The sequence below is a fragment of the Phytohabitans maris genome (assembly GCF_031085175.1).
GTDB lineage: Bacteria > Actinomycetota > Actinomycetes > Mycobacteriales > Micromonosporaceae > Phytohabitans > Phytohabitans maris.
The window spans coordinates 1-55644 of sequence record NZ_JAVHUY010000056.1 but is presented as its reverse complement, the minus strand read 5'-3'; the positions used below and the strand labels follow the sequence as shown (position 1 = coordinate 55644).

Sequence of the window (55644 nt, the reverse complement as noted above, 5' to 3'; positions counted from 1 at the left end):
CATCCACGACGCCTGGCGCGAACGTGCCAGCGCCTTCATGGGCATCACCGTGCCCGGCTTTCCCAACTTCTTCATCCTCTACGGCCCCAACACCAACGGTGGCGTCTCCATCATCGCCCAGCTGGAACGGCAGGCCGAGGTCGTCGCCGGCGCCGTGCGCCGCCTGGCCCGAAGCCGCCGGCGCAGCATCGACACCTCACCCGCCGCCGCCCGCCGCTTCGTCGCCTGGGTCGACCGCAAGCTCGCCACCAGCGCCTCGGCCATGGAGTCCGGCTGCCACAACTACTACCACGACCCCGCCGGCCACAACGTGACCCAATGGCCCGGCGGCCACCTCGCCTACGCCCTGGCCACCCGCCTCCTCGCCCGCTGGGGACTGCGGACCCGCGCCTGAGCCGCCCCGGGTCCGCGTGTGGCGCCCGGCCCGCGGCCCACTCGCGCCGTGGACCCGCCAAATCGCGGGCTACCGCGATGCCCGCCGTGGTCTGGACCCAATGGCACGCACCGTGACTTGATCATGAAGGTAGGCCGCCCATGTGGCAGCCTTGAGCAGGTGGGTGGGGGTGGCGTTGGGCCGGACCGCGCTCGCGAAACGCGCGTTTCGTGGTCCCGCGGTCTCGCCCTGCACGGTTGGCATATCCGCCCCGCAGGCGTCGCCTTGCTCTCGATGGTTGTGGATCTAGAACGCTTAGGGCGGATATAGAGCCCTAAACGTTCTAGATCGGCTTCGGATCTGCTCCTGGGACGGTCCCATGAGTGGTGTCTGGCTGTACCTCCAGCTACGGCCAGGTACCACGATCCGCACGGGCGACCCGACCCCGATACCGATCAAGGGACGCACCCGATCTCGACTCCCGAGCTCACTGCTCAACAGCGGACCGTCCCCGCAGGCCGCGGTACCAATCCGCCCGCCCGGGGGGCAGCTTGGCTGGTCGCGTGGGCGGGGTGGTCTGGGAGGCGGCTGTGTGGTTGGGCGCTTGAGGGGCTGGCGTCGGCGGGGCAGCTTGAGAGGCGGGCGTGTGAGTGGGTGGTTTGAGCGGCGGGTGCGCGTGGGTGGGGCGGTAGGGCGAGGGGGCGTGGGCTAATGGCTTGTCGCGCGGGGCTCGCAGCGGCGGCCGGGGGGCTCGGCGAGCGCCAGCTCGCCGCCGGCCGGCGCGGTGCCCGCGGGAGCGTGCGGTCCGCAGCTGAGGCGGACCGGGGCACGTCTGTCTTTGGGGTCTTGGTCGGGTCTTGCGGATCGGGCCGGCGGCCGCCGGCCCGCGGCGGGCGGCCCGCGGCGGGCGGTGCGCGGTGGGCGGTGGGCGGTGGGCGGTGGGCGGGCTAGCGCAGGATGCTGGGGTGGCCGGCGGCGAGCGAGATCTCGGCGACGTGAAGGTCACCGTCCACTGGGGACGAGGGGAAGCGGTCCCAGACGGCGGCCTCGTGGAAGGGGAGGACTCGGCGGGTGTCGCCGCCGACGCTGGTCAGGAGGGCGTCGGCGAAGTCGAGCCAGGCGGTGGCGCTGCCGGTGGTCATCGCGATCGGGGCGAGGACGCCGTCGTGGCGGATGCCTTCGAGGTTTTCGTAGCTGTACACGTTGTCGCCGGCGAATACCCACGTCCCGTCCGCGTCGTTGGTGACCGCGACCAGCTGCGAGCCGGCGGTGTGGGTGTCGTGGGCGGGGCGCAGCTCGACGCCGGGGGCCACCTCGGCGGTGCCGTCGACCAGCGTCGCCGGGCGCGCGGCCAGCCGCTCCGGCAGGTCGGCCTGGCAGGACCGGGTCAGGAACTCGAACCGGGCGGGGCGGGCGGCGGCGGCCTGGTAGCACTCGATCTCGCGCCGCTGGATCCAGACGTGCGCGGCGGGAAACGCGTCGACGCAGCCGGCGTGGTCGAAGTGGTTGTGGGTCAACAGGATCGTGTCGACATCCTCGGCGGCGACCCCCACCCGGGCGAGCACGTCGACCGGGGCGCGCCAGCGCGTGCGCCCGTACTTGGCGGTGAGCCGCTCGTACGTGGCCGGGTCGGCGAAGCCGGTGTCCACCAGCACGCAGCGTTCCGCCGAGCGCAGCAGCCCGAAGCAGTACGGCATCCGCCGGTGCCCCTCGTTCGGCTGGGCGGCGAAGAGGTTGCTGGCCGGAAACCGGTCGACGAAGCCGTACTCGAGGATCCAGATGGACCAGTTCACGGCTCGACCGCCGCCGGCCGGACGTCGAAGACGGCGAGCTGCAACGCGACCATCGTGTAGTAGCCGACGATCGTGACCAGCTCGAACAGCCCCGCCTCGCCGAGGATGCCGGCCGCGTCGCGAAACTCGCCGTCGTCCAGCGTGCCGCGGTCGAGGATCCGCCGCGTGGTACGGAACGCGCAAGCCTCCACATCGGACATCCCGGCCGGCTCCTTCCCCTCGGCCAGCGCCGCCAGGTCGGCCTCGGTCAGCCCGGCGGCCGCTCCGGCGCGCTCGTGCGCGTACAGCTCGAAGGCGCTGCGGTGGTGGTGGCCGACGAGCAGGATCGCGATCTCGCAGGCGCGGGCGGGCAGCCGCGAGCCGAACCGGACCGCCCCGCCGATCTTCTGCAGGGCGTGGCCGAAGGTGGGGCTGAGGATCCAGACCGCGGGCGGCCCCTGCAGCCTGCCCTCCGCGTCGACGAGCCGGAACGGGCTGTCCGGCGCGGCCCGCGGCCCGGTGGCGTACCAGTCGTACAGCGCCCGCTGCTCGTCGGTCATCTCCGCGGGGTCGACGCCGTCCACTCTCATGCCGGTACTCCTAGAAACGCGCGCGGGTTGGTGGCCACCATCGTGGCGATCTGCTCGGCGGTCCAGCCGAGGTAGGCGAGCTGCTCGACGAACATGCGCAGGCACTCCGGCTCGGGCGGCACCCAGCGGGAGAAGACGTCGGTGGTGAGGATCGCCCGCTCCGGCCCGACCGCGGCCAGTGCCTCGTGGACGTCCCGGATCGTCAGGTGCCCGTCCGGGTGCACCAGTGGCGCGTTGGCGAACTCCACGTACGCCCCCATGTCGACGAACTCGCGCAGCTCCACCGGGTCCCTCGTGTAGTGCAGCGGATGGGTGACGAGGAGCCGCTGCCCGATCTGGGCGCAGTACGCGGCGACCGCGCGGCTCTCCGCGAGCGAGGCGTGGCCGGTGGCGAGCGCGAGGCCGAGCGCGTGGCAGGCGTCGACCACCGCGCGGGCCCGGCCGCAGAGGGCTCCGGAGGGCTCGCGGAGCGCGATCGCCCTGCGGGCGTGGTAGTCGGCGAAGGCGGGCGAGACGCGCCGCAGCAGCATCGCGATGTAGCCGTCGCGCTCGGCGTCGGCGGCGGCGCCCCAGGTCGGCAGGAACACCACCCGCGCGCCGTGCGCGGCGGCGAGCTCGACCACGCTCGGCTCCAGGCCGCCGACCGGCGGGTTGAGGGTGATGCTGCCGTACACCGCGAACCCGGTCTCCGCCATCGCCCGCTGGAGGTGGCTGGCACGGTCCATCGTGGACCACAGGTGCGACTTGAGGACCCAGCCGGAGAGGCCGTACGCGTGCGCCAGCCGTGCCACGTCGAGGTCGGCGCCGCGGTTGGCCAGCGCGGCGGACAGGTCGGGCTGGCCGTGGACGTGTACGTCGATCGCGCCGCGCAGCAGCCGGTCGAACCCCTCCGGCAGCGCCGCCGGGAGCAGGTCGCGCGTCGGTTCGGTCATCGGCACCTCGTCCGCCCCGGCCGGGCTCTCGTTGACACAAGTTGTATGACGATTCTACAATCCTCGCAGCCTTCGAGGTCAACAGGGGGGACGGTATGGCAAACCCTCCTGCCGTCACGGCCGTGGTCTGCGCGGCGGCCCCGGCTCCACGGGCGCACCGGCTGGTCGACCTGGCCCGGGCCCGCGGATGGGCGGTCGAGGTGGTCGCCACGCCGGCGGCGGTGGCCTTCCTGGACCTGCCGGCGTTCGAGGCGCTCGCCGGCGGCCCGGTGCGCGTCGTGCACCGGCCGGCGCCGGTCCGCCCGGCGCCGCCGGACGCGGTCGTGGTCGCGCCGGCCACCTACAACACCGTCTGCAAGCTGGCGCTCGGCGTCAGCGACAACTACGCCCTGGGTAGCGTCGCCGAGGCCATCGGGCGCGGCCTCCCCGTCGCGGTGCTGCCGTTCGTGCACTCGGCCTTCGCGGCCCGCGCGCCGTTCCGCGCGGCGGTGGAGTCGCTGCGCGCCGAGGGCGTCCGGGTCGTCTTCGGTCCGGGGCGGTGGCAGCCGCACCCGCCCGGGACCGGCGATGGGCGGGTCGACTCGTTTCCGTGGGCCGCCGCGCTGGACGCGGCCGGAGTGGTGGCACGAGGGTCCAGCTAGGCGAAGGAGATGAGGACATGGAGCTGACCGCCGTCGTGACCGGCGCGGCCCGGGGCATCGGGCGCAGCGTGGTGGAGCGGCTGCGGGCCGCCGGGTACCGGGTCGTCGCGGTCGACGTCTCACCCGCGGTGGCCGACCTGGCCGAGAGCGGCTGGGTGGTGCCGATGGCCGCCGACGTCACCGCCGACCCGACGCCGGCCGCCGCGATCGGCCGGGCGACGGGCGAGTTCGGCCGGCTCGACCTGCTGGTCAACAACGCCGCCCGGTTTCTGCGCCGGCCCATCCTGGACACTAGCGACGGCGACTTCGACGCGCTCTTCGCGGTCAACGTGCGGCCGGTGTTCCGGTTCACCCGCGCGGCCCTGCCGGCGCTGACCGAGACCCGTGGCTGCGTCGTCAACACCGCCTCGATCTCCGGGCTGATCGGCGTGCCCAACCAGAGCGTGTACGCGATGACGAAGGGCGCCATCGTCCAGCTGACCCGCCAGCTCGCGATCGAGTACGCCGCCCGTGGCGTACGGGTCAACGCGGTCGCGCCGGGCGCGGTCGACACCGGGTTCATGGACGAGGCGCGGGCGGCCGACCCGGATCCCGCCGCGAGCCTGGCGGTCACGCTGGGCAACCACCCGATCGGGCGCATGTCCACGCCCGACGAGGTGGCCCGCGCGATCGTCTTCCTCGCCGCGCCCGAGTCGGCCGGCATCACCGGTACGATCCTGAGCGTCGACGGCGGCTACGTCGCCCGCTGAGCGGTGCGGCGTCACTTCAGGAGCAGCCCCGCCGCGTTCGTCCCGACCAGCCGCCGGATGTCCTCCTCGGCCACGCCGGCGTCGAGCAGCCCGCGGGCGGCCCGGCGGTAGAGGGTCACCGGCAGCGGGTTGTTCTTCTGCCCCGAGTCCGAGGAGATGACCGTCCGCTCGACGCCGACCGCTTTGATGAACGAGAGCAGCTCGCCCAGGTCCCGCCGGCGTTCCGGGTGGCCGAAGTACATGACCGCGCAGTGTTCGATGTGGACGCCCTGCCGCGCCCAGGCCGCCGCCTGCTCCACCGAGGCGCCGACCACGAAGCACGGGTGGTTGACCAGGATGCGCCGGACACCCGCCGCCAGCGCGGCGTCGATCAGCGCCTGCGACTCGGTGACGCCCAGGTGGCCGCAGGTCAGCACGGCGTCCTCGGCCGCGATGACGGAGAGGATGTCGCGCACCTCGGGGAGCACCGCGCCCCGCTCGTCGAGGATCGAGATGATCTCGTTGGTGCGCAGGTCCACCTCGGCCGTGGGGAAGCCGGTGTCGTGCTGCTCGTGGTGGTGCACATGGGCGGCGGAGGAGAGCGTGGGAAACCACACCATCCGGCCGCCCATCCGCAGGGCGAGCTCCACCGCGTACGGGTTCAGGCCGCCGACGGTGCGGTTGAGCGCGATCCCGCCGTACACCTCGGTCGGCAGCTCCGCCAGGCCGGCCGTCCGCAGGGCCAGGATGTCGGTGACCATGCTGTGGTGGTGGGACTTGGCCACGATCGCCCGGAAGCCCGCCCCGGCGGCGTCGCGGGCCGCGTCGAGGATGCTCATCCGGCGGGGGAACGGGCTCGGGCCGGGGTGCTGGTGCAGGTCTACCGCGCCGACGAGGAGCCGGTCCGCCTCCTCGTCGGGCACCTTCCGGTCGGTGTCCGCCTCGGGGTCGAAGGGGTAGCTGTCCACGGTCATGCTGACTTCCTCACGCTCGGTTTCCTCCGGTCGTACGGTGTGCGTTCACTCGGATACCAGGACCTGGTCCTCGGGGCGCCAGTGGGCGACCACCGCGGCGCCCGGGTCGACGGCCGCCGGGGCGCCGACCGGCAGCACCGCACAGCCGACCGCCCCGTCGCCGTAGGCCAGCTCGATCCGGTAGTAGGTGCCGTAGAACGAGACGTCGGTGACCACCGCGGGCGCGGCGTTGCGGCCGGGCGGCACGGACTCCTCGTCGAGGGCGACGCCCACCCGCTCCGGCCGTACGACCAGCGCCCGCTCCTCGGCGCCGTACCGCTGCTCGGTGACCGTCCACTTGCGATCGTGCCACTCGTAGACGTCCGTCCCCCGGTAGCGGCCGGCGAAGACGTTGGACTCGCCCAGGAACCGCGCGACGAACTGGTTCGCCGGCCGGTGGTAGAGGTCGGCGGGAGTGCCGACCGAGACGATCCGGCCGCGGTCGAAGATGGCGATCCGGTCGGAGAGCGTCATCGCCTCGTCCTGGTCGTGCGTGACGAACACGAACGTGAGCCCCAGCTCCTTGTGCAGCCGCTTGATCTCCCGCTGGAGCGACTGCCGGAGCTTGCGGTCCAGGGCGCTGAGCGGCTCGTCGAGCAGCAGCACGCTGGGGGAGAAGACCACGGCGCGGGCCAGCGCCACCCGCTGCTGCTGGCCGCCGGAGAGCTCGTGCGGGCGGCGGTTTTCCATGCCGCCCAGGTCGACCAGGTCCAGCGCCTCGCCCACCAGCCGCGTTGTCTCCACTGTGGACACCTTCCGCTCGCGGAGCGGGAAGGCCACGTTCTGCGCCACGGTCAGGTGCGGGAAGAGCGCGTAGTTCTGGAAGACCATGCCGAAGTTGCGCTTGTGCGGCGGCATCCGGGAGATGTCCCGGCCGCCCAGCCGGATGCGCCCCGAGGTCGGCTCGGTGAACCCGACGATCATGTTGAGCGTCGTGGTCTTGCCCGAGCCGCTGGGGCCCAGCAGGGTGATGAACTCGCCCGGCTCGATGTCGAGGCTGATGTCGTCGACCGCGGGCGGCTCGCCGTTCCCGTACCGCTTGCTGAGGTCCACCAGCTCGACCCGGCCGCCGCTGGCGCTGATCGACGTCGCCTCCGGCGCCGCTGGCCGGGCTATCGAGGTTTTCACCGGGTACCTCCCTTGCCGCGTCGCGCGCCGGCGACCTGGGCGAGCAGGATGGGGACACTGACCAGCACGACCATCAGGCTCGACGCGGCGGAGATCGTCGGGTCGATCTGTACGGTGACGCTGTTGAACATCTGGACCGGGAGCGTGATCGCCCCCGGCGCCTGCAGGAACAGGGCGATGACGACCTCGTCCAGCGACGTCACGAAGGCCAGGACGGCGCCGGAGAGGATGCCCGGCATGACGAGGGGCAGGGTCACCCGGCGGAACACCGAGACCGGGCTCGCGCCGAGGCTCGCCGCCACGCTGCTCAGCCGCCGGTCCATCCCCTGCAGCCGGGCGGTGACCGCGATGACCACGAACGGTACGGCCAGCGCGGTGTGGGCCAGGATGATGCCGATGAGCGTGCCGTTGAGGCCCAGCCGCAGGAACGCGGAGAAGACCACCAGGGCGACGAGGATGTGCGGGACGATCATCGGCGAGAGCAGGAACCCGTTGAGGGCGCCGCGTGCGCGCGGGCGCAGCCGCGTCAGGCCGAACGCCGCGGTGGTGCCGAGCACCGTCGCGAACAGCGCGGTGAAGATCCCCACCTGGAGCGAGTTGAGGATCGCGGCGATCCACTCCGGCGAGGTGAACAGCTCCCGGTACCAGCGCAACGACCAGCCGTCCGGCGGAAACCGGAAGGTCTGCGCGGACGAGAAGCTCATCGGGATGACCACGAGCGTCGGCGCGGCGAGCAGGATCGCGACGACCGTGGTGTGCGCCTTGAGCCACGGCCGGACGTTCGAGGACCGCTCCCCGCTGGCGCGGGTGCGCGCCGGCTGGCCGCCGGCGGCGACGGCCGCGACGTTCCGCCCCGCGACGCGGCGGCTGAGGCCGAGCACGACGAGCGTGACCGCGAGCAGGAACATGCCCATCGCGCCGGCGCCGCCGAAGTCGAGCAGCTCCTTGGTACGCACGTTGATCACCTGGGCGATCATCGCGGTCCGGGTGGAGCCGAGCAGGGCCGGCGTGACGTAGAAGCCGAGCGCCAGCACGAAGACCAGGGACATGCCGGCGACCACGCCCGGGGTGGACAGCGGCAGGTAGATCCGGCGGAACGCGCGGGTCCGCGGCGCGCCGAGGCTCTGCCCGGCCGCCAGCAGCCGCCCGTCGATCTGCTCCATCGCGCTGTACATCGGCAGCACCAGGAACGGCAGGAGCACCTGGGTCATCGAGATGGCGACCGCGAGCGTGGTGCCCAGCAGCGTGACGTCGCCCAGCCCGAACGGGCGCAGCATGTCCTGGATCACCCCGCCGTCCTGCATGAGGACCATCCAGGCGAAGTTGCGCGCCAGCATGCTCGTCCAGAACGGGATGAGCACGACGGTCACCAGTACGGCCCGCATCGTCGGGCCGACCAGGGTCATGGCGTACGCGTACGGGTAGGCCAGCAGCACCCCCACCACGGAGACCACGAGCGCGACGAGCAGCGTCCTGCTCAGCACCCGGATCGTGTACCCGTCGGTGAACAGCGAGCTGTAGTTGCCCAGGCCGGTGGAGGGCTCGGTGAAGCTGTCGACGACGATGCTCGCCAGGGGCACCACGAAGAGGACCACCAGGGCGACCAGCGAGGGGAGCAGGAGCAGCCACCCGCTGGCGTACGCCCTGCCGACCCAGGCCGGCGCGGGGCGCCCCGTGGTGGGCGCCCCGGCCGTGGCTGTCGGCGCGGACATGCTCGTCAGCCAACCTTCCAGCTCGTCCAGCGCTTGACCAGCGCGTCGGTGTTGTCGATCCACCACTGCTTGTCCTGCTCGACGGTGGTACCGCGGTCCGGCAGGAAGGCGTTGAACTTCTTCTGCTGGTCGGTGTACCCGATCGAGTCGAGGTCGACCTCGGGCCGGGCCGGCGCCGTGCCGGTCAGCCTGGCGTACGCGGCGGCCTGCTCGGGCTCGGTGACGAACGCGAGCATCTCCTGGGCGAGCTGCTTGTGCGGCGCGCCCTTCGGGATGACCAGCACGCCGATGTCGGTCGTGTTGAAGTCCCAGACCGGCACCAGGTTGGCGCCGCTCTGCGCCGAGACGATGGTCCGCGCGGTCACGGTGAGGACCATGCTGGCCTGCTTGTCCACCAGCATCTGCTGGATCGCGCCGTAGCTGGAGGCGAAGACCAGCGAGCCCTTGATGGTGTCGATCTTCTTGAACGCCCGGTCGAGGTCGAGGGGGTAGACCTTGTCGGGCGCCACCCCGTCGGCGACCAGCGCGGCCTCGAAGAGCCCGGCCTTCGGGTAGTCGTAGACGACCCGCTTGCCCGGGAACCGCTTCACGTCGAAGAAGTCCTGGATCCTGGTGGGCTTCGCCCCGGGGTACATGTCGGCGTTGTAGCTGAAGATGTTGGCGTACCGGTAGGTCGGCACGAAGCAGTCGCCGGTCGTCCCCGGCGGAAACTTGCTCCGGTCCAGGGCCGGGTCGTCCAGCTTCTCGAAGAGCTCGCCGCAGTACGCGCCGGCGTAGATCCAGCTCATGTTCGCCAGGTCCCAGATGGTCTTTCCGGACGACACCATCGTGCGCACCTGCGCCTGCTCGGCCGGGCTGATGTTGGTGAACGTGGTGCCGGTCTTCGTGGTGAAGGGCTCCTGCAGCGCCTTCTTCTCGTCTTCCTGGAACTGGCCGCCGGTGCTGGCCCAGGTCAGCGTCTTGTCGGTGGAGCCGCCGGAGTCGCCGCCCACGCCGCAGGCCGAGATCAGCAGGGCACCGACCGTCATCACTGTGAAGAAGCGGTATCTCTTCATCTCTATCGCCTTTTCTCGGATCGCTCACTCACGCGCATGGTGAATCCGGGACGGTGGCCGCCGCCGGTGCCGTCCCGCCTGCCCGCTCCGGCTTGGCACCGGAGCGCTCCGGCCCGCGTCAGTCCACTCCGCCGTCGAGCGGACTGACCATGCGCCGGCTGATCGTCTCGGCGCCCGCCAGCAGGGCGCGCGCCACCGGGCTGTCGATCTCCTCCGGTACGAACTGTGCGATGTCGACGACGGCGAGCGTCGCGACCACCTGTCCGGCCGGGTTGCGCACCGCGGTCGCCACGGCGCTGACCCCCTCGCGGGGGCTCTTGCGGAAGGCGATCCCGGTCCGGCGTACCTCCGCGAGCTCCGCCTCGGTCGCGTTCACCGGTGGTGCGCCCTCGCGGAACCGGTAGAACGACTGGTCCCGGAAGGCCCAGAAGACCACCGACTGGGCGGCGTTCGGCCCGAGCTGGCTGCCGACCGTGATCGACACGTGTGCCGTACGGCTGCTGTCCTCGCGCACCTGCGCCACCACGGCACAGGTGCCGTTCCACACGCTGAGCACGACCGTGTGCCGGATGCTCACACTGATCTGCTCCATCACCGGCCGGGCCAGCGCGAGCACCCCGAGCCGGGACAGGGCCATCGTGCCCAGCTCGGCGAGGAGGACCCCGAACTCGTACCGGTTGCGGTCGCGGCGCTGCAACAGGCCGTGGTTTTCCATCGAGGCGAGGTACCGGTGAGCGGTCGACTTGCCGACGCCCAGCTCCTCGGCGGCCGAGACCAGGTCGATCGTCTCGTTGGCCGCGAGCAGCCGGAGCAGCTGGACGACCCGGGCCACCACCTGGAGGTCCCCGCTGGCGATCTCCATGCGCGCCCCTCCTTCGCCTGTCCGGTGCCGTCCCTCATTCCGGGGCGGCCATCCGACTATCCGGTACAGGGGAATCTAGGTGCTGCATCCCGAGGCATGTCAAGGGTCCGGAGATATTTCCGCCTTACTTCTCGAAAGTTAAATCTCGGGGATGCGCCAGGGTGCCCCTGAGTGCCATGATTGTATGATTGCCCTACAATCCTTGGCTAGGGTTCGACGGGCTGGAGATGCGCGAAGTGGCCGGCGAGGTGGTGCCGGCCACCGGGTTCGGAGCCAGGGTGTGGTGGTACGGGTGACGCGGGTCGACGCGGTCAGGACGGCGGGCGCGGCGGCAGCTCGTCGTCGCCCGGGTGGGAGGCCGGCGCCGGCGGCGGGAACGCCGCCGGTCCGGGGGCCGAGGGCCACTCGGCCGGCGGCGGGTCGGCCGCTGCCGGGGTGGAGGCGGGCGGCGCGGACGGTTCGGGGGCGGGCGCCTCTGGCGCGGGCGGCAGTGTCGCGGCGGCCGGCCGCGGGCGCCACACCCGCTGCCCGGCCGGCAGCAGGCCGCGGAAGTCGAACTGGCAGGTGGTACACACCCGCAGCGCCGTCTCACCGCGCCGGTCGCCGCAGCGCCGGCAGTACGTCACGACCGTCTCGTCGGCGTCCATGCCCTGGCAGCGCGGGCAGGCGAACCGCGGCCCCTGGCGCCGCATCTGCACCAGCCGCCCGGCCAGCACGTACGGCGTGACCACCGCGCTGAGCCCGGACATGAGGTCGCGGGTGCGCCGGGTCCGCTCCTAGTCGCTCCAGCCCGAGTCAGTGCTCACTGCTTGTCTCTCCACATCTGCCGACGGCCGCGGGCCCCCGTGGGCGCCATCGTCGCAACCCGCCCCGACCGGCCACATCCCCCGAGCGGCCGCCCGACCCCTGGCTGGCCGGCGCGGCACACGCCCCGGAGGGAGCACCTGACCTGGACCAACGCGCGACCTGGACCAACGCGCGCCAGCACCTGGACCGCCGGCCGGCCGGAGGCCCGGATGGGCGCGGTCGGGCCGCGCCCCGCCGCGGGCCGGCGGCCGCGGAGTGCCGTCGTCGAGCGGCCGCTCCAGGCGGCCGGCGTCAGGTCAGTTGGACCAGGTGTATCCGGCCAGGAGCGACGCGGCCTGGCCGAGGCCGAGGACGGCGGCCACGGCGGCGGCGCCCAGGGCGGCGGCGACGGTCAGGACCATGATTCGCAGACGCATGACGATCTCCCATACGGACGCGCACGGCGCTATGTGGACGGACTGCTTCCACTCTATCGACGCGTGTGCCACTGTCGATCGCCGTAACGGCCCAAACCTCCCACACCGCTCCGGATCGACCCGGTCGTCCTCGCCCACCCGCGCTACGGCGGAGCCGGCTCGTCGCTGGGGTGGCGGCGCCGGCCGGGGCTGGCGGAGAGCAGGTACAGCCGGTCTCCCATGGCGTGCGCGAGGACGGTGAGCTCGTCGCGGTCACCGGCGCGGTAGAGCCCCATCGCGCAGCGCAGCGCGGCCAGGAGCATGGGCCCGTGCTCGCCCCACAGCGGTGAGTACCGCTCGATCCGTGCCGCCACCGCGCCGAGCTGCGAGCGGACCGCGCCGCTGTCGACCGCGCCGCCGCGCAGGGCCGGCAGCAGCCCGTCGGTCACCACGCGGTACGCCTCCCACGCAGTGGACTGCGCCGGTGCCGTCACCGTCGCGGCCCGCGTCGGGGCTGGCGCCCCACCGGTGGCTCCGGCTCGGCCTGGTACAACGGAACCATCGCGCTCTCCCCAGCCGCCGGTGGACGGTGCAATTGAAGACCTTTTCAATTGCGTCATTCTATCCGTCCCCGCCTGGCCGTGGCCGCGCAACCCCGATCGGGTGAACCCACCGCCGTCATCCACCCCGGTGGGGTGTGCGTACTAGGGGCAACCAGTGATGAATACGGGGTGTGCTCAGATGGTTGACGAGCGGACCACGGTGACGGGCGGGCTGGTAGCGGTTTCCCGCACGGCGATGGAGCAGCTGTCGCAGCTGACCGGATCCCCGGCGATGTCGGTGTCGGAGCTCGCCCGTTCGGATGGTGGTTGGCGAATGCGCGTGGAGATTGTCGAGCTGGAACGGGTGCCGCAGTCCACGAGCCTCCTGGCGACGTACGAAGTGGACACCGACGCCGGCGGCGACGTCGTGTCGTTCCGGCGGGTGCGCCGGTACGCGCGATCCGAGGCGGGTGAGCTGTGATGGCGCCGGCGGGGTCGGGCGAGTCGCTCGCCGACATCCTGGAACGGGTGCTGGACAAGGGAATCGTCGTCGCCGGTGACATCATGGTGAGCGTCCTGGACGTGGAGCTGCTGAGCCTGAAGGTACGGCTGCTCGTCGTCTCGGTCGACACCGCCCGGGAGATGGGCATCGACTGGTGGACCCGGGACGCGTTCCTGACCAGCGGCGCCCTGGCACGGGAGAACAGCGAGCTCCGCTCCACTGTGGAACGCCTGGAGCGGTCGCTGGCGCTGCCCGCGTCGAGCCGGGCGGAGGCGTGATGGGCGGCTGGTACGTCTACGCCGTGCTGGACGAGCCGGACGCCTCCACTGTGGACACAGTGGTCGGCATCGACGGCGTACCGGTGCGGGTGGTGCCGTCGGCCGGCCTGGCCGCGGTGACCTCGCCGGTGGAGCTGGCCGGCTTCCGCGCCGCCCGGGAACGACCCGACCTGCGCGAGGACGGTTGGCTGGCCGGCGCGCTGCGGGCGCACCACCGGGTCGTCGAGGACGTGTTCGCCAGGGCTCCGGTGCTGCCCGTGCGGTTCGGCGCGGTGTGCGCGAGCGAGGCCGACGTCGTGGTGATGCTGTCGGCGTTCCGGGAGCGGCTGCGCGCCGGGCTCGCCGCGGTCGCCGGGGCGGGCGAGTGGGAGGTACGGCTGGCGGCGGCCGATCCACCGGCTCCGGATCCGTCCACTTCGGACGGCGAACCGCTGGACGGCACGGCCTGGATGCTGCGGCGCCGGGCCCGGGCGCGCCGGCGCCAGGAGACGGGGGAGCGGCGCCGGCTGGCGGCCGGCCTCGTACGGGACACGCTGGCCCGGCACGCCCGGGACACGTACGAGGTGGACGGCGTGGCGCGGTTCGTCTGCCTGGTGCGGCGCGCGGACGAGGAGGCCTTCCACCGGGCCGCCGACGGCCTGCGTGGCCCGGTCTCCGGGGCCGGGCTGCGGCTGGACCTCGACGGACCCCGCGCGCCCTTCCACTTCGCCCAGCGCGGCCTCGCGCGCCCCGACCCGCCCGTGGAAGCCGAGCGGCCGAGCGCCGCGCAGGTGATGGACCGGGGCGGGCGGGATGGCTGACCGGCGGCTCGCCTTGGACGACGGCGCGCTGGTGGACGCGCTGGAACGCCTCGTCCGCACCGGCCTCGTGGCGGACGGCAGCGTGGTGCTCACCCTGGCCGGCGTGGACCTGGCGCGCCTGGACCTGCGCCTGATGCTCACCGCCACGGCGGGCCAACCCGCACCGGGCGGTCGCGGAGCGGCCCCCGCGGTGGCGGACCCGCGCCCGGCGCGCCCGGTGGAAGCACCGGCGCCGTGGCCGTGCGCCCCGGTGACACCGGCCCGCGGACCAGCGCTCCGGGACTGGGGCCAGGCGGCACCGGCGGGCACCCCGCGTGCCGGCCTCGCCGGGCTCGTCCTCGCCGTCGTCGACCTCGTCCGCCGGCTGCTGGAACGCCTGGCGCTGGCCCGGATGGAGGCCGGCGAGCTCTCCGCGACCGAGGTGGAACGGCTGGGCCGCGCGCTGATGTCGCTGGAGGAGCAGACCGAGGCGCTCGCCGAGATGGTCGGCGGCGCCGTGACAACGCGAGTGTGACAAAGGGAAGGAGCATGACATGACGGTCATGGCACAGGCGGCGCCGATGGCGCCGGCGGGGCGGTCGGGCAGCCTCTACGACACCCTGGAGCTGATCCTCGACAAAGGTATCGTCATCGACGCCTTCGTCCGCGTGTCGCTGATCGGGATCGAGATCCTGCGCGTGGAGGTGCGGGTCGTGATCGCCAGCGTCGACACGTTTCTGAGGTACGCGGCGGCGCTCGGCCAGCTGGAGCTGGCGCAGCGGCAGGCCCGCGAGGAGCTGGTCGCCGCGCTGCCACCGGCGCTCCCGCAGGGGCTGACCGAGCCCGAACCGCAGACCCGGGCACGGGCGCGGAGCTCCCGGTGAGCGGGGCGGTGTACGTCTTCGGGATCGTGGCGGCGGACCACCCGTTCCAGCCGCCCGACCCGCCCGGCAAGCCGGATCCGGCCCCCGCCGGGGACGACCCGGCCGGGGAACGCGAGCGCGACGCGGGCGTCCGGCTCGTGCGGGCGGGCGCCCTCGCGGCGGTGGTCGGACCGGCCCCGCCCCGGCCGCGCGCCCGCCGCCGCGACCTGCTGGCCCACCAGCGGGTGCTGGAGCGGGTCTGGCGGATGGGGCCGGTGCTGCCGATGCGGTTCGGCGTGGTGGCGCCGGACGGCGGGCGGCTCCGGGCCGAGCTGGTCCGTGGCGCCCGCCGCCACCTCGACGCCCTCGCGCAGGTCACCGGCCGCGCCGAGGTCAACGTCAAGGTGGTACCGGACGAGGAGGTCATGGTGCGGCTGGTCGCGGAGCAGGACCCGGCGGTACGCCAGCTGCGCGGCCGCGCCACCCGCTCGTACCCGGACCGGCTGCGCCTGGGTGAGGCGGTCGCCGCGGCCCTGCGCGCCCGCGCGGCGCTGGACGCGGACCGGGTGCTGCGCGCCCTGCGCCCGCTGGCCGTGCGCGAGTCGGCCGGTCCGGAGGTGGCCGGCTGCGCGCTCAACGTGAGCCTGCTGGTCGCGGACGACCGGCTGGACGCGGTGCTGGCCGAGGTGGCGCGCCTCGACGGCGACCTGGACGGCCGGTGCCGGGTGCACGCGTTCGGCCCGCTGCCGCCGTACAGCTTCACCGTCCCGGCCGGCGGGTGAACGGCTGTGGGTCTGCTCACCGGCCTGGTGACGCTGCCGCTGGCACCGGTGCGCGGCGTCGCGTGGGTGGCCGGCAAGGTGGCCGAGGCGGCCGAGCGGGAGCACGGCGACCCGGCGCTGGTCCGGGCCCGGCTCCGCGAGCTGGCGCTGCTGCTGGAGTCGGGCCGGATCAGCGAGGCGGAGTTCGACGCGGCCGAGGAGGAGCTGCTCGACCGGCTGGAGCGGTCGCAGTCCGGCGGTCGGTGACCTGCGGGGCGCCCGGCATCCTGCGGCCGAGGACGGCGCCACCCCGACCCCCTGAGCGGACGACCGGCCTCCGGGGGGAGATAGCCGGTCGCCAGCCCAACCGCGCGCCGGACGGGGCAGCCGCCACCGGCACCGGTCGCGGTCAGCGTACCGGCCCGCCGGGTCGCGGCTCTACATCGGACCGACGTCCGGCCGGTCAGCCGGTGGCGAGCGACACCGCGACGCCGGGCCCCGCGGCGGGGCAAGGCCTCCGGGCGTCGCCGTTGTCCGAAGGCGCGGCCTGGCTAGGGGTTGGATGGCGGTTCACCGGCTGGTCGTGATGGCGTCGACTCGCGGAGAGGTGAGTCCGACAACGTCTCCTACGAGATCAACTTGTGGGAGGGACGCATGCTCACCGCACGTACCAGGATCGTCGCCGGCGTGGCGGCCGCGGCCGCCGCCGGGGCACTCGCGCTCGCCGGGTCGCTGGCTCCGGCCGGCGCCGCACCGCGGGCCGCGGAGGTGCCGGTGGCGGCCGCCGCCGAGCCGCCGGTCTTCACGGCCACGCTCGACCGCACCTACGACACCTTCGACGCCAACCAGGGCGTCGCCGTGGACGACCGCTACTTCTACGTGGTCGACAACCGGCGCGTCACCAAGCACGACCGGGCCACCGGCCAGCCGCTGCTCCAGTTCGCGGCCGAGAGCGGCGGTCCGATGATCCACATGGACAGCGGCGTCGTGGTCGGCGGCAAGCTCTACGCCGCGCACTCCAACTACTCCGACTCCCCGATGGAGAGCTCGGTCGAGGTCTTCGACACCCGGACCATGCGGCACGTCCACACGTACAGCTTCGGCATCTTCCGCGGCTCGCTCACCTGGCTCGACCGGTACGACGGCGCGTGGTGGGCCGGGTTCGCCAACTACGACATCGTGCCGAGCGGGCAGACCGAGCCCTACGGCGGCACGTACAACACGCAGGTCGTCAAGCTCGACGACGACTTCCAGGTGGTCGAGTCCTGGACGATCCCGAAGCCGATCCTCGACCGCTTCAAGCCGATGAGCAACTCCGGCGGTTCGTGGGGTCCGGACGGGCGGCTCTGGCTGACCGGCCACGACCTCGGCGAGGCGTACGTCATGCGGCTGCCCCAGGCCGGCGGCGAGCTGGAGTGGGTCGCCACCGTGGCGCTGCCCGGCGTCGAGGGCCAGGGCATAGCCTGGGACCGGGCGGGCAGCCGCTCGACGCTCTGGGCGATCAAGCGGACGACCAGCCAGGCGTTCCGCTTCCGGGTGCCGTACCAGTCGATCCGCGACCCGAAGACGACCACCTGGCAGGTGTACGGCCCGGGTCACTTCGTGCGGTAGCGGCCGGCGCCGGCGGCCCCGACGGCCCGGGGCCGCGCGGTGGCCCGGGCCACTCCGCGGACACGTATGTGGAATGATGCATTTGAAGAGGTCTTCAATCGCGTCGCGTGTCTGTCCGGAGTGGTGTGATGGTTCCGCTGTACCAGGCCAAGGCCGAGTTCTTCCGGACGCTGGGACATCCGGTCCGGATCCGGGTGCTCGAGCTGCTGGGTGACGGGCCGCTGCAGGTGCGAGACCTGCTCGGCGCGGTCGAGATCGAGGCGTCGAGCCTGTCCCAGCAGCTCGCGGTGCTGCGCCGGGCCGGGATCGTGACCTCGACCCGGGAGGGCAACACCGTCCTCTACGCCCTCGCCGGCCCGGACGTGGCCGAGCTGATGGGTGCGGCGCGCAGCTTCCTGACCGGGCTGCTGGCGAGCCAGGCCGAGCTGCTCGACGCGCTCCGCGACGAGCCGGCGGAGCCGGGCGGCGCGCAGGAGCGGGCGGCATGACCGGGCGCCGCCCACCCGTGCGGCGGCGCCGGGCCCGGCCGGTGCTCGTGCTGAGGTCCAGGCGGGCGCCGGCCAGGATGACGCCGGCGCAGGCGGCGGCCTGGGAGGTGTGCCGCGCCATCGACACCGGCCTGCTGCCCACGCTGCGCCAGCCGGACGTCGACCGGATCGCGGTCCGGTCGCACCTGGGCGCGGTCGCCCTCCGGATCGTCCGGCACCGCTCGCTCTGGGGCGAGCACGGCGCGATGCTGGTGGCCGGGCTGCACTGCGCGATGGGCCTGTTCGGCCTCGGCGAGCACGCCGACCTGGCCGGCCTCGCCCGCGACCTCAGCGACCGCCTCTACCTGCTCTCGATCACCCCGGGGGAGCCGGACCACCGTCCTGAGTAGACGGCGCCGGCATCCGCCCGGGGATCGTCGCGCGCCGGGGCGCGCCGGGTCACTCGACGGTGAGCCGCACGCGCCGCCGCCGGGCGAGCAGGAGGACGACGGCACCGGTGGCGAGCAGGCCACCACCGACACCGGCGACGGCGGCGGTCTTCGCGCCGGTCACCGCCAGCGTGCCGTCCGAGCCGCCCGAGCCGCCGTCCGAACGGTCGGTGGGCGGCGGCGCGGCCCGCATGACCGGTGCCGTGGCCTCGACGGCCAGGTATCCGATGGCCAGGTCGAGCAGGCGCGCGTAGCCGAGCCGCACTTCGAGGCGGAGGCTGGCCGCCTCGGCCGTGACCTTGCGGTCGGTGACCTCCTGCCGCAGGTCGCCGAGGGACAGCCGCACGGTCAGCAGCGAGCTGCCCCGGCGGGCGGTGCTGTAGCCCGGTGCCAGCCGCCCGAAGAGGTCCAGCGAGACGCTGGTGCCGGCGGAGTCGAGGTTCGCCACCGGCTGGCCGGCCGCGGTGACCTTCAGGACCGCGGGCTGGTAGCTGACCACGGAGTCCTTGGCCGAGCCGCTGGCCACCGCGATCAGCTTCGGCTGGGTGACGACCTTGACCGAGATCTCCTGGGCGGTGCCGGCGAACAGCGACAGGTCGGTCAGCGCGGCACCCGCGCCGGCGGCCACCCCGGTCCGGTCACGACCCAGGGGTACGACGTCCGTCGTGGTCTGGGCGGCGATGCTCGGGCCGAGCCGGACCAGGCTGGTCTTCCTCGCGGCCCCGGTGCCCCGGGTGACCGCCTGCATCGCCGGGACCGTCCCGCCGCCGCCGAGCACCTTGACGTCGGCGAGCGTGGTCGACGAGCGGGTCAGCGGCCCGGTCCGGCCGCACCGGTACGCGTCCTCCCAGTGGGCCTCGGCCGTCGACTTGCCGAGGTCGACGTCGAGCAGCCCGGCCGCCTTCAACGAGCCGAGCGACACCTCGTGCGGGCCGAGGGCCTTGGCCGCGGCCCCTTCGGTCGACCGGGGCGCCTGCTGGCTGGCCACCGCGGTCGGCACCGGCAGGCCGGGCAGCTGCTGGCCGAGCAGCTTGGCGTCGGCGTAGGTGGCCTGCGCGGACGTCTTGTACGGCTTCGCGGTGCTGTCGGCCTCGCCTCGCGCGGCGCCGAGGCGGGCGTCGAGCAGGGCCGGCAGGTCCAGCCCGAGCGGGTCGACGTCCAGGACGCTGAGCTTGAGCAGGTCCGCCACGGAGCGGGCGGTGAACCGGGCGTCGGCGCAGTCGGACCGGGCGGCCGCGGACGCCGCCGGGGCGGGCCCGGCCAGCGTGGTGGGTGCGGCCACGGCCAGCAGCGCGGCGGTCGCGGCCCCGATGCGGCGGCCCGTGCGGGAGATGCGGCGGCGGGTGGCCGTCGTCATGAATCAAACCTCCGGTTGGTTGCCCATGGTGGGGAAGCGATGACCCCTAGACGCGCAACGGCTGAAACCCGGACTTCGGTACGGCAGCGGGGAAGCTTCCCACTTTGTGGGTAACCGGGGCGGCCAATTCTCGACACCGGATGGTGCGGTAACATCAGCAGCGGTCAAGAGCGCCAGCGCCAAGCCCCGGCTCGCTGGCCGGCAACCCTCGTGTTCACGGTGGGGTGCCCCGGGTGACGACCAGGCCCGCGGCCGAGCCGCGCCGCGGGTAAGCGTGAGCCCGCGGAGGTCTCCTCATGACGCTCGACATCGTCGGCGCCGATCTGCCCGTCCGGCTGCGTTCCGGTGCGACCGTGCGCTTCGCCCACCTCGACTACGCCGCGTCCGCCCCCTGTGCCCGGGTCGCGGCCGAGGCCGTGGAGCGGCTGCTGCCCTGGTACGGCAGCGTCCACCGCGGCGCCGGGGTGCGCTCCGGCAGGTCCACTCTGGAGTACGAGCGGGCCCGGCAGGCGGTCGGCGACTTCGCCGGCGCGCGGGCCGGCGACGCGGTCGTGTTCACCCGCAACACGACCGACGCGCTCAACCTGCTGGCCCGCGCCCTGCCGCCCGGCACCACGACGGTGGTCTTCGACGGGGAGCACCACGCCAACCTGCTGCCCTGGCCGGACCCGGTACGCCTGCCGGCGCCACCCGACCCGGACGCCGCCGCCGACCTGCTCGACCGGGCGCTGGCCGGGATCGCCGGGCCGGCGGTGCTCGCGGTGACCGGCGCCAGCAACGTCACCGGCGAGCTCTGGCCGGTACGCCGCCTCGCCGACGTCGCCCGCGGGTACGGCGCCCGGGTGGTCGTCGACGCGGCCCAGCTCGCCCCGCACCGGCCGGTCGACATGGACGCCCTGGGCGCCGACTACCTGGCGTTCTCCGGGCACAAGCTGTACGCCCCGTTCGGCGCCGGCGTGCTGGTCGGCCGGGCGGACTGGCTGGACGCGGCCGAGCCGTACCTGCGCGGCGGGGGCGCGAGCGCCGCGGTGGGCGACCGCGCCGGCGACGTGACCTGGGCGACCGGCCCGGCGCGCCACGAGGGCGGTACGCCCAACCTGCTCGGCGCCGCCTCGCTCGCCGCCGTGTGCGAGGCGATCGCCGACGCCGACCGGGAGGCGCTGCACGCGCACGAGCGGGAGCTGCTGGAGCGGCTGCTGGCCGGGCTGGCGGCGGTACCGGCGGCGGTGCCGGTGAGCCTCTTCGACCCCGGCCACCCGCGGGTCGGCATCGTCTCGGTCGCGCTGCCCGGGCACGACGTCGCCGCGGTCGCCGAGCGGCTCGGTGCCGACCACGGCGTCGGGGTGCGGGCCGGGCAGTTCTGCGCGCACCCGTTCACCCGCCGCCTGGCCGGCGTCGCGGCCGCACCGGGCGGCGACTGCGGCACCGGGCCGGCGGCCCTGCTGCGGATCAGCTTCGGCCTCGGCAGCACCGGCGAAGACATCGACCGCGCGGTGGCCGCCCTCGCCGCCGAGACCGGCGGCCGGCGGCACGACGCCGCCTGAGCGGGGGGATGTCGTAACAGAGCGGGTTCGGGCCTGAGCGTGTAGTAGCTGTAGGTCGGCGTCCCGGCGTTGTTCACGTTGCCGCCATGCGGTGCCGCTTTGCTGCCCTCGTCCAGATCAACTATTGATCCACGGAGGACACTCAGATGCGGTTCGTGCGACGCCGGCTCGCCGGCGCCGTTGCCCTGGTCGCGGCGGTGGCCGTCGCGGCACCGGGGGTACCGGCAAGGGCGGCGGAGGCCGTCACCGAATACCTGCTGAACCCGAGTTTCGAGCAGCCCGGCGGCAACGCGGCCCAGCCCACCGGCTGGCAGCAGGTGTTGCTGGAGAACGAGACCAGCCCGTTCCGGCTGGTGACCCAGACCTTCGACGCGGCCGGCCAGTACCCGCCGCCGGCCCCGGTACCGGACGGCGCCTTCGCGCTGGAGGTGTTCTGGCAGGTCGGCTCCGCCATGGGCCTGCTCGGCGCGGGCGTGGAGCAGGCGGTCTCCGTCCCCGCGGCGGACGACCTGTGGTTCAGCTACGACGCCGTGCAGACGTTCTACGCCGACTCCCGCTCGGCCAACTGGGCCGGCGCGTTCGGCGAGGTGCAGCTCACCTCCGGCGGGCAGACCTACAAGCTGCGGTACTTCAACATGGGCTCGCGGACCGACTACACGGGCAGCCCGCAGGACTCGGCGAACGTCAAGTACGTGATCGGCGAGCAGTTCAGCGGCAGCGGCACGTGGATCTCGGCCAGCCGTGACCTGGACGCCGACATCGCGGCGAAGTTCGGGCTGAGCGACTACACCGTCACCGCGGTGCGGGTCGGCAACCTGCAGGACCGCAAGGCGGCCTCGCCGTTCCCGAACATGACCAGCTACTTCGACGACGTCGAGCTGACCAAGGGCGGCGTCGACGAGGGGCCGGGCGGGCCGTCGTACCAGGTGAAGGTCAACGAGCTGGCCACCCGCGGCCCGCAGGGTGCCGCGGACGAGTGGGTGGAGCTGCGCAACCCCGGCACCACCGCGCAGGACCTGAGCGGCCTGGTGCTGTGGGCCTGCGCCCCTGGCGCGGAGCGCCGCCAGCTGCGCGCGCTGAGCGGCAGCCTCCCGCCCGGCGGGCACCTGCTTTTCGCCAACACAGCCGCCGCGGCCGGGCTGACCGCCGCCGGGCAGGCGCCGGACGGCACGTTCGACGGCGACATCGTCGATGACGGGGGCGTGCTGATCACGGACACCACCGCCGACCCGCCGGTGGCCGTCGACTCGGTCGCGCTGTCGGCGATCGCCGGCTGCGGCGAGGGCACGCCGGCCGCGCCGCACGCCGCCGACCAGTCGGTGAGCCGCACCCGGGACACCGGCGACAACGCCGCCGACTTCACCGCCGGCCCGCGCACCCCGCGCTCCAGCGCCGGCGGCGGGCCGCGGGACTACACCCTGATCAGCGCGGTACAGGGGGCCGGCGCCAGCACGCCGATCTCCGGCCAGACGGTCACCATCCAGGGCGTGGTCACCGGCATCGACGACGAGGTGGGCGCGGACTACGACCGCACGTACCCGGAGGACCGGGGCATCTTCGTGCAGTCCCTCGCCGCCGACGACGACGGCAACGCGGACACCTCCGAGGGCGTCTTCGTCGGGTACGTGGACAACCCCGCCAACTACCGGCCCGGCGACGTGGTGCGGGTGACCGGCCAGGCCAAGGAGAAGTTCAACCTGACCGAGATCGCCGAGCAGATCGGGCAGGAGCCGACCAAGGTGGGTACCGCCCCGGTGCCGGCGGCGGTCACGGTCGACCAGGCCCGCGCCGAGTCGCAGGGCGCGGCCCGGGCGTACTACGAGTCGCTGGAGAACATGCGGGTCACGCTCCCGGTCGGCACCGCCAACGCCGGTGGCACCAACAAGTTCGGCGAGCTCTTCGTCACCCCGGGCACCAACCGGGACCGCATCACCCAGGGCGAGGCGGTGCCGGCCGCGCTGCTCGCGCTCGACGCGGACGCCGGCGCCGGCAACCCGGCCAACCCGTACAAGCCGGCCGCGCCGTCGAGCACCTACGTGACCGCCGACCTCTTCGACGAGGTACGCGGGGCGACCGGCCCGCTCGGCTTCTCGTACAGCCACTACAAGCTGTACCCGCAGCCCGGCGCCCTGCCGCAGGTCGTCGACGGGCCCACCCCGTTCCCGTACGCGCTCGCCCCGGCCCAGCCCGGGCAGCTGCGGATCGTCTCCTACAACGTGCTCAACTACTTTCCGGTCGGCGTCGAGCTGGACCTGTCGCCGGTCTCCGCCGCCGAGTACGCGCAGAAGAAGGCCCGGCTGGCCGCCTCGGTCGAGCTGCTCCAGCGGCCCGACATCGTCGCGGTCCAGGAGGTGTACAACCTGGCCGTGCTGCAGGACCTGGCGGCCACGCTCGGCGGCTACAGCGCGCACCTGCTGGAGGGGAACGACTCGCGCGGCATCGACGTCGGCTACCTGGTCCGGGACGGCGTCAGCGTCGCCAACCTGCGCCAGTTCGACAAGTCCACGCCGGGCTGCGACGACTCGGGCCTGGCGTACGACCGCCCGCCGCTCGCGCTGGACGTGACGGCCGGCGGCAAGCAGTTCACCATCGTCAACAACCACTTCAAGTCCAAGGGCGGCTCGGGTGCCTCCGGCGCCTGCCAGCAGCAGCAGGCGACCCGCCTGCGCGACCAGGTGAAGGCGATGGAGGACGCCGGCCGGCAGGTCGTCGTGCTCGGCGACCTCAACCAGTTCGAGTACGAGCAGCCGCTCACCACGCTGCAGACCGGCTCGAGCCTGACCAACCTGTGGGGGCGGGCGCCGGAGGAGACCCGGTACAGCTCGCACTACCAGGGCGTGTTCCAGACGCTGGACCACGTGCTGGTCACCGACGGGCTGGACGCGGCGGTGGCGGACTTCCGGTACGCGCCGATCAACACCGACTACGCCGACCGGTTCGGCACCGACGGGCACAAGGTCGCCGACCACAACCCGGCGGTACTCACGCTGACCGTGCGGCCCCCGGCGGACACCACCGCCCCGGTGGCGCGGGCGGCCGTCGACCCGGAGCGACCCAACGGGGACGACGACCGCACCTACCACACCCCGGTCACCGTCACGCTCACCGGCGACGACGGCGACGGCTCCGGGGTACGGGTGCTGCAGTACGCGGTCGACGGCGAGGCGTGGACCCGGTACAAGAGCCCGGTCACGGTCGGCGCGCCCGGCCGGCACGTGGTCAAGTACCGGGCGATCGACCTGGCCGGCAACCGCTCCGAGGTCGGCAAGGTCATCGTCACCATCCAGCCGGACGCCTGCCCCGGCTCCGACAAGCGGTGGAAGGTCTGGCTCGGGTACGCCAACAGCGGCGTCGCCAACGGCGATCTCGGCGACGGCTGCACGTACACCGACGTGCTGAACCCGCGGGACCGCGAGTGGGCGAGCAACGCGGCGTACGTCGAGTTCGTCACGGCCAAGGCCAACGCCCTCCGGGTCGACGGCCGGCTCTCCGCCGAGGACGTGACCGCACTGGTCGACGCCGCCCGCCGCTCCGGCATCGGCACCTGACCGCATCCCCCTGGCGGGCGCCGCGGTGCCCGCCAGGGGCCTCGACCCGGCAGGCCGCCCGACCGACCGGGAGCGACACCCACGTCGTGGACGCCTTCCCGGCCGGCCTGGACCGGTCCGGCCCGCACCGCTGGCAGGGCCCCTGACCCTGCGCGGTGGGGCCGGGGTCAGGCCGGGGCGTCCCGGTGGGCGGCCGCGATCAGCGCCTCGATCGCGGCCCGGCTGGTGCGGCGCCGGGCGTACTCGCCGGTGGTGCCGCCGCCCATCGTGACGCGCGGGTTGCGGTGCCGGGCCGGACTGTCCACTGTGGCCCGCGCGGTGAAGTGCACCTCGCGCGCGCCGGTCAGGTCGAGCAGGCGCCGCACGTTGCCGGCGGTCACGCCGGCGCCCGGCATCACCGTGAGGCGGTCGCCGGCGGCGGCGACGAGCTCGGCGATCAGCGCCGCGCCCGCCAGCGCGGTCGCCTCCTGCCCGGAGGTCAGCAGCCGGTCGACGCCGAGGTCGGCGACGGCGGCGAGCGCCTCGTGCGGGCGCCGCGCCATGTCGAACGCGCGGTGGAACGTCACGGAGAGCCCGGCCGCCGCGGCGACGAGCCGGCGGCAGGTGGCGGTGTCGACGTCGCCGTCCGGGGTGAGCGCGCCGATCACGACGCCCCGCGCGCCGGCCGCCGCCACGGCCTCGACGTCGCGGCACATCGCCCGGATCTCGTGGCGGTCGTAGACGAAGTCGCCGCCGCGCGGGCGGACGAGCACGTGGACGTCGACGGTGGCGACGTCGAGGGCGGTGGCGACCGCGCCGGCGCTGGGGGTCAGGCCGCCCTCGGACAGGGCGGCGCAGAGCTCGACCCGGTCAGCGCCGGCGGCCTGCGCGGCGAGCACGCCCTCCGTGCCGTCCACGCAGACCTCGAACCGCACGCGCCCATCACGCATGCCGCACACCTCCGGGGCACATGCCGTGCGCTCCGGTCAGTAGCCCAGGTCGCGGCGGCGCAGGCCGGCGTAGCCGCCGGCGGCGAGCGCCACCGCGATCACGGCGAGGACGACCAGCGGCGTGGCGGTGAGCGGGTCCAGCGGCGCCAGCGGCGTGTGCGCGAACGGCGAGCCGCGCCGCATCCACTCCGGGACGTCGAACGAGTCGGCGAACAGGGCGATCACCGCGCAGTAGGCGACCACCACCCAGGCCACCGCGGCGGCGGCCCGGGGCAGCAGGCCGATGCCGAGGACCGCGACCGCGGCGACCAGCAGCACGGCCGGCAGGTAGCCGAGCGCGACACCGACCAGGCGCGGGACCTGCCCGGCGTCGGAGACGGTGAGCCCGTACGCGAGGCCCTCGCCGAACCCGGCCGCGGCCAGCACCACCGCGCTGCCGAGCACGGCGACGCTCAGATGGCTGGCCAGCCACCCGGCCCGGCTGGTCGCGGTGGCCAGCACCGGCTCGGTCCGCCCGGACGTCTCCTCGCCCCGCGCCCGCAGGGCGGTGACGACCGCGTACGCGGCGGTGATCAGCGCCAGCGTCACCACGGTGAAGGACAGGTACGAGTCGACGATGTCCGCCGCGCCGCCGGGCAGGACCTCGGCCACCTGCGGGTTGTCCTCCACGTACTGCTCGATGCTGTCGCCGATCGAGCCGTAGGCGACCCCGAGCAGGAAAAGGCCGGCCGCCCAGCCGGCGAGCGCGGCGCGTTGCAGCCGCCAGGCCAGGCCGAGCGGGGAGCCCAGCGCCGCCGTGGCGGTCGCCCGTCCCGGCCGAGGCTGGACCAGCCCCGCGGCGAAGTCGCGCCGCCCCAGCAGCGCCATCGCCACCGCGCCGAGGAGCGCGGCCACCGCGACCGGGACGGCCAGCGGCCACCACCGGTCGTCCACGTACGGGAACGTGCGCTGGCCCCAGCCGATCGGCGAGGCCCACGAGAAGGCGGCGTTGCCGGTGTCGCCCGCCGCGCGCAGCGCGAACGCGGCGCCGAGGGCGAGGGCCACCGCGCCGTACCCGGCTCGGGCGCTCTCGAAGACCTGCATCGCGACGGCGGTGAGCGCGGCGAACACCATGCCCACGGCGGCGAGCGCCGCCCCGAACAGCGCCGAGCCGGCGGCCGGCAGGCCGGTGCCGGCGGCCGCCGCGAACGCCAGCAGCCCGACGGCCAGGTCGGCCAGCCCGGCCAGGGCGAGCGCGGCGGCGAGCGTGGCGTCCCGGCCGACCCGGGCCGAGCGGACCAGCTCGGCGCGGCCGGTCTCCTCGTCGGCGCGGGTGTGCCGGCCGACCAGGAACATGTTCATCAGCGCGATCACGATGGACGCGAACGCGAAGATCTCGAACACCACCTCGCCGCCGATGTTCTCCAGCAGGTGGGTGGGCCCGCTCATCGCGACCGCCGCCGTGTTGCCGCCGATGGTCTGGCGCAGGTTGGCCAGGTCCTCGGCCGAGTCGTAGAGGCCCTGGCTCTGCGTTGACTGGACCAGGATCAGCAGCGTGGCGCCGAGCAGCCACCAGGGCAGCGCGAACCGTTCCCGCCGCAGCATGAACCGCAGCAGCCCGCCGGCGCCGGTCATGACGCCGTCGCCTTCGCGCCGGAGGTCTCCTCGTCGCCGTAGTGCCGCAGGAACATCTCCTCCAGCGTCGGCGGGGTGCTCGTCAGGCTCCGCACGCCGAGCGGTGCCAGCCGTTGCACGACCGTGTCGAGCTCGGCGGTGTCCACGTCGAACCGGGCGTGATGGTCCTCCAGGACCAGGTCGTGTACGCCGGGCAGGGCGTCGATCCCGGCCAGCGGGCGGGCCGTCTCGACCGCGATCGAGGTGCGGGTGAGGTGGCGCAGCTCGCCCAGCGTGCCGCTCTCGACGGTGCGGCCGAGCCGGATGATGCTGACCCGGTCGCAGAGCGCCTCGACCTCGGCCAGGATGTGGCTGGAGAGCAGCACCGTGCGCCCCTCCCGCTTGACCTGGTGGATGCACTGCTGAAACTGCGCCTCCATCAGCGGGTCCAGGCCGGAGGTGGGCTCGTCGAGCAGCAGCAGCTCGGCGTCGGAGGCGAGTGCGGCGACCAGGGCGACCTTCTGCCGGTTGCCCTTGGAGTAGGTGCGGGCCTTCTTGCGCGGGTCGAGGTCGAACCGCTCCAGCAGCTCGTCGCGGCGGGCGCGGTCGAGGCCGCCACGCATCCGGCCGAGCAGGTCGATCACCTCCCCGCCGGTGATGTTCGGCCAGAGGTTGACGTCGCCGGGCACGTACGCCAGGCGGCGGTGCAGGGCGACCGCGTCGCGCCACGGGTCGCCGCCGAGCATGCGCACGGTACCGCCGTCGGCGCGCAGCAGCCCGAGCAGGATCCGGATCGTGGTGGTCTTGCCGCTGCCGTTGGGGCCGAGGAAGCCGTGCACCTGGCCGGAGGCCACCGCCAGGTCGAGTCCGTCGAGGGCCTTGGCGCGGCCGAATGACTTGGTCAGGCCGGCGACGTCGATCGCCAGCTCGTTCTGTGCGTTCATGACGCTCCACTGTGGAGAGAACGGCGAAGGGGGAGCGGCGCGCGGCGTCGCGCGACGCGAAGGATGAGGAGCCGCGTGGGTGAGAGGGAAAGCCGGTCAGCGCGGCGGGTCGGAGTCCGCCTTGCGCGCGGCGGCGCAGGAGCAGCGCATCCGGGCCCGCGGGGCGCCTGCTTCGGCGTTCACGACCGCTCACCGGCCCGCCGGTCCCGGCCCTGCTTCGCGTACTCCTCCCAGCGGCGCACGTGCTCCTCGCCGTACTCCACGCCGACGAAGTCGAAGAAGTCCATCAGCTCGTACAGCCGCTCGCGCTGCCCCGGCCGGTCGTCGCCGACGATCGTCAGGCCGAACTGGGCCGCCTCGATGCCGGGGCGCAGCCGGGCCACCCGGGCCCGCAGGATGTGCGCCCAGCCGCCGGACCTGAGCTGGTAATGGTGCTGCCGCGAGCCGGGCACCGGCACCCGCTCCACCAGCTGCCCCAGCTCCAACTGGCGGATGACGGTGCTGATCGACGCCTTGCTCGCGCCGAGCGCGGCGGCCAGCTCGGTGATCGACTGCCGGGGCTGCGGGGCGATCATGAGCCAGCCGTAGATGCGGCCCATCATCCGCGCGGTGCCGAGCGTCTCGAAGAACATGCCGATCCGCTCGACGAACTCGCGCTCACTCCGCGTCGGCTCCGCCATCACACACCCGTCGGCGTTCAGTAGATGCTGAACGAACTGTAGCGAACGAACGCAAGCGGGTCCATCGTGGAGCCGCTGACATGGTTCGATCGCGGTCCGGCGGCGGCGGGCCGCGTGCGGGCTGCCGGGTGGTTCGTCCCGGAAACGGGGATCCGCGGGGGGCGCCGGCCCCGATCAGGGCCGATCGCCCCCTCCGGTAGGGCGGACGGTCACGCTCGCGGGCGGGACCGGGTCACTTGCGGCGCATCTTGCGCACCGTGAACCCGCCGGCCACGAGGACGGCGACCAGGACGATCCAGATCGTGCTCGGCGGTACCCGGTCGCTGCCGGCCGAGCCGGTGGCGATGGCGTTGCCGAGCCAGCCGCGGTCGGCGGCCGGGGCCGACTGGTCGGTGGGCTCGGGCAGGTCGGAGAAGCGCACCAGGTTGGTGCTCTCCAGCAGCTCCAGGTGGTCGAGGACGAAGCCGTTCGCGTCCTGGGCCAGCTTGCGCACCACGTCGTTGCGGGTACCGGAGCGGACGCCGGCGATGACCGGGAAGACCTTGCCGTGCGCGGCCCGCAGCCGGTCGACGAAGACCTGGTCGAACTCGGCGCCCGCCGTCGCCTCCTCCATCTCCGCCAGCCAGCCCTGCTGGTCGGCGTTGGGCTCGTCGGGAAGCTGGAAGTTCACCTTGTTCGCCGCGTCCACCACCAGCTTGTCGAGCTGGGCGTGCTGCTTGGCGATCTCCGCACCAACCTCGCGTACCCGGGCATCGCCGCCCTTCTTGGCGGCCATGTTGCCGGCGGGCATCTCCCAGAGCCCGGCGAGGCGGACCGCGGACAGCAGGTTCTTGTCCGCGGCGGTGAGCGGCGTGTCCGGCGCGGCCTGGGCGGGTGCCGGCATGGCGAGCACGCCGAGCGTCCCGAGGACCAGACCGGCGAGGAAAGCCGCCGACCGGCGCGACCTGGCAGCCGCGGATCGTCCCGTGCGCATATGTGTCGTCCTCCTGACTCGAAAGCTGGGAGAACGGTATTGCGCGCGCTCGTCGCGGTCCATCCGGAACAACCAGAAATAGGCATTTCCTATGCAGAACTTAAGGTGCGTTCCAGCTGCCCGGAATTGCCTCGGAATACGCTGGGAATGCACGCGGAAATGGCCCGGGGATCCCACTTCCCGGGCCGTGTTTCAAGTCTGATAAGGAGGTGTTTCTATAGGCGGTTTCCCGCGGCGGGTGCGATAAGGCCGAGGTCGCCGTCGTACCGCCGGTAGAGCAGGTTTCCGCGCCCGGTGGCCCCGTCGGTGAAGAAGACGAACGGCAGCCAGCCCTCCGCGAGACGCGCCGCGGCCCGTGTCACGGTGAGGCTGGGCACCTTGCGCGGGTTGACCGTCAGCGGCAGCGTCACCGGCAGCGACGGCGGGTGCATGCTGCGCTGCCGGCACAGGCACAGCCCGGTCGGACCGGCCCGGTAGACGATCGCGTCCTCCCCGGTCTCGGCGTCGGTGTACATCATGACGTCGTAATCCATCGCATTCATGAACGACGCGGCCTGGCAGGGCATCCCGACGTGCAGCCGGTAGGCCTTCGACCGGACGACCGTGCCCGGCCCGGGAAAGCCTAGCGTGCGCCGCTCCGGGTCCGGCCACGGCCAGGGCTGCCACGCGGTGGTGAGCCGGCCGATCTGCCGGTCGAGCCGGGTGGCGGCCGCGGCGATCGCCGACCGGACCGAATGCCCGGGGATCTGGATCCGGGCCGGTGCGCCGGCCACCCGGAGGTTGACCTGGACCAGGGCCGGCTCGGCGCCGGAGAGCCGCACGCGCACGGCGGAGAGGTCGAGCCCGTACCCCGACACGACCGCGCCGACCGCCTGCGCGGCGCGGTCCAGATCGCCCGGCGCCACCCGCCCGCGCACCCGCACGTCGACGCCGGCGGCTGGCCCCGGCACAGTCCTGGCTTTCAGCATGGTCTCCCTCGGTACACGCGTCCGGTCAAAGACTGGTGCGGGGCAGGCCGGCGGCATAGGGGCGAAGGTCCCGAACCGGACGGGACCCCTGGGCCCGCACGGCTCACACGGTGATCAAAGCTCCCTTCACGTCGTTGGAACGACATGAGGGGAGCTTCGATCACCGGCGCGGGTCCGGCGCGGGACGCCGGCTAGGCGGGAAGCTGCCGGATTACCACGACGGGGGAGTGCGCGTGGTGCAGCAGCTGCTGGCTCACCGAGCCCAGCAGCAGGCCGCGGAAGCCACCCCGCCCCCGGGAGCCGACCACCACGAGCTGGGCGCCCTGGCTCGCCCCGATCAGCGCCTCGGCGGGCGGACCCGCGACGACGTGGACGGTCGCCGGCACCTCGGGGTACTTGTCCTGCCAGCCGGCGGCCACCTCCTGCAGCCCGGCCCGCTCCCGCGCGACCTCCTGGTCGAGGTCGAACTCGACCGGCTGCCACCGCGGCGGTGGCGGGGTCCAGGCCTGGACCAGCCGGAGCTCCACGCCGCGCCGGGCCGCCTCGGCGAACCCGAACTCCACGGCGAGCTGCGCGCAGTCCGAGCCGTCGAACCCGACGACGACCGGCCCGCCGACCGGTGCCTGCCCACCCCGGACGACGACGACCGGGCAGTGCGCGTGCGCCGACACCGCGACGCTGGTCGACCCGACCAGCAGGCCGGCGAAGCCGCCGTGCCCGCGACGGCCGAGGACCACCAGGCGGGCCTGGCGTGACATCTCGACGAGTACCGCGACGGAGCCACCGGTCGCGACCGTGCCGGAGACCGACACGCCCGGGTACGACTCGCGGGCGCGGGCCAGGGCGGTGGCGATGAACTTCTCCGCCGCCTCCCGCACGCTGTCGTCGGGCCAGACGGCCGGGGCCAGGCCGATGGGTCCGGCGACCGCCCGCCACTCGACGGCGTACACCAGCGTGACGGCGGTCCCGGTGCGGGCGCCCTCGTCCAGCGCCCACTCGAGGGCGGACTCGGCGTCCGGGGAGGCGTCGTAGCCGACAACGATGGAATGCAGGGTCATGGTCGCTCCAAAGCTCTCCGACGTCGGTGCTCTTCACCGTGCCGACACCCCGCGACGCGGCGGCAGGGCCGGCCAGACTCAGTGCGGGGGACCTTCGGCCCGGTCCCGGTTCAGGGCTGCGCGGCGCCGTCCCCGATCTCGATCGTGCTGGCCGGCGGCTGCCGGGGGCTCGCCGGCGGCCGGCGCTGCTGCATGTCCAGGCCGAAGCGGAGCACGAGCTGCGGGTACCCGTGCCGGTCCAGCAGCCCGGTCAGGAGCGCGCGGGCGCCGGGCACCTCGACGACGTCGCTCATCGCCGAGCCGGCCAGGCCCCGGGACGTGGCGGCGAGCCACACGGCGCTGACCGCCTCGCCGGCCCGCAGCCAGTCGAGCGGCCGGTCGCCGTCGGTCGCGACGATGAGGTACTGCGCGTACCGGTCGTCGCCGTACCCGGGCTCCAGCAGCGACTCGCCGTCCAGCGTGAAGTCGCGCAGCGGTACCCGCCGCTCGGTCGGCGACACCACGGTCTCCGGCGGTACGCCCTCGCCGCTGGCGTGCCCGCGCCGGGTCCACGCGTGCAGGTCCGACGAGTACGCCTCGTCCCGGCCCTGGATGCTCGCCGCGCCCTCCCCGGCGGTGACCAGGAAGGCGATCTGCTCGGGGCCGACCCGGTGCAGCCACGCGCCCTCGCCGGTGGCGGCCGCCTCCAGCGCGGCGAGCGTCTCGTCCGGCACCGGCTCGGTCGCCGGAAACGGGCGCCGGTCCGAGCGCCGCCGCCCGATGCTCCGCTCGTCGTCGCGGTCCTCCGGCCGTACCTCGTGCGGCCCGGCCACCCGCATCCGGGCGAGCAGGTCCGGGTCGCCGGGATCGGGACATCTGGTCACGGCCGGTTCGCGCCCCGCCGCGGCGAGCGCCACCCGGGCGTGGTGCAGCGCGGCGCCGCAGCTCACCGTCAGCAGCCGCCCCTCCGGGTCGATCGAGTCGACCCGCCGCGAGCGGACCGCGTACAGGTCGAGCTCGTCGCCGCGCAGCCGCCACCGCCAGGGTTGGGTGTTCAGGATCGACGGGGCCCGCCCCGCCGCCATGGCGGCCGCCCTGAGCCGTGTGGCCTCGTCCGCTGCCGCACCGAAGCCGCCAGCCATAGCGCCAACGTACCCGCGACGCCCGCCGGCAGCGGCGAAACGCCGGAAACGTCAGGACCGGTGCCGTGCCTTGACGATCGCGCGGATGGTCAGCAGCGCGACGACGGCGACGACCTGTCCGCCGAGGATGATCCGGCTGACGTCGACCGCCGGCCGCCACTTGACCGTGCCGTCCTTGATGACGAACGCCCCCACCGGGCGCGACGACAGCCCGAACCCGGCGCCGGTGCCGTTGCCCTCCCGGCCGTCCGCGCCCGGCCCGCTTCCGCCGCCGCCACCCCCGCCGCCGGAGACCCGGGCGACCGGGACGACGGTGATGCCGTCCTGGACGATCGGCTCCCCGACCACCGCGCCCGCGGTCATGCCGCCGCGCACCCTCTCCAGCAGCTCCAGCGTTCTCGTGGTCGTGTCGGTCATGCTCTCCACCTCCTGGAGTTGGACCAGCGCCTCCCATCCTGACCCGCGGCCTCCGGGGCCGGCGGGGCCGGACGGCCCGGACACCCGGGTATTCGGGCTCTGCCCCGTATCCTGCCGCCCCGCGCACGCTCACGGTGGGTCAATCCGATCCCTCCCCGGGGGTGAGCCACCATGAAGGCCGTCTACGTCGCACCGCCACCCATCCGTCCCACCCGGAGGCTGACCGCGCGGCTCGCCGCGGACGTGATGAGCGATCCGGTGGACACGATCCCGGCGGACGCGCCGCTCGACGACGCGCTCCGCGCGATGGTCCGGCTGCACCACCGCCACCTCGTCGCCGTCGACCGCGACGGCCGGTGCGCCGGCGTCCTCTCCGACCGCGCGATCGCCGCCGAGTGGGCCCGCGACCCGGCCTCGCTCCCGGTGCGCCGGGTGGCCTCGACGCTGGCGACGCGACCGGCCGTGGTCGGGCCGCTCGCCACCATCCTGGACGTCGCCCGCTTCATGCGCGCGACCGGCACCGACGCGGTCGCCGTCGCCGACACCGACGGCTACCCGCTGGGCATCGTCACCGGCACCGACCTGGTCGCGCTCCTCGCCGCCTGAAGATCTTCAGCGTCAGGGTGATCGAAGCTCCCGTCAAGTCGTTAGAACGACTTCGGGGGAGCTTCGATCACCGGCGCAGGCTGAGCACCCGGCGCTGCGGCGGCGTAGATGCGCAGGGCCCGTCGTGGTCGGGCTTGCGGCCCTGCCCGAACCCGCGCGGCGGGCAGCAGGATGCGGCTGAGCGAGGGGGGTTGGCATGACCGTGGACCTGGACCGCTCCGTCCTGGTCGTGGACGACCCCGCGCCCGCCGACCCGGCCGCCAGCTGGGGGTACTGGACGGCCCGCACCGGGCTGCTCGACGTGGCGGCGGCCCGCTCCTACGACCGGGTCCGGGTGCACGCGGGCGGCGCCGGCGGCGTGGTGCCGCTGGGCCGGTACCGGTACCAGGTCGTGCGCCGCCCGGACCCGGAGCGCCTGGTGCGGTCGATCGCCGGGGGCTGCCCCGGGTACGCGTTCCGGCGCGGCCGGGTGGAGAGCGTCCGCACCCGGGGCGACCACGCGGAGGTCCCGGCGGTCCTGTGTGGACTCAACCGGCCGTGGCGGTCCCGGAGCAGGGTCGGGCCAGCCCGGCCATCTTGACGGCGGTGTAGACGGCGGCGGCGAGCGCCACGTCCGACAGCAGCATCAGGCCGATCGCGTAGGAGTCCTCGATCCCGTACACCCAGCCCATGACCAGGGGCGGGACGAAGCCGCCGAGGCCGCCGGCGGCGCCGACGACACCGGTGACCGCGCCCACCTTGTCGCCCGGGGCGACCTTCCCGACGAGGGCGAAGACCGCGCCGCTCGCGGCGCCCAGGAACGCCGCCATCCCCAGGAACGCGGCGGTGCCCACCGGTACCAGGGGTGGCTGGAACGCCTGTACCACCGCGAGCCCGGCGACGCCGCCGAAGCAGGCCACCAGCACCGGCACCGGATGCAGCCGGTCGGAGAGCCAGCCACCGGCGGGCCGGGCGGCCACGGCCAGCACGACGAAGCCGGCCGTGCGCAGCGCCGCGTCGTTCGTGGACAGGTCGTACGCGGTGCGCAGGTACGCGGGCAGGTAGACGCTGAACGCGACGAACCCGCCGAAGCCGACCGCGTAGAGGAAGCAGAGCTGCCAGGTGACGCCGAGCCGGGCCACCGCGGCGGTGCGGCGCAGCGCCGAGCCGCCGGCCCGCTGCCCGGGCGCGTCCCGCACCAGCGCCGCCGCCACCGCCGCGTACGCCACGAGCGCGGCGGCGACGATGAAGAACGGCGTCTTCTCGCCGTACGCGTCGCCGAGGCGCACGGTGGTGAAGTTGGAGATCGCGGTGCCGCCCATGCCGACGCCGAAGACGCCGAGGGCGAAGCCGCGCCGCGCCGGCGGGTACCAGCCGGAGACCAGCGGCACCCCGACCGCGAAGGAGGTCCCGCCGATGCCGAGGAAGAAGCCGGCCACGACGAGCGCGGCGTAGGAGTCCTGGACGTACGCGAGCACCAGCACCGGTACGACGGTGGCGAGGCTGACCGCGGGAAACATCAGCCGGGCGCCGAACCGGTCGGTGAGCGCGCCGACCGGGATGCGCCCCAGCGAGCCGACCACGACCGGCACCGCGACGAGGAACGACTGGGCGGCGAAGCTCAGCCCCAGCCGGTCCTTGAGCCCGGGGCCGAGCGGGCTGACCAGCGCCCACGCCCAGAAGCAGACCAGGAAGCCGACGGTGGCCAGGACCAGGTTGAGCGTGGCGCGCCCCGGCTTCGCGGTGCTCACCGGAGCCTCTCCCAGCCGGGGGGGGGGGCGGGGCGGGGCCCCCCGCGCCGGGGGGGGGGGGCGGGGCCGCCGCGGGGCGGGGGGGGGGGGGCGCCTTGCGGGGCCGCGCCCCGGGTGGGGGGTCCCCCCGGAACCCGCCCCCCCCCGCCCCCCCCCCCGCGCCGCCCCCCGCGGGGGCCGCCGCCGCGGTACACCACGTACGGGCGGGTGAGGTAGCCGACCGGCGCGCTGAACGCGTGCACGAGGCGGGTGAACGGCCAGAACGCGAACAGCGCGAACGCGGCCAGCACGTGGACCTGGAAGGTGGTCGGCACCGCGGCCATGACCTCGGGGTCGGGGCGGAGGTAGAACAGCGACCGGAACCAGGGCGAGACGGTCTCCCGGTAGTCGTAGCCGTCGCCGGCGACGTTGGCGCGGAGCGTGGCCCAGAGCCCGAGGAGGATGACCGTGGCGAGGACCGCGTACATGGCCTTGTCGTTGCGGGTGGTGGCGGCGAAGACCGGGCCGGTCAGCCGGCGGCGCAGGATGAGGATGGCCATGCCGATCAGCGTGCAGAGCCCGGCCACCGTGCCGATGAAGACCGCCATGAGGTGGTAGGCGTGCTCGCTGATCCCGGCCGCCTCGGTCCACGACTTCGGCACCAGCAGGCCGCCGACGTGTCCGACGAGGACCATCAACACTCCGAAGTGGAACAGCGGGCTGCCCCAGCGCAGTACCGCGCTCTCGTACAGCTGGGAAGAGCGGGTGGTCCAGCCGAACTTGTCGTAGCGGCGCCGCCAGACCAGCCCGCCGGCGAAGACCGCGAGGGACAGGTACGGCACGATGACCCAGAGCAGGGTGTTCACGGGCGCCCTCCGGTGGGGGTGTACGGCTGGAGGCCGACCCGCTCGACCGGCGGGCCGCCGCGGGCCAGTCCCGCCGCGGCGGCGAGGTCGGCGGGCGTGGGCGGGGGGAGCAGCAGGCGTACCGCCCGCACCGCGTGGGCGTAGACGGACCGGTCCCGCTCCAGCGCCGACACCAGCAGGTCCAGGCCGACGCGGTGCCCGCCGAGCAGGTCCCAGCCGCTGCCGTGCGCGGCGGCGAGGTCGAGCACGGCGGGCAGGTAGTCGGGCAGCTCGCCACCGGTCACGGCCAGCCCGGCGGCGCGGTACGCCGCGGCGAAGCCGGCGAGGGCCGGCCCGCGGGCGCGGGTGTCGCCGTGGGTGTAGTACGTCAGGTGCAGCGCGCACCGGCGGCGGAAGTCGAACGTCTCCACGTACTCGGCGGCGAGCCGGATCGGGTCGGCGGCGGCGCGGTGGGCGGCGACCGCGGCGAGGGGGGTGGCGAGCCGCCCGGGCAGCTCGTCGAGGGCGGCCACCACCGCCGGCAGCGCCGCGAGCACCTCCGGGTCCGGGTAGCGCAGCAGCAGCGAGGCCGCCTTCGCGGCCACGGCCCGCTCGTTCACGGCCGCTCCTCCTCGTCGCGCCGCGGCGGAAACAGCCCTTCCGGCCGGCCCTTGCCGTCCCAGTTGAGCAGGTTGACCCGGGCCGGCGAGTCCGCGGTCTGCCGGGAGCGCAGCGCGTGGAAGTTCTCCACCGCGACCGGCTCGTACCGGCCGGACGACTCGCCGAACGGCCCGGTGCCGCCCATGCCCGGCCCGCCCTCGTAGTCGAGGCTGCACCCGGTGGCGAGCTCCTCCAGCCCGGCGGCGGCCTCGGCGTGCGCGGCGGGGATCACGTACCGCTCGTCGTACTTGGCGATCGCGAGGAGCCGGTACATGTCCTGGATCCGCTGCCCGGTCATCCCCACGCCGGTGGCGATCGACTCGTCCGGCGGCTCGCCGAGGTTGACCCGCCGCTGGTACGCGCGCATCGCCGCGAGCCGGCGCAGCACCGCGGTCACCGGCGCGGTGTCGCCCGCGGTGAAGAGCTCGGCCAGGTACTCCACCGGGATGCGCAGCGCGTCGACGGCGCCGAAGAGGTTGCCGGCGTCCTCCGCGTCGTGGCCGGTGTCGCGCAGCACGTCCACGACCGGGGAGAGCGGCGGGATGTACCAGACCATCGGCATCGTGCGGTACTCGGGGTGCAGCGGCAGGGCGACCTCGTACCGCATGATCAGGTCCCAGACCGGCGAGCGGCGGGCGGCGTCGATCCAGTCCTCGGGGATGCCGGAGCGCCGCGCCGCCTCGGCCACCCGCGGGTCGTGCGGGTCGAGGAAGACCGAGCGCTGCGCGGCGTACAGGTCGGTCTCGTCCGCCACGGCGGCGGCCCGGGCCACGGCGTCCGCGTCGTAGAGCATCAGGCCGATGTACCGCAGCCGGCCGACGCAGGTCTCGGAGCAGACGGTCGGGATGCCGATCTCCACCCGGGGAAAGCAGAAGGTGCACTTCTCGGCCTTGCCGGTGCGGTGGTTGAAGTAGATCTTCTTGTACGGGCAGCCGGTCACGCACATCCGCCAGCCCCGGCAGTCGTCCTGGTCGACCAGGACGATCCCGTCCTCGGTGCGCTTGTAGATCGCGCCGGAGGGGCAGGACGCCGCGCAGGACGGGTTGAGGCAGTGCTCGCAGATGCGGGGCAGGAAGAACATGAACGCCTTGGCGTACTCCTGCCGCACCTGCTCGGAGACCCGGGCCAGGATGGGGTCGCCGCCGGCCGTCTCGTTGCCGCCGGCCAGGGAGTCGTCCCAGTTGGCCGACCAGGTGATCCGGGTCTGCTTGCCGGTGATCAGCGACGTGGGGCGGGCGACCGGGGTCTGGTCGCCGGCCGGCGCGGTCAGCAGGTGCTCGTACTCGTAGGTCCAGGGCTCGTAGTAGTCCTGGATGGACGGCAGCTTCGGGTTGGCGAAGATGGAGAGCAGCCGCTTGACCCGGCCGCCGGAGCGGGGCTTGAGCCGGCCCCGCCTGGTGCGCACCCAGCCGCCCTGCCACCGCTTCTGGTCCTGGTAGGTCCGCGGGTATCCCTGCCCGGGGCGGGTCTCCACGTTGTTGAACCAGACGTACTCGACGCCGGAGCGGTTGGTCCACGCCTGCTTGCAGGTGACCGAGCAGGTGTGGCAGCCGATGCACTTGTCGAGGTTCATCACCATCGCCATCTGGGCCATGACGCGCATCAGTACTCCACCTCCTGGCTCCGCCGGCGGATCACGGTGACCTCGTCGCGCTGGTTGCCGGTCGGCCCCAGGTAGTTGAACGCGAACGACAGCTGCGCGTACCCGCCGACGAGGTGGGTGGGCTTGACCAGCAGCCGGGTGAGCGAGTTGTGGATGCCGCCGCGCCGGCCGGACGCCTCCGCCTTCGGCACGTCGACCACCCGCTCCTGGGCGTGGTACATGTAGACGGTCCCCTCGGGCATCTTGTGCGACACCACCGCGCGCGCCACGACCACGCCGTTGCGGTTGACCGCCTCGACCCACTCGTTGTCGCGCACCCTGATGCGGGCGGCGTCCGCCTCGCTGATCCAGATCGTCGGCCCGCCCCGCGACAGCGTCAGCATGATCAGGTTGTCCTGGTACTCGGAGTGGATGGACCACTTCGAGTGCGGCGTCAGGTATCGCAGGGTGATCTCCAGCTCGCCGGTGGCGCCCAGCCTCGGCTCGCCGAAGAGCGCGTGCATGTCCAGCGGCGGGCGGAAGACCGGCAGCGCCTCGCCGGCCTCGTGGATCCAGTCGTGGTCGAGGAAGAAGTGCTGCCGGCCGGTCAGCGTGTGCCAGGGCTTGAGCCGTTCGGTGTTGATGGTGAACGGGGAGTAGCGGCGGCCGCCGGTCTCGCTGCCCGACCACTCCGGGCTGGTGATGACCGGGACCGGGCGGGACTGCGTGTCGGCGAACGTGATCCGCTTGCCCTCGTGCTCGGCGGCGAGGTCGGCGAGGGCGGTGCCGGTACGCCGTTCCAGGAAGTGGAAGCCGGCGGTGGCGACCCGGCCGTTGGTCGTGCCGGAGAGGGCCAGGATCGCCTCGGCGGCCCGGACGTCGGTGTCCAGGCGGGGCCGGCCGTCGACCACCCCGTTGGTGCGGGCGAGCGTCTGGATCTCGGGGTTGACGTCGACGGTGACGCCCTTGGTGGTGGTGCCCAGCCGGTCCAGCAGCGGACCGAGGGCGGCCATCTTGTCGGCGACCGCGCCGTAGTCCCGTTCCACCACGACGAACTTCGGCATCGTGCCGCCGTCCGCCCAGTCCCGGACCACCCCGCCGGGCGTCGCGAGCGCGTCCGGCGTGTCGTGCAGCAGCGGCACGACGACCAGGTCCTTGCGTACGCCCAGGTGGGTGGCGGCGAGGTCGGAGAAGGCGCGGGCCAGGGCGTGGAACGCGGCGAAGTCGGTGCGGGTCTGCCACGGCGGGGCGATCGCCGGCGTGAACGCGTGCACGAACGGGTGCATGTCCGTGCTGGACAGGTCGTGCTTCTCATACCAGGTCGCGGCCGGCAGCACCACGTCGGAGAAGAGGGTGGTGGAGGTCATCCGGAAGTCCAGCGACAGCAGCAGGTCGAGCTTTCCCTCCGGCGCCGCGTCACGCCAGACCACATCGGACGGTCGCTGCTCCGGGGCGGCCTCGGCGGCGCGCAGGGAGGCGTCGGTGCCGAGCAGGTGACGCAGGAAGTACTCGTTGCCCTTGGCCGACGAGCCGAGCAGGTTGGCCCGCCAGACGGTGAGGACCCGCGGCCAGTTCTCCGGCGCGTCCGGATCCTGGCCGGCGAAGCCGAGCCGGCCGCCCCGTAGCGCCTCGTCCACATAGGACGCCGGGTCGTCGGGGCGCTCGGCCAGGGCCTCGTCGGCCACGTCGAGCGGGTTGCGGTCGAACGTCGGCATGCTCGGCATCCAGCCGAGCCGTGCGGACTGGGCGAGCAGGTCCGCGGTGTGCCGCCCGGCGAACCGCCCGTCCCCGGTGGGGCTGGCCAGCACGCCGGCGTCGTACGTGTCGTAGCGCCACTGGTCGGTGTGCAGGTACCAGTAGGCGGTGCCGATCATCTGCCGGGGTGGGCGCGACCAGTCCAGCCCGAACGCGAGCTGCGCCCAGCCGGTGACCGGCCGGCACTTCTCCTGCCCGACGTAGTGCGCCCAGCCGCCGCCGTTGACGCCCTGGCAGCCGGTCAGCGTGGTCAGCGCGAGCATCGCCCGGTAGATGGTGTCGGAGTGGAACCAGTGGTTGGTGCCCGCGCCCATGATGATCATCGAACGGCCGCCCGACCGGTCGGCGTTGTCGGCGAACTCCCGGGCGATCCGGGCGCACGCGGCGGCCGGTACCCCGGTGATCGGCTCCTGCCACGCCGGCGTGTACGGCTCGTCACCGTCCTGATAGGACGACGGCCACCGCCCGGGCAGCCCGGCGCGGGCCACGCCGTACTGCGCGAGCATCAGGTCGTGGACGGTGGTGACGGTGTGGCCCGCGACCCGCCGCGTGGGCACGCCGCGGCGCAGCACCCCGGCCGGCGTGGTGTCGAACCGGGGGAGCTCGACCTCGACCGCCTCGCCGTCCGCACCCTCCACACACGACAGTGTCGGGCGGAGGTCGCCGAGGTCGAGGTTCCACCGCCCCACTCCGGCCTCGGCGTACCGGTGGCCGAGCGAGCCGTTCGGCACGGCCGCGGCGTTCGTCGCCCCGTCCCACACGACCGGCCGGAAGGCCGCCTCCCGGTCCGTCTCGCCCAGGTCCGCCGCGGTCAGGAACTTCCCCGGCCGCAGCGCGCCGTCCGCGCCCGGGACCAGGGTGACCAGGTACGGCAGGTCGGTGTAGCGGGTCACGTAGTCGACGAACCGCGGCGTGACCCGGTCGACGAAGAACTCCTTGAGGATGACGTGCCCCATCGCCATGGCGAGGGCACCGTCGGTACCCGGCGCGGCGGGCAGCCACTCGTCGGCGAACTTCACGCTGTCGGCGTAGTCCGGGCTGACCACGACGACCTTCTGCCCGCGGTAGCGGGCCTCGGCCATCCAGTGGGCGTCCGGCGTCCGGGTCACCGGCACGTTCGAGCCTCAGAGCATCAGGTACGCCGCGTCCCACCAGTCGCCGGACTCGGGCACGTCGGTCTGGTCGCCGAACACCTGCGGCGAGGCGACCGGCAGGTCGGCGTACCAGTCGTAGAACGACAGCATCGCCCCGCCGATCAGCGAGACGAACCGGGCGCCGGCCGCGTGCGACACCATCGACATCGCCGGGATCGGGGAGAAGCCGGCCACCCGGTCCGGGCCGTACTCCTTGATGGCGTGCACGTGGGCGGCGGCGACCATCTCGAGTGCCTCGTCCCAGGCCACCCGCACCAGGCCGCCCTTGCCCCGGGCCCGCTGGTAGGCGCGGCGGCGCTCCGGGTCGCCCTGGATGTCGGCCCACGCCGCGACCGGGTCGCCGAGCCGCGCCTTCGCCTCCCGGTACATCTGGACCAGCACGCCGCGCGCGTACGGGTAGCGCACCCGGGTCGGGGAGTACGTGTACCACGAGAAAGCCGCACCCCGCGGGCAGCCGCGCGGCTCGTACTCCGGGCGGTCCGGGCCGACCGAGGGGTAGTCGGTCTGCTGCGCCTCCCACGTGATGATGCCGTCCTTGACGTACACCTTCCACGAGCAGGAACCGGTGCAGTTGACGCCGTGCGTCGAGCGCACCACCTTGTCGTACGACCAGCGGTCGCGGTAGAAGGTGTCCGCATCGCGCCCGCCGATCTGGTACAGCGCCCGCCCGTCCGGCGACACCTCGGCCCGACGCACGAGGCCGCCGAGAGCGAGCAGCGCGCGCCCAGCCCCGCCGGTCGCGGTCGGCCGCTCGTCGACCGCCATCGCACCTCCCCGAAATGTACTCTTGATCCCGATCTTCGCCGAGGCATCGTCAGGACGCAACCGGAACGAAACACGCCAGGAACATGGTGTGCGGCAGCGGGCCGCAGCCGAAGGGCCAAAGGTCCCGACCAGATCGGGCCGCGGCCCCCTGGCGCGCCCGCGGGACGCCGTGCGACGGCCCGCGCCGCCGTCCGGGACGTTCGGCCCCCGCGCCGGGGTCGACCGCTCCTGACCGGTCAAGGTCGCGAAGGCGCACCGTCGAGAGCGAGAGCAGGGAGGTACCCCGTGTCGACAGTCGCCGAACGCCACGGCGCCCGCGAGCTGGTCTGGGACACGCTCGCCAAGGCCTCGTTCGCGGTCCTGAGCTACACCACCCCCAGGGGCGAGCCACGCTCGAGCGGCGTGGTCTACCGCCTGGTCGACCGCAAGATGTACGCGGCCGTCGCCGAGGACAGCTGGAAGGCCCGCCACATCGCCGTGAACGGGGACGTCGCGGTCACCGTGCCGGTGCGCCGCGGCGGCCTCATGGCGCTGCTCCTGCCGATCCCGCCGGCGACGATCAGCTTCGCCGCGACCGCGATCGTGCACCCGGCCGGCGCGCTGCCGCCCGGCCCGCTGGCCGGCGAGCTTGGCCCGTTGCTGCCGCCGGAGCGCCGGACCAGCGCCTGCCTCGTCGAGATCGTGCCACGCGGCCACTTCGTCACGTACGGCGTCGGCGTGCCGCTGGCGCGGATGCGGGTACCGGCCCTGGCCCGCGCGCGGGTCCCGGTCGCCGGAAGGGAGTGACCGCCGTTGACGCGGCGCTCCCTATGCCGACCGGCGTACGAGTCCACAGTGGAGGAGGTTGCGGCATGTCCAGTCGCGAGGCGCTCAGCCTGGCGTGGCACTACCAGGAGGTCGCCCGGCGCAACCCCCACGAGTCCCACTTCTGGACGGCCCGCTCCCTTTACTACGGACGCACCGCGACCCGTTCCGCCCGCGCCGACCAGCGCGCCGCCGGCCCGGCCGTCTGACGCCTTTCCGCCGCGGGCGGAAAAGGGCTGGCCGCGACCAGCCGCGGCGGGTGCGGCCGCGGGAGCAACGGTCTGGACCACGGCGGACGTCGCGGTAGCCCGGATTCTCGCCTTTCGACCCGGTTTCCGGGGGTAACTTGAGCGCGGGTCGGGCGGAGCGGATCGGTGTTGGGTGCCTTCGGTCCCGGCGGGGCGGGGCCGACCGGCCCTGCTTGATCAACGCGACGTCGCGCACGCTGGGGGTGTGAGGGGGTGGACGTCATGACAGCTCCGGTGGTCGTCGGTGTCGACGGCTCGGCGGCGAGTACCGCCGCGGTGGCTCTGGCGGTCCGGACCGCGGTGGAGCGGGATCGGCCGTTGCGGGTGGTGCACGGGTTCGTCTGGCCGCTGCTGCGCGTGCCGCTCGGCCCGTCGCCCTACGGCCCGCCGGAGGGCGGGCTGCGCAACGACGCGGAGCAGATCGTCCGCGACGCCCTGGCCTGCGCCGAGGGGTGCGACCCGAGGGTGCGGGCCTCCGGCGAGGTGGTCACCGGCGGCGTCGCGGCCGTCCTGGTCGGCGAGTCGCGGCACGCCTACGCGCTGGTGCTCGGGGCCCGCGGCCTCGGCGGGTTCACCGGTCTGCTGGTCGGCTCGGTGGGCGTGCAGGTCGCCGCCCACGCGGCCTGCCCGGTGCTGGTCGCCCGCGGCGCGCCCCGGGAGAACGGGCCGGTCGTCGTCGGCGTGGACGGCTCGCCCAACTCGAACCGGGCGGTCGCGTTCGCGGCGCAGGAGGCCGTGCTGCGCAAGACCGACCTGCGCGCCGTGCACGTCTGGAGCGGGCCCAGCTCGACCGGGCCCGGCGACATGCTGCCGCTGGTGTACGACCCCGAGCAGGTCGCCGAGGAGGAGTCCCGGCTGCTGTTCGAGGCGACCGCGGGCCTCACCGAGCGCTACCCGGACCTGCTGGTCGGGCACCGGGTCGTGCACGGCCGCGCGGCCCGGGCGATGGTCGCGCAGTCGCAGGGCGCCCAGCTGGTCGTCGTCGGCGCGCGCGGCCGGGGCGGGTTCGCCGGGCTGCTGCTCGGCTCGGTCAGCCAGGCCCTGCTGCACCACGCGGATTGCCCGGTCGCGGTGGTCCGGCCCGCGACGGCGTGACGCCCGATGCTGGACAGCAGGATCCGCCCCGGCGCGTCCCCGCCCCGGCCGCCCCGCAGTCCTTCGTGGACGCGGCGATCTACCGGGACGGGCGCCGGGTGGCCAGCGGCCCCGACCTGACCGGCGCGTACCGGCGGTGGCGCGAGCTGCCCGGCGCGATGGCCTGGATCGGCCTCTACCAGCCGCCGGAGGCGCAGCTGCTGGCGATCGCCGAGGAGTTCGGGTTCGGCGAGATCCACCTGCTCGCGCACGGTCCCGAGGCCGTCCTCTACGCGATCCTGGACCGCGTCGTCGACGGGTACGCCCGGTCGTGGCCGGCCTGCGGAACGACATCGACGAGATCGAGACCCAGGTCTTCCTCGGCGACCCGGGCGTGTCCCGCCGCATCTACCAGCTCTCCCGCGAGGTCATCGAGTTCCAGCGGGCCGCGCGCCCGCTGCTGGACCTGCGCGACGTGGCGGACCACGCGACGGCGGTGGCCGCGATCCTCTTCGCACCCAACCTCATCGGCACCGTGTACGGGATGAACTTCCGGCACATGCCGGAGCTGGAGTGGGCCGCCGGCTACCCGATGTCGCTCGGCCTCATGGCGGTCGTTTGCGGCGCCCTCTACGTGGCATTCAAACGTCGCGGCTGGCTGTAGCCCTTCGTTTTGCCTTCGGGCGGTCTGGAGGCGGCGGGTCGGGACTTTGGTCCCGCCGCCGGGGTACGGGCCGGCCCTGCACCGCGTTCCCGGACCGGCGCAGCTTGAGGGAAGACGATTGGAGGGCACTCATGAAAGCACTCGTCTACGGTGGGCCCGGGCAGAGGTCCTGGACCGAGGTCCCCGACCCCACCATCAGCGATCCCCGCGACGCCATCATCGAGGTCGACACCGTGACGATCTGCGGCACGGACCTGCACATCCTGGCCGGCGACGTACCGGCGGTCGAGCCCGGCCGCATCCTCGGGCACGAGGCGGTCGGCACCGTCGTCGACACCGGCACCGGCGTCACCGGCCTCAACCGTGGCGACCGCGTCCTGGCCTCCTGCGTCTCCGCGTGCGGGGTGTGCCGCTACTGCCGCGCCGGCAGCTACGGGCAGTGCCTGGGCGGCGGCGGCTGGATCCTCGGCCACCGGGTCGACGGCGTGCAGGCGCGGTACGCCCGGCTGCCGTTCGCCGACCTGTCCACCTACCGGCTCCCGGCGAACGTCACCGACGAGGCCGCCGTCATGCTCGCCGACATCCTCCCCACGTCGTACGAGGTGGGCGTCCTCAACGGCAAGGTGCGCCCCGGCGACACGGTCGTGGTGGTCGGGGTCGGCCCGATCGGCCTGGCCGCGATCCTGACCGCCAAGCTGTACTCACCGTCGCACGTCATCGCCGTCGACAAGGCGGCGAGCCGGCTGCAGGCGGCCAAGCAGTTCGGGGCGGACGTCGCGGTCAACGCCGACGAGGACCCCCGCGAGGTGGTCCAGGCGATCACCGGCGGGCTCGGCGCGGACGTCGTCATCGAGGCGGTCGGCTCGCCGGCGTCGTTCGAGGCCTGCACGACGCTCGTGCGCCCCGGCGGCCACGTGGCGAACGTCGGCGTGCACGGCAAGCCGGCCCTGCTCCACCTCGAGGAGCTCTGGATCAAGAACATCACGATCACGACCGGCCTGGTCGACACGTACTCGACGCCGACCCTGCTCACCATGCTCGCCGCCGGCCAGCTCGACGTCGGCCACATGATCACGCACCGGTTCGCGCTGGACGACTTCATGGCCGCGTACGACGTCTTCGCCAAGCCGGCGGAGACGGGCGCGCTCAAGGTCGTCCTGTCGCACGGCTGATCGATCCTGGTCCGCTCCCGGGACGCGGCGGCCGCGCGGCCGCCGCGTCTCTGCGCTCGCGCATCGGCTGCCTGGGTCCGCGCGGGTTTCCCGCGCTGTCGCCGGACCCGAGGCGTGTTGTGCGCGGAGCTCTCGAGCTGCACGCACAAACGGGGCACGTCGACAACCCGGCGGACCGGGTCGAAGCGGGGTGACCGCGACCAAGCGCGGAGGGCGAGGCCGCGGGAGCGACGATCCGGACCCAATGCCACTCACCCGAATTCGATCAAGGCCGTGAGCGTGGGCACGCTCAGGAACCCCAGCCCGTTGAACCGGCCCGGGTGGGCCGTGCCGGACACCACCGGGTGGCCGTCGAGATCGTGGTACACAACCGCCCCTGCGCGGGCGGATCCGTACCACGATCTGCTGGGATGGTTCGCTGTGAGCGGTGAACTCGGGGTCGGGGTCGGTGTGCCCCTCGGGGGGTTGGTTGGCTCGTGCGGATCGTGGTAGTTGGCTGTAGCTGGAGGTACAGCCAGGTACCACGATCCCCGGCTTGGGCTGATCTCGCGGTGCCGACCATGGGGGAGGGCGGTCGGCTCGGGTGTGACCGGTGATCGTTGGCCCGCAATCGGCGTTAGGCGGCGCGGAGCGGTCCCGCTTCTGAGGGCGGGCCGCGTCGGGATCGGCGCCTGCGTGTCTGGAGCTGCCGATCGAGGAGGCGTCCGTCCCGGTCGTCCGTGGTGCACAGTCGCCTGACCTTGATCGAATTCACGTGATAGGCATTGTGTCGGACCATGGGCCCTGCGCTTTGCGCCGTGGCGCGCCCTCTGCGCTTTCGCGGGCGGTGGGCGCCCTCTGCGCCCTCAGCGCTTCGCGTCCGGCTTCAAGCCGTCGCGGGGATGACCGCGACGGGGCACGCCGCCCGGGTGACCAGCGCCGACAGGGCCGGCCCGGCCAGCCCGCCGACCACCACGAGCCGCGCGGAACGGGACGCGGCGGCCAGCACGATCGCCGCGTCCAGGCCGTGCCGGACCGCCAGCCGGACGGGAACGTCCGGGTACTTGGCGGACCAGGTCTCCAGCAGGTCGAGGAACGCCCCCTCCGCCGCGCTCAGCCCGTCCGCGCTCCGCCCGTCCGGGCCCGGGAAGCTCGTGCTCCGCCCGTCCGGGCGCGGGCCGCTCGTGCTCCAGTGGCTCGGGCTCTGGCCGCCCGGGCTCCGCCCACTCGGGCTCTCGCCGCCCGGGCTCCGGTCGCCCGGGACCTGGCTGCTCGCGCTCAGGCCGCTCGGGCTCTGGTCGTCCGCCGACGGCCAGAGGTGAATCGCGGTCAGCGAGGCGTGCCGCAGGTCCGCCTCCGCGAAGCCGAACCGCAGCGCCGCCCCCGAACCGGGCGTCCCGTCGACCCCGACGACCACGTCACCCGCGCCGCCGGTCGCGCTCAGACCCGTGCCACTCAAGCCGGCGACCGGCCCGCTCGCGCCGACGGTCCCGGCGACCGGCCTGCTCGCGCCGACGGTCCCGGCGACCGGCCTGCTCGCGCCGATGGTCCCGGCGACCGGCCTGCTCGCGCCGATGGTCCCGGCGACCGGCCTGCTCGCGCCGATGGTCCCGGCGACCGGCCTGCTCGCGCCGATGGTCCCGGCGACCGGCCTGCTCGCGCCGATGGTGCCGGCGACCGGCCCGCTCGCGCCGATGGTGCCGGCGACCGGCCCGCTCGCGCCGATGGTGCCGATGACCGGCCCGCTCGCGCCGATGGTGCCGGCGGCCGGCCCGCTTGCGCCTGCGGTGGCCGGGTGGCCCGCGCCGTGGGCGCTCGCGGGGCTCTCGGGGCAGACGAGGACCGGCACGGTGGCGAGCCCGAGCAGGGTCGCGGCGACCGAGCCGGTGGTGTGTGGCGCGCCCCGCCGGCCGCGGCGGTAGGCGTCGTGCCCGAGCACGAGGAGGCTCGCGCCGGCCGAGCGGGACGCGAGCGCGGTCGCCGGGTCGCCGCCGAGCCGTTCGGCGTGGACGGTGAGGTCGGGACGCGTGGCCCGTACCCGCGCGACCGCGTCCGGCAGGGCGCCCGACCGGTCGCCGGCGGTGACGTGTACGAGGGTGAGCGGGGCCGAGCGCAGGGCCGCCTCGGCGGCGGCCAGGTCCAGCGCGGCGGTGGCGCCGGCCGATCCGTCGATGCCGGCGACGATCTCACGTACGGGCTCGCGTGGCATCGGGCACCTCCCGCCCTTCTCCTTCAAGGGTGCTCCGCTGGGGCGCCCGGGGGACAGGGCCAACGGCCCGCCGGACACGCGCCATGCGGCCCTGTGCCGCGCGTACCGGCCGGCGCAGTCTGACAGTGCGCCGGCGTCCCGGAACCCAGGGGAGCGTGACAGCGATGTACTGGTTCGACCACGGCATGAGCGGCTGGGGATACGCCGCCATGGCCCTCAACATGGTGCTTTTCTGGGGCGTCCTGATCGGCAGTGGCGTCCTGCTTTACCGGTGGCTGCGTCGCGACGAGCCGGCCGGCGAGAGCCAGCCGCGGCTGGCCACGTTCACGGCCCGGCGGGTGCTCGCCGAGCGGTACGCCCGCGGCGAGATCGACGACGAGGAGTACCGCCGGCGCCTGGCGACCCTGGAAAGCACCCGGGGCAAGGGCGACGGTGTGTGATCGCGGCAGGTCTGCGAACGGCCGCGGTGGATGGCGCGCCCGGCCGCCGGGATGGGCACCAGCGGTACCAGAAGTACGTTATGGCGGCCCCATAAGGTATCTGGAGTACCGCTGGTGCCCATCCCCGCCGCGGGGCGGCGGTGCCCCCAGCCCGGAAAGCTCTCCCGGTGCCGTGGCCACAAAGGCCCGGGTGACCAGCGGCCGGAGGCGCCGGCTGGGACACTAGGCGGCGGCCGCCGACCCGGGTGACCCGGCGTTCAGGACGGCCCATTCGCGCCGAATGCCGGCCACCAGGACCGGTAGGTCGGGGAAGCGGTCGGCGTCGGCCTGGACGGTGATGACCAGCCGGCCGGCGTAGGACAGGGCCAGGAACGAGACGCCGAGGTTGCCGGCGAGGTTGCCGATCGGCACCACGTCCAGCACCGGCGCGCCCAACGCCTGGACCGGCGCGGGTGGGCCGGCGATGTTGCTCTCCACGAAGTGGACCATGTGCTGGTGGCGGCTGAGGTATCCGGCCAGGCCGAGCCGGGCCAGCCACACCAGCAGCGCGTTGCCGGCGGTCGGCGGCTGCCCGCGCTTGGCCCGCGCGGACTCGGCCGCGACCAGCGTCAGCCGTACGCGCGGGTCGGCCTCCCCGGCGGGCAGCCGGACGACGACGCCGCCGGCGCGGTTGCCGCCCTCGGCCTCCTGGCCGGGCGTGCGCAGGGACATGGCGACGGTCGTGTGCAGCGACAGCCCCTTGACCGGCTCGCCCCGGGCGTGCAGCAGCGACCGTACGCCGCCCGTCGCGAGGCTCAGCACGACGTCGTTGACCTTGCCGCCGTGGCGGTGCGCGACCCGCTTCGCCTCGGCCAGGTCGATCCGCAGCACGGCCAGGCGGCGGCGCGGGCCGACCGGGGCGTTCAGGGAGAGCCGGGCGGCGTGCCGCAGCGCGGCGAAGGTACGCAGGCCGTCCCGCCGCGCCGGGCTCGGGCGGCGGGGGCGCCGGCGCAGCGCGGCGAGGCAGCCGCGGGCCCGGTCCGCCACCAGCTCGCCCCAGGTCGGCGCGGGTGCCGGCAGCCACTGCCGGTCGGCTCCGGGACCGTCCGCCGGGACCGCGCCGACGGTCGACAGGACCAGCTGGATCGCCGCGAGCCCGTCGGCGAGGACGTGGTGCAGCTTGACGACGACCGCGACCTGGCCGCCGGCCAGGCCGGTCACGACCCAGATCCGCCACAGCGGGTACCGGCGGTCCAGCACCCCGCGCATCAGCCGGGCGGCCAGCCGCAGCAGGGCCGCCTCGTCGCCCGGCGGCGGTGCCAGCGCCCGCAGCACGTGCCGGTCGAGGTCGAACGCCGGGTCGTCCACCCAGACCGGCCGTCCGGCGAGCGGGCCGGCGGGGCGGATGACCTGGCGCAGTGGGGGCGCGGCGACCAGCCGGCTCTCGACCGCCCGGCGGATCGCGGAGAGCGTGCGGGGGCCGCCGGCGTCCGGCAGCGCGTCGCCGTCCAGCAGCAGTACGGCGCCGATCGCCATCGGGGTCGAGGGCGTCTCGACCGCCAAGTTGATCATGTCGACCGCGCTCAGCCGGGTGGGGCTCATCGCTGTCCCGCCGGTACCGGGGCGGCGCCGCGGTCGAGGACGTCGAACAGGGCGCGGCGCGGGGTGCCGAGGGCCGGGTCGGCGTACCCGATGCGGAGCACCATCTGGGCGTACCCCTGGCCGCTGACCAGCCGGCGCAGCTCGGCGAGTTCGAGGGCCTGGTTGACCGGGGAGGCGGCCAGCCGGCGCGTGGTGGCGGTGAGCAGTACCCGCTGCAGCGCCTGCCCGGCCCGGATCCAGTCGTACGGGGTGTCGTCGTGGGTGGACAGCCGGATGAGCGTGGGGCGCCGTTCGAACGCGGCCACCTCGGGCGAGGGCCCGAAGTGCCGCAGCGGCAGCCGCCCGCCCACGTCCCGGGGCGGGTACGCGTACGCCGGTACGCCGTCGCGCCGGTCCGGCCCGCCGCCGGTCCACGCGTCCAGTTCGGCGTGGTAGTAGTCGCTCCGGCCGAAGATCTCGTTCGCGGTGGCGGTGAGCGAGAGGATCGCGTCGCGGACGATCGGGTCGGCGACGGTGAGCCGGGCGCCCTCCACGGCGGCCGCCCCGATCAGGTCGTCCAGCACCGGCCAGGGCACGGCTGCGGCGGCGAACGGGTGCCGGTTGGTGTGCCGCCGTGCGATCGCGGCCGCCAGCACCGCCGCCGTGGGGCTCGGCGCGGTCGTCGGGCCGGCCTGGATCCGGGCCGCGAGCTCGCGGCGGCCGGGCTCGGGGAGCAGCCGCAGCACCGGTATCCGGCCGTGGGCGAGCAGCGCGAGCCGCAGGTTGAAGATCGCGGCACCCACGCTGATGTACATCTGCCGCCCGGTCGGGTCCAGGATGGACAGTTGCCGCTCCCGGTCCGCCCACACCTCGATCTCCCGCCCGCGCAGGCGGAAGAACCAGGGCTGGGTGTTGTGGATGGACGGTGCCGCGACGGCGGCGAGCAGGCACTCGTCCACTGTGTCCACGGAGAGCCGCGGTATGCGCCGCACTCGGCCGGCCATCGCTCAGCGCTCCAGGCTCACGTGGTCGTGGGTGGCCTCTTCCAGGTCGCCGGCGGCGGTGGCCAGCAGGCGGTGGCCCAGGTCCGAGAGGGCGCGGGCGGCCGCGATCTCGTCGCCGATCTCGGGGATGTCCGGCTCCTGCGGGCGCAGCCGCGCCTGGCCGGTGCCGACCAGGTCGTCCCGGATCTCGTCGTAGAGCTGCGCCTCGGCGTAGGTGCGGTTGTCCACCTCGCCGATCAGGATCTCCACGTTCCAGCGCTTCATCGCGGTCATGTCGGACCTCCTCGGACCTCTCGGCCGGTCTGCGGCGGGCCTGCCGCCCGGACCACGGCGCGGCTCAGCCGGCCAGCGCGGGCAGCTCCCGGACCACCGCCACGGGGCAGTGGGCGTGGTGCAGCAGCTGCTGGCTGACCGAGCCGAGCAGCAGGCCGCGGAACCCGCCACGACCGCGGGAGCCGACGACCACCAGCTGGGCGCCGCGGGTCGCGTCGACCAGGACCCGCCCGGTCGGGCCGGCCAGCACGTCGACCGCCACGTCGACCGCCGGGTACTTGACGCGCCAGCTCGCCAGCAGCTCGTCGAGCTCGACCCGCTCGGCCGTGGCCTGCTCCTCCAGGTCGTACTCCGGCGGGCGCCAGCGGGGCGCGGGCGGCTGCCAGGCGCGGAGCACCCGCAGGCCGGTGTCGCGCGCCGCGGCCTGCTCGAACGCGTACTCCAGCGCGAGCAGGGCGCAGTCGGAGCCGTCCACGGCGGCGATCACGGGACCGCCGCCGGGCTCCTCGCCGCGCACCACGACCACGGGGCAGTGCGCGTGCGCCGAGACGGCGACCGTGGTGGAGCCGAGCAGGAGCTCGGCGAAGCCGTCGTGGCCCCGGCTGCCGAGCACCATCAGGCGCGCCTCGCGCGAGCGTTCCTGCAGGATGATCGCGGCGGAGCCGCCGACGACCTCGCCGGTCACGGCCACCCGCGGATGGGTCTGGAACGCCTGGGTCACCGCCGCGTCGACCATCTTCTGCGCGTCGTCGCGGGCGCCGTGGTCCGGCCAGTTGCGCGGCCCGGGCGCGATCGGTCCGGCGACCGCCAGCCACTCGAACACGAACATGACCGTGACCGGCGCACCCGTGCGCGAGCCTTCGTCCAGCGCCCAGCGGAGGGCGGCGTGCGCGCCCGCGGAGCCGTCGTACCCGACGATGATGGGATAGGTGGTCATGGCGCCCTCCAGCTGACTCTCTACTGTGGAACGTAACCCCGCGCGGGCGTCCGCTGTAGGGCCGATGGTCAGCGCCCCGGGTGACCTTCGGCGACCCGGCCGGACCGTCGTCCTGCGGTCCCGGGCCCTCCGCCTCTGTGTCCCCGTCCGGCCGCCGCCTTAGCGTCCACTCGAGGCCCGCCGCGGCCCGCCGGAGAACCGGGCCCGCCGTGGCCCGCCCAGGAACCGGACCCGCCACGGCCCGCCGAACAACTGGGCCCGCCGCGGCCCGCCGAAGATCAAGGCCCGCCGGAGAGGCGGCCCGCCGAGGAACCGGAAGACAGCCCTGGAGGGGGATGCCATGCGACGCGAGAACGCGGGACGGGTCATCGCCGGAGTGGACGGCTCGTTCGCCGGCCTGCGGGCGTTGCGCCTCGCGGTCGCCGAGGCCCGCCGGCGCGGGGTCGCGCTGCACGCCGTACGGGTGTGGAGCTGCGACTCCTCCTGGCAGGGCGGCGCAACCGGCTGCGCCGGCGAGATCGACCAGCAGGCACGGGCCGAGGCGGTGGCCGTGTTCGGCGCGGCGATGGGCGCCCTCCCCGAGGACGTGCCGGTGGTCATCACCCCGGTCACCGGGCGGCCGTGGCGGGCCCTGGTCGACTACGCCTACCGCGACAACGACACGCTCTTCGTCGGTACGTCCCAGCGGCGCTGGTGGCGGCGGCTGTTCCGGCCGTCGACCGCCCGGTACTGCGCCGCGCACGCCTCCTGCCCGGTGGTCGTGGTGCCGGCCGACTCCTTCGCCCGGAACGCCGGCGGGCGCCGCCAGGCCCGGGCCCTGGTCCGTGACCTCTCCATGCTGAGCTGAGCGCCGCACCCCCCGCCGGTGATCGAAGCTCCCGCCAAGTCGCTAGGAAGGCGCTGAATATCGGCGTTCTTGAGGTTGGCGGTGGGGTGGGTGCCTGGGTTTGGCTGCCGGTGGGTTGGTTGGGTCGGGGGGGGGTGGTGGTGCGGGTGTGGGCGCTGCGGGGGTCGCTTGGTGGGCTCTGTGGTGGTGTCTTCGGGCCCGGTGGTGGCTGGTCAGCTGGTGGCGAGGGTCCATCCGTTGGTCCAGTGCAGGCCGCGGTTGATCAGGTTGCGGAGGTTGAGTGCGGCGGTGCGTTGTTTGAGCCAGGTGTGGTTGGCGTGGATGCCGTGGTAGCGCAGTTTGAGTCGGCGTCGGCCGCGGCTGGCTACTTGGGCGATGACGCGTTCGATGTTGGGTCGGTGTCGGCGGTAGCGGTCGCGGAGGGTGGGGTCGGTTCGCCAGTCGGCTCGGGCTTGGCGTAGTAGGGCGTCGTGTTCGTTGAGTACGATCTTGCGGCCGGTCTTGGATTTGGTGCACCGGGTCTGTAGTGGGCAGGTGCGGCACCGTGTGCCGAAGTCGGCGGTGCGGGTGGCCGGGCTGATCGGTCGGGTGTGTGCGGCTGGGCAGGTGACGGTCTGCTGGTCGGTGTTGACGGTGAAGTCGTCGATGGTGAAGCCGCCCCGGATCGGGGATTGCGATGGTTTGGGTTTGATGATCGCGGTGTGTCCGGCCTGGTCGAGGGCGTTGCGTAGGTCGCCGGTGCCGTAGGCGCAGTCGCCGTACCATTCCTGAGCGGTCTGGTCTGGGCGGCCGGTGGGCTGCTCGGGCCCGGTGTCGTCGTCGCCGACGCCGGCTGTGGTGTTGGGTTCGCTGTCGCTGTCGCTGTTGGGTTCGCTGTTGGTGTTGGTGGGGCCGTTGGCGAGGAATTGTTGCGCGACGGCGGCGTCGGCGTTGTCAGGTCCGCAGGCTTTGGTGAGTTGTTCGTCGGTGATGATGCCGGTGTCCGGCTCGGCGGCGATGTGGGCGCGGTAGCCGTCCCGGCGGGCCTGCGGCGACTTGCGGGTGTGTCGGGCCTGTGGGTCAACGGTGGAGATGACCCGGTCTTCGGCGACCTTGCGGGCGATCCGCCACCGCCCGTCAGTGCCATCGGAGCCGTCGGCCGGTTCCACGTCCTGCCCGGCCACCAACGCCAACAGCGCGACCGCCTGCTGCGCGGGCTCGTCGAGCTTCGCCTCGGCCAGCGCCGCGACCAGGTTGTTGGCGTCGTTGACCAGCGTCGAAACCAGGGCCTGTTTGGCATCCGGGTCGTCCCAGTCGATGTCCGGCTTTCCCGGCCGGCTGTAGTCGTGCCCGCCACACACGGCCGCGATCTGCTCCGCAGCGCCGGGCACCACCCGGGCCACCCGGCGGATCTGGGCGATCAGTTGGGTGATGGTGTCCTGGGTGGCGACCGCGTCGTCCAGGATCGTGGAATCGACCGCCCGCCGCCGCCGTCCGCGCAGAATCCCGGTCGCCTCGACCACCTGCCGGACCGCGTCGTTGACCCGGTACGGGCGATCCGAGTTCGCCAACCGGCGCCGCCAGTACGTCAACGTCGACGGGTGGAACCCCTTGTCGTCCAACGCCAGCCCGCAGGCGACCTTCCACCGCAGGTCACACCGGGCCGCCTCGGCAGCCTCCGCGTCGGAGTAGTCCAACAACGTCTGCAACGTCAAAATCGACGCCGCCACCGACCCCGGGATCGACCGCCGCCCCTTGGCCGATGGGAACAGATCCGCGAACAACTCGTCCGGGAACACCCGACCCCGACAGTCCGCCAGAAACGCGTACATGCTCCCGGCCGGAACCAGATGACCGACCAGAGCGGCCGCGTCCAACAGCCGCCGGTCAGCACGCTCTACACCCTGCACCCAAACATCTTCACATATCAATACAGACCAGGACGGAAGACATGCCCACCATTATTCAGTGGACTCCTAGCGACTT

General features: G+C 73.9%; 52 protein-coding genes, 4 pseudogenes and 1 riboswitch (1 of these 57 only partly in view). Of the genes and pseudogenes, 24 read left to right on the top strand and 32 right to left on the bottom strand.

Translation table 11 applies throughout. The annotated features are described in order from the left end of the window. Window positions 1-394, top strand: the 3' end of a protein-coding gene (locus RB614_RS38750) for a flavin-containing monooxygenase (RefSeq protein ID WP_308717700.1). The gene continues 1067 nt to the left of window position 1, outside the view; 394 of the gene's 1461 nt are visible here — the last part of the coding sequence; its start codon lies beyond the left edge, outside the window; it ends in the stop codon at window positions 392-394. Window positions 395-1320: 926 nt separating this feature from the next. Here the strand turns inward: RB614_RS38750 and RB614_RS38745 are convergent. Genes RB614_RS38745 through RB614_RS38735 form a run of 3 tightly spaced genes read right to left on the bottom strand, consistent with a single transcriptional unit; the run spans window position 1321 to window position 3667 of the window. Continuing rightward, window positions 1321-2166, bottom strand: a complete 846-nt coding sequence (locus RB614_RS38745) for an N-acyl homoserine lactonase family protein (protein ID WP_308717699.1) — start codon at window positions 2164-2166, stop codon at window positions 1321-1323. After that, window positions 2163-2735: a carboxymuconolactone decarboxylase family protein gene (locus RB614_RS38740; protein ID WP_308717698.1), complete on the bottom strand. Its 573-nt coding sequence runs from the start codon at window positions 2733-2735 to the stop codon at window positions 2163-2165. Before RB614_RS38740 ends, RB614_RS38745 begins: the two co-directional genes overlap by 4 nt. Next, window positions 2732-3667 (bottom strand): DUF6282 family protein, encoded by a 936-nt coding sequence (locus tag RB614_RS38735; RefSeq protein ID WP_308717697.1) that lies wholly within the window; start codon window positions 3665-3667, stop codon window positions 2732-2734. The genes RB614_RS38740 and RB614_RS38735 overlap by 4 nt, the downstream gene beginning before the upstream one ends. 95 nt (window positions 3668-3762) lie before the next feature. Between RB614_RS38735 and RB614_RS38730 the strand changes: the two genes are divergently transcribed. Together RB614_RS38730 and RB614_RS38725 are read left to right on the top strand one after the other, a co-directional pair. Further along, window positions 3763-4308 (top strand): flavoprotein, encoded by a 546-nt coding sequence (locus RB614_RS38730; RefSeq protein WP_308717696.1) that lies wholly within the window; start codon window positions 3763-3765, stop codon window positions 4306-4308. A gap of 17 nt (window positions 4309-4325) precedes the next feature. Next, the gene (locus RB614_RS38725) at window positions 4326-5057 is read left to right on the top strand and encodes an SDR family NAD(P)-dependent oxidoreductase (protein WP_308717695.1); all 732 of its coding nucleotides are present in this window, start codon (window positions 4326-4328) and stop codon (window positions 5055-5057) included. A gap of 11 nt (window positions 5058-5068) precedes the next feature. Here RB614_RS38725 and RB614_RS38720 read toward each other — a convergent pair whose 3' ends face one another. The 7 genes from RB614_RS38720 to RB614_RS38690 all read right to left on the bottom strand — a co-directional run bounded on the left by RB614_RS38720 (window position 5069) and on the right by RB614_RS38690 (window position 12502). Next, a complete protein-coding gene (locus tag RB614_RS38720) occupies window positions 5069-6010 on the bottom strand; it encodes a DUF6282 family protein (RefSeq protein ID WP_308717694.1) in 942 nt (313 codons plus the stop codon). 45 nt (window positions 6011-6055) lie between these two features. Continuing rightward, window positions 6056-7177 (bottom strand): ABC transporter ATP-binding protein, encoded by a 1122-nt coding sequence (locus tag RB614_RS38715; protein ID WP_308717693.1) that lies wholly within the window; start codon window positions 7175-7177, stop codon window positions 6056-6058. After that, window positions 7174-8889 carry an ABC transporter permease subunit gene (locus RB614_RS38710; RefSeq protein ID WP_308717692.1) on the bottom strand — a complete coding sequence of 572 codons (1716 nt, stop codon included), beginning with the start codon at window positions 8887-8889 and terminating at the stop codon, window positions 7174-7176. Before RB614_RS38710 ends, RB614_RS38715 begins: the two co-directional genes overlap by 4 nt. Before the next feature lie 5 nt (window positions 8890-8894). After that, window positions 8895-9944 carry an extracellular solute-binding protein gene (locus RB614_RS38705; protein ID WP_308717691.1) on the bottom strand — a complete coding sequence of 350 codons (1050 nt, stop codon included), beginning with the start codon at window positions 9942-9944 and terminating at the stop codon, window positions 8895-8897. Window positions 9945-10062: 118 nt separating this feature from the next. Continuing rightward, window positions 10063-10806: an IclR family transcriptional regulator gene (locus RB614_RS38700; RefSeq protein ID WP_308717690.1), complete on the bottom strand. Its 744-nt coding sequence runs from the start codon at window positions 10804-10806 to the stop codon at window positions 10063-10065. A gap of 311 nt (window positions 10807-11117) precedes the next feature. Next, on the bottom strand, window positions 11118-11555 hold the full coding sequence (locus RB614_RS38695; protein ID WP_308717689.1) for a hypothetical protein: 438 nt from the start codon (window positions 11553-11555) through the stop codon (window positions 11118-11120). A gap of 617 nt (window positions 11556-12172) precedes the next feature. After that, a complete protein-coding gene (locus tag RB614_RS38690) occupies window positions 12173-12502 on the bottom strand; it encodes a hypothetical protein (RefSeq protein WP_308717688.1) in 330 nt (109 codons plus the stop codon). 247 nt (window positions 12503-12749) lie between these two features. Here RB614_RS38690 and gvpO point away from each other — a divergent pair, with 247 nt between their 5' ends. From gvpO to RB614_RS38640, 10 genes are all read left to right on the top strand, one after another. Next, window positions 12750-13031: a gas vesicle protein GvpO gene (gene gvpO / locus RB614_RS38685; RefSeq protein ID WP_308717687.1), complete on the top strand. Its 282-nt coding sequence runs from the start codon at window positions 12750-12752 to the stop codon at window positions 13029-13031. Beyond that, window positions 13031-13330 (top strand): gas vesicle protein, encoded by a 300-nt coding sequence (locus RB614_RS38680; RefSeq protein WP_308717686.1) that lies wholly within the window; start codon window positions 13031-13033, stop codon window positions 13328-13330. The genes gvpO and RB614_RS38680 overlap by 1 nt, the downstream gene beginning before the upstream one ends. Next, complete coding sequence (locus RB614_RS38675) at window positions 13330-14130, top strand: GvpL/GvpF family gas vesicle protein (RefSeq protein ID WP_308717685.1); 801 nt, start codon at window positions 13330-13332, stop codon at window positions 14128-14130. Before RB614_RS38680 ends, RB614_RS38675 begins: the two co-directional genes overlap by 1 nt. After that, window positions 14123-14644 (top strand): gas vesicle protein GvpJ, encoded by a 522-nt coding sequence (gvpJ, locus tag RB614_RS38670; protein ID WP_308717684.1) that lies wholly within the window; start codon window positions 14123-14125, stop codon window positions 14642-14644. Before RB614_RS38675 ends, gvpJ (RB614_RS38670) begins: the two co-directional genes overlap by 8 nt. 19 nt (window positions 14645-14663) lie before the next feature. Beyond that, window positions 14664-14993, top strand: a complete 330-nt coding sequence (gene gvpJ / locus RB614_RS44525) for a gas vesicle protein GvpJ (RefSeq protein ID WP_308717683.1) — start codon at window positions 14664-14666, stop codon at window positions 14991-14993. Then, the gene (locus RB614_RS38660; protein ID WP_308717682.1) at window positions 14990-15754 is read left to right on the top strand and encodes a GvpL/GvpF family gas vesicle protein; all 765 of its coding nucleotides are present in this window, start codon (window positions 14990-14992) and stop codon (window positions 15752-15754) included. Before gvpJ (RB614_RS44525) ends, RB614_RS38660 begins: the two co-directional genes overlap by 4 nt. 6 nt (window positions 15755-15760) lie before the next feature. Then, complete coding sequence (locus tag RB614_RS38655) at window positions 15761-16000, top strand: gas vesicle protein GvpG (protein WP_308717681.1); 240 nt, start codon at window positions 15761-15763, stop codon at window positions 15998-16000. A gap of 387 nt (window positions 16001-16387) precedes the next feature. Further along, window positions 16388-17344, top strand: coding sequence for a YncE family protein (locus RB614_RS38650; protein WP_308717680.1), 957 nt, complete (start codon window positions 16388-16390; stop codon window positions 17342-17344). A 128-nt stretch (window positions 17345-17472) separates the two neighbouring features. Further along, on the top strand, window positions 17473-17832 hold the full coding sequence (locus RB614_RS38645) for an ArsR/SmtB family transcription factor (RefSeq protein WP_428983193.1): 360 nt from the start codon (window positions 17473-17475) through the stop codon (window positions 17830-17832). Then, the gene (locus RB614_RS38640) at window positions 17829-18221 is read left to right on the top strand and encodes a hypothetical protein (RefSeq protein WP_308717678.1); all 393 of its coding nucleotides are present in this window, start codon (window positions 17829-17831) and stop codon (window positions 18219-18221) included. Before RB614_RS38645 ends, RB614_RS38640 begins: the two co-directional genes overlap by 4 nt. A 49-nt stretch (window positions 18222-18270) precedes the next feature. On the opposite strand, the gene RB614_RS38635 is transcribed toward RB614_RS38640, so the two are convergent. Next, entirely contained in the window at window positions 18271-19617 is a 1347-nt protein-coding gene (locus tag RB614_RS38635) for a hypothetical protein (protein WP_308717677.1), read from the bottom strand. A gap of 162 nt (window positions 19618-19779) precedes the next feature. After that, a riboswitch (SAM riboswitch) is annotated at window positions 19780-19898 on the top strand. A gap of 15 nt (window positions 19899-19913) precedes the next feature. On the opposite strand from RB614_RS38635, the gene RB614_RS38630 reads away from it, so the two are divergent. Continuing rightward, the gene (locus RB614_RS38630; protein WP_308717676.1) at window positions 19914-21161 is read left to right on the top strand and encodes an aminotransferase class V-fold PLP-dependent enzyme; all 1248 of its coding nucleotides are present in this window, start codon (window positions 19914-19916) and stop codon (window positions 21159-21161) included. A 146-nt stretch (window positions 21162-21307) separates the two neighbouring features. Then, a complete protein-coding gene (locus tag RB614_RS38625) occupies window positions 21308-24709 on the top strand; it encodes an OmpL47-type beta-barrel domain-containing protein (protein ID WP_308717675.1) in 3402 nt (1133 codons plus the stop codon). A gap of 167 nt (window positions 24710-24876) precedes the next feature. On the opposite strand, the gene RB614_RS38620 is transcribed toward RB614_RS38625, so the two are convergent. From RB614_RS38620 to RB614_RS38580, 9 genes are all read right to left on the bottom strand, one after another. After that, window positions 24877-25638 carry a copper homeostasis protein CutC gene (locus tag RB614_RS38620; RefSeq protein WP_308717674.1) on the bottom strand — a complete coding sequence of 254 codons (762 nt, stop codon included), beginning with the start codon at window positions 25636-25638 and terminating at the stop codon, window positions 24877-24879. Window positions 25639-25674: 36 nt separating this feature from the next. Further along, a complete protein-coding gene (locus tag RB614_RS38615; RefSeq protein WP_308717673.1) occupies window positions 25675-27252 on the bottom strand; it encodes an ABC transporter permease in 1578 nt (525 codons plus the stop codon). After that, window positions 27249-28175 carry an ABC transporter ATP-binding protein gene (locus RB614_RS38610; protein ID WP_308717672.1) on the bottom strand — a complete coding sequence of 309 codons (927 nt, stop codon included), beginning with the start codon at window positions 28173-28175 and terminating at the stop codon, window positions 27249-27251. Before RB614_RS38610 ends, RB614_RS38615 begins: the two co-directional genes overlap by 4 nt. A gap of 179 nt (window positions 28176-28354) precedes the next feature. Continuing rightward, a complete protein-coding gene (locus tag RB614_RS38605; protein ID WP_308717671.1) occupies window positions 28355-28855 on the bottom strand; it encodes a GbsR/MarR family transcriptional regulator in 501 nt (166 codons plus the stop codon). 232 nt (window positions 28856-29087) lie between these two features. Then, entirely contained in the window at window positions 29088-29828 is a 741-nt protein-coding gene (locus tag RB614_RS38600; protein ID WP_308717670.1) for a DUF4142 domain-containing protein, read from the bottom strand. A 215-nt stretch (window positions 29829-30043) separates the two neighbouring features. Then, window positions 30044-30796, bottom strand: coding sequence for a sigma 54 modulation/S30EA ribosomal C-terminal domain-containing protein (locus RB614_RS38595; protein ID WP_308717669.1), 753 nt, complete (start codon window positions 30794-30796; stop codon window positions 30044-30046). 191 nt (window positions 30797-30987) lie between these two features. Then, on the bottom strand, window positions 30988-31854 hold the full coding sequence (locus RB614_RS38590) for a universal stress protein (RefSeq protein ID WP_308717668.1): 867 nt from the start codon (window positions 31852-31854) through the stop codon (window positions 30988-30990). Window positions 31855-31964: 110 nt separating this feature from the next. Next, a complete protein-coding gene (locus tag RB614_RS38585) occupies window positions 31965-32975 on the bottom strand; it encodes an Acg family FMN-binding oxidoreductase (RefSeq protein ID WP_308717667.1) in 1011 nt (336 codons plus the stop codon). Window positions 32976-33026: 51 nt separating this feature from the next. Further along, window positions 33027-33392, bottom strand: a complete 366-nt coding sequence (locus RB614_RS38580; RefSeq protein ID WP_308717666.1) for a spore germination protein GerW family protein — start codon at window positions 33390-33392, stop codon at window positions 33027-33029. A gap of 171 nt (window positions 33393-33563) precedes the next feature. Between RB614_RS38580 and RB614_RS38575 the strand changes: the two genes are divergently transcribed. Together RB614_RS38575 and RB614_RS38570 are read left to right on the top strand one after the other, a co-directional pair. After that, window positions 33564-33998: a CBS domain-containing protein gene (locus tag RB614_RS38575; RefSeq protein WP_308717665.1), complete on the top strand. Its 435-nt coding sequence runs from the start codon at window positions 33564-33566 to the stop codon at window positions 33996-33998. 196 nt (window positions 33999-34194) lie between these two features. Then, the gene (locus RB614_RS38570; RefSeq protein WP_308717664.1) at window positions 34195-34578 is read left to right on the top strand and encodes a hypothetical protein; all 384 of its coding nucleotides are present in this window, start codon (window positions 34195-34197) and stop codon (window positions 34576-34578) included. Here RB614_RS38570 and RB614_RS38565 read toward each other — a convergent pair. From RB614_RS38565 to RB614_RS38545, 5 genes and pseudogenes are all read right to left on the bottom strand, one after another. Then, on the bottom strand, window positions 34526-35728 hold the full coding sequence (locus RB614_RS38565) for an MFS transporter (RefSeq protein ID WP_308717663.1): 1203 nt from the start codon (window positions 35726-35728) through the stop codon (window positions 34526-34528). The two genes, RB614_RS38570 and RB614_RS38565, sit on opposite strands and share 53 nt — an antisense overlap. A gap of 107 nt (window positions 35729-35835) precedes the next feature. After that, window positions 35836-36573, bottom strand: a pseudogene (gene narI / locus RB614_RS38560) (respiratory nitrate reductase subunit gamma); the annotation flags it as partial. Then, window positions 36570-37172 (bottom strand): nitrate reductase molybdenum cofactor assembly chaperone, encoded by a 603-nt coding sequence (gene narJ, locus RB614_RS38555; protein WP_308717661.1) that lies wholly within the window; start codon window positions 37170-37172, stop codon window positions 36570-36572. The gene narJ and the pseudogene narI, both read right to left, overlap by 4 nt. Further along, window positions 37169-38815 (bottom strand): nitrate reductase subunit beta, encoded by a 1647-nt coding sequence (gene narH / locus RB614_RS38550; RefSeq protein WP_308717660.1) that lies wholly within the window; start codon window positions 38813-38815, stop codon window positions 37169-37171. The genes narJ and narH overlap by 4 nt, the downstream gene beginning before the upstream one ends. Next, a pseudogene (locus tag RB614_RS38545) lies at window positions 38815-42468 on the bottom strand (nitrate reductase subunit alpha). The gene narH and the pseudogene RB614_RS38545 overlap by 1 nt, the downstream one beginning before the upstream one ends. A 285-nt stretch (window positions 42469-42753) precedes the next feature. On the opposite strand from RB614_RS38545, the gene RB614_RS38540 reads away from it, so the two are divergent. The 5 genes from RB614_RS38540 to RB614_RS38520 all read left to right on the top strand — a co-directional run bounded on the left by RB614_RS38540 (window position 42754) and on the right by RB614_RS38520 (window position 46430). Next, the gene (locus tag RB614_RS38540) at window positions 42754-43254 is read left to right on the top strand and encodes a pyridoxamine 5'-phosphate oxidase family protein (RefSeq protein WP_308717659.1); all 501 of its coding nucleotides are present in this window, start codon (window positions 42754-42756) and stop codon (window positions 43252-43254) included. Window positions 43255-43319: 65 nt separating this feature from the next. Further along, window positions 43320-43481, top strand: a complete 162-nt coding sequence (locus RB614_RS38535; RefSeq protein ID WP_308717658.1) for a hypothetical protein — start codon at window positions 43320-43322, stop codon at window positions 43479-43481. A gap of 261 nt (window positions 43482-43742) precedes the next feature. Beyond that, a complete protein-coding gene (locus RB614_RS38530) occupies window positions 43743-44615 on the top strand; it encodes a universal stress protein (RefSeq protein ID WP_308717657.1) in 873 nt (290 codons plus the stop codon). A 310-nt stretch (window positions 44616-44925) separates the two neighbouring features. Next, on the top strand, window positions 44926-45258 hold the full coding sequence (locus tag RB614_RS38525) for a CorA family divalent cation transporter (RefSeq protein ID WP_308717656.1): 333 nt from the start codon (window positions 44926-44928) through the stop codon (window positions 45256-45258). Window positions 45259-45389: 131 nt separating this feature from the next. Continuing rightward, on the top strand, window positions 45390-46430 hold the full coding sequence (locus tag RB614_RS38520) for a zinc-dependent alcohol dehydrogenase family protein (RefSeq protein WP_308717655.1): 1041 nt from the start codon (window positions 45390-45392) through the stop codon (window positions 46428-46430). Between the two features lie 865 nt (window positions 46431-47295). Here the strand turns inward: RB614_RS38520 and RB614_RS38515 are convergent. Beyond that, the gene (locus RB614_RS38515; RefSeq protein WP_308717654.1) at window positions 47296-48618 is read right to left on the bottom strand and encodes a universal stress protein; all 1323 of its coding nucleotides are present in this window, start codon (window positions 48616-48618) and stop codon (window positions 47296-47298) included. A gap of 164 nt (window positions 48619-48782) precedes the next feature. Here RB614_RS38515 and RB614_RS38510 point away from each other — a divergent pair, with 164 nt between their 5' ends. Then, window positions 48783-49058 carry an SHOCT domain-containing protein gene (locus RB614_RS38510; RefSeq protein WP_308717653.1) on the top strand — a complete coding sequence of 92 codons (276 nt, stop codon included), beginning with the start codon at window positions 48783-48785 and terminating at the stop codon, window positions 49056-49058. A 222-nt stretch (window positions 49059-49280) separates the two neighbouring features. On the opposite strand, the gene RB614_RS38505 is transcribed toward RB614_RS38510, so the two are convergent. From RB614_RS38505 to RB614_RS38490, 4 genes are all read right to left on the bottom strand, one after another. Then, window positions 49281-50639: a wax ester/triacylglycerol synthase domain-containing protein gene (locus RB614_RS38505; RefSeq protein WP_308717652.1), complete on the bottom strand. Its 1359-nt coding sequence runs from the start codon at window positions 50637-50639 to the stop codon at window positions 49281-49283. Further along, window positions 50636-51622 carry an Acg family FMN-binding oxidoreductase gene (locus RB614_RS38500; protein ID WP_308717651.1) on the bottom strand — a complete coding sequence of 329 codons (987 nt, stop codon included), beginning with the start codon at window positions 51620-51622 and terminating at the stop codon, window positions 50636-50638. The genes RB614_RS38505 and RB614_RS38500 overlap by 4 nt, the downstream gene beginning before the upstream one ends. A 3-nt stretch (window positions 51623-51625) precedes the next feature. Then, window positions 51626-51895, bottom strand: coding sequence for a DUF1876 domain-containing protein (locus RB614_RS38495; RefSeq protein ID WP_308717650.1), 270 nt, complete (start codon window positions 51893-51895; stop codon window positions 51626-51628). 64 nt (window positions 51896-51959) lie between these two features. Then, a complete protein-coding gene (locus RB614_RS38490) occupies window positions 51960-52832 on the bottom strand; it encodes a universal stress protein (RefSeq protein ID WP_308717649.1) in 873 nt (290 codons plus the stop codon). 340 nt (window positions 52833-53172) lie between these two features. On the opposite strand from RB614_RS38490, the gene RB614_RS38485 reads away from it, so the two are divergent. Then, the gene (locus tag RB614_RS38485; RefSeq protein ID WP_308717648.1) at window positions 53173-53679 is read left to right on the top strand and encodes a universal stress protein; all 507 of its coding nucleotides are present in this window, start codon (window positions 53173-53175) and stop codon (window positions 53677-53679) included. Window positions 53680-53891: 212 nt separating this feature from the next. Here RB614_RS38485 and RB614_RS44520 read toward each other — a convergent pair. Both RB614_RS44520 and RB614_RS44515 read right to left on the bottom strand, forming a co-directional pair. After that, a pseudogene (locus tag RB614_RS44520) lies at window positions 53892-54428 on the bottom strand (transposase); the annotation flags it as partial. Between the two features lie 144 nt (window positions 54429-54572). Beyond that, window positions 54573-55568: pseudogene (locus tag RB614_RS44515) on the bottom strand (transposase); the annotation flags it as partial. Window positions 55569-55644: the final 76 nt, after the last annotated feature.

Bases quoted from the DNA above. Each gene is read 5' to 3' on its own strand.
- RB614_RS38740 (WP_308717698.1), bottom strand. From the start codon at position 2,735: ATGAGAGTGGACGGCGTCGACCCCGCGGAGATGACCGACGAGCAGCGG.
- RB614_RS38735 (WP_308717697.1), bottom strand. From the start codon at position 3,667: ATGACCGAACCGACGCGCGACCTGCTCCCGGCGGCGCTGCCGGAGGGG.
- RB614_RS38730 (WP_308717696.1), top strand. From the start codon at position 3,763: ATGGCAAACCCTCCTGCCGTCACGGCCGTGGTCTGCGCGGCGGCCCCG.
- RB614_RS38725 (WP_308717695.1), top strand. From the start codon at position 4,326: ATGGAGCTGACCGCCGTCGTGACCGGCGCGGCCCGGGGCATCGGGCGC.
- RB614_RS38720 (WP_308717694.1), bottom strand. From the start codon at position 6,010: ATGACCGTGGACAGCTACCCCTTCGACCCCGAGGCGGACACCGACCGG.
- RB614_RS38710 (WP_308717692.1), bottom strand. From the start codon at position 8,889: ATGTCCGCGCCGACAGCCACGGCCGGGGCGCCCACCACGGGGCGCCCC.
- RB614_RS38705 (WP_308717691.1), bottom strand. From the start codon at position 9,944: ATGAAGAGATACCGCTTCTTCACAGTGATGACGGTCGGTGCCCTGCTG.
- RB614_RS38700 (WP_308717690.1), bottom strand. From the start codon at position 10,806: ATGGAGATCGCCAGCGGGGACCTCCAGGTGGTGGCCCGGGTCGTCCAG.
- RB614_RS38695 (WP_308717689.1), bottom strand. From the start codon at position 11,555: ATGTCCGGGCTCAGCGCGGTGGTCACGCCGTACGTGCTGGCCGGGCGG.
- gvpO (WP_308717687.1), top strand. From the start codon at position 12,750: ATGGTTGACGAGCGGACCACGGTGACGGGCGGGCTGGTAGCGGTTTCC.
- RB614_RS38680 (WP_308717686.1), top strand. From the start codon at position 13,031: ATGGCGCCGGCGGGGTCGGGCGAGTCGCTCGCCGACATCCTGGAACGG.
- RB614_RS38675 (WP_308717685.1), top strand. From the start codon at position 13,330: ATGGGCGGCTGGTACGTCTACGCCGTGCTGGACGAGCCGGACGCCTCC.
- gvpJ (WP_308717684.1), top strand. From the start codon at position 14,123: ATGGCTGACCGGCGGCTCGCCTTGGACGACGGCGCGCTGGTGGACGCG.
- gvpJ (WP_308717683.1), top strand. From the start codon at position 14,664: ATGACGGTCATGGCACAGGCGGCGCCGATGGCGCCGGCGGGGCGGTCG.
- RB614_RS38650 (WP_308717680.1), top strand. From the start codon at position 16,388: ATGCTCACCGCACGTACCAGGATCGTCGCCGGCGTGGCGGCCGCGGCC.
- RB614_RS38645 (WP_428983193.1), top strand. From the start codon at position 17,473: ATGGTTCCGCTGTACCAGGCCAAGGCCGAGTTCTTCCGGACGCTGGGA.
- RB614_RS38640 (WP_308717678.1), top strand. From the start codon at position 17,829: ATGACCGGGCGCCGCCCACCCGTGCGGCGGCGCCGGGCCCGGCCGGTG.
- RB614_RS38635 (WP_308717677.1), bottom strand. From the start codon at position 19,617: ATGACGACGGCCACCCGCCGCCGCATCTCCCGCACGGGCCGCCGCATC.
- RB614_RS38630 (WP_308717676.1), top strand. From the start codon at position 19,914: ATGACGCTCGACATCGTCGGCGCCGATCTGCCCGTCCGGCTGCGTTCC.
- RB614_RS38625 (WP_308717675.1), top strand. From the start codon at position 21,308: ATGCGGTTCGTGCGACGCCGGCTCGCCGGCGCCGTTGCCCTGGTCGCG.
- RB614_RS38620 (WP_308717674.1), bottom strand. From the start codon at position 25,638: ATGCGTGATGGGCGCGTGCGGTTCGAGGTCTGCGTGGACGGCACGGAG.
- RB614_RS38615 (WP_308717673.1), bottom strand. From the start codon at position 27,252: ATGACCGGCGCCGGCGGGCTGCTGCGGTTCATGCTGCGGCGGGAACGG.
- RB614_RS38610 (WP_308717672.1), bottom strand. From the start codon at position 28,175: ATGAACGCACAGAACGAGCTGGCGATCGACGTCGCCGGCCTGACCAAG.
- RB614_RS38605 (WP_308717671.1), bottom strand. From the start codon at position 28,855: ATGGCGGAGCCGACGCGGAGTGAGCGCGAGTTCGTCGAGCGGATCGGC.
- RB614_RS38600 (WP_308717670.1), bottom strand. From the start codon at position 29,828: ATGCGCACGGGACGATCCGCGGCTGCCAGGTCGCGCCGGTCGGCGGCT.
- RB614_RS38595 (WP_308717669.1), bottom strand. From the start codon at position 30,796: ATGCTGAAAGCCAGGACTGTGCCGGGGCCAGCCGCCGGCGTCGACGTG.
- RB614_RS38590 (WP_308717668.1), bottom strand. From the start codon at position 31,854: ATGACCCTGCATTCCATCGTTGTCGGCTACGACGCCTCCCCGGACGCC.
- RB614_RS38585 (WP_308717667.1), bottom strand. From the start codon at position 32,975: ATGGCTGGCGGCTTCGGTGCGGCAGCGGACGAGGCCACACGGCTCAGG.
- RB614_RS38580 (WP_308717666.1), bottom strand. From the start codon at position 33,392: ATGACCGACACGACCACGAGAACGCTGGAGCTGCTGGAGAGGGTGCGC.
- RB614_RS38575 (WP_308717665.1), top strand. From the start codon at position 33,564: ATGAAGGCCGTCTACGTCGCACCGCCACCCATCCGTCCCACCCGGAGG.
- RB614_RS38570 (WP_308717664.1), top strand. From the start codon at position 34,195: ATGACCGTGGACCTGGACCGCTCCGTCCTGGTCGTGGACGACCCCGCG.
- narH (WP_308717660.1), bottom strand. From the start codon at position 38,815: ATGCGCGTCATGGCCCAGATGGCGATGGTGATGAACCTCGACAAGTGC.
- RB614_RS38535 (WP_308717658.1), top strand. From the start codon at position 43,320: ATGTCCAGTCGCGAGGCGCTCAGCCTGGCGTGGCACTACCAGGAGGTC.
- RB614_RS38530 (WP_308717657.1), top strand. From the start codon at position 43,743: ATGACAGCTCCGGTGGTCGTCGGTGTCGACGGCTCGGCGGCGAGTACC.
- RB614_RS38520 (WP_308717655.1), top strand. From the start codon at position 45,390: ATGAAAGCACTCGTCTACGGTGGGCCCGGGCAGAGGTCCTGGACCGAG.
- RB614_RS38515 (WP_308717654.1), bottom strand. From the start codon at position 48,618: ATGCCACGCGAGCCCGTACGTGAGATCGTCGCCGGCATCGACGGATCG.
- RB614_RS38510 (WP_308717653.1), top strand. From the start codon at position 48,783: ATGTACTGGTTCGACCACGGCATGAGCGGCTGGGGATACGCCGCCATG.
- RB614_RS38505 (WP_308717652.1), bottom strand. From the start codon at position 50,639: ATGAGCCCCACCCGGCTGAGCGCGGTCGACATGATCAACTTGGCGGTC.
- RB614_RS38500 (WP_308717651.1), bottom strand. From the start codon at position 51,622: ATGGCCGGCCGAGTGCGGCGCATACCGCGGCTCTCCGTGGACACAGTG.
- RB614_RS38495 (WP_308717650.1), bottom strand. From the start codon at position 51,895: ATGACCGCGATGAAGCGCTGGAACGTGGAGATCCTGATCGGCGAGGTG.
- RB614_RS38490 (WP_308717649.1), bottom strand. From the start codon at position 52,832: ATGACCACCTATCCCATCATCGTCGGGTACGACGGCTCCGCGGGCGCG.
- RB614_RS38485 (WP_308717648.1), top strand. From the start codon at position 53,173: ATGCGACGCGAGAACGCGGGACGGGTCATCGCCGGAGTGGACGGCTCG.